We start from the raw sequence: 46236 nt of genomic DNA, 5'->3' as shown, positions 1-46236 counted from the left end.
CCCGGCCTCCTCCCTGTGGGCGGAGGACTTCCTCGGCGGCACCGGCCGCGAGGGCGACCGCCAGGTGATGACCGGGCCCTTCGCCCACCGCGAGGATCCGTTGCGGGGCTCCGCCCCGCCCCGTCGCGCGGCTCGGCCCGCTTCCCGTGGGGCTCCGTCGCTGGGCTTCGACCAGGGCCCGTTGCGGCCCTCGCGTGGCTCCGCCCCCGGCCCCGTTGCCGGGCTTCGCCCGCATCCCCGGCCCCGGGCCTCCAACGGCGGCGAGGCGGGGATCGCCGGGGGGCCGGGGCGGGGCCCCGGGAAACGGTGAAAGGGTGGGGCGGGGAGGGGATGCGCGCAGCGCACCGGCCCCCGGCCGGGTTCTCAGACCCCTCTCAGACAAGCCGCCTACCGTGCCCCGCATGGACACCACGAAGACCGCCCGCAGCACCACCGCCCCCACCGCCGACCAGGCGGAGACCGCCGAGGCGGCCGACGCCACGACCGACCGCACCACCGCCCCGGCCGCCGCCCGGCCAGAGGCCGACCGCGCAGCCGGGACGGACCGGGCCGAGGAGGCCGACGAGGCGGCGGACCAAGCCGCCGAGATGGACGAGGCGGACGAGGCGGACGAGGCGGACGTGGAGGCCGAGTCGGGCGACGGCGGGCGGAGCGCCGGCGTCGGCTCCGGCGCCGGCGCAGTCGCCGCGGCCGGACTCGCCCTCGTCGCGCTCAGCGGCAGCTGGGTCTCCCGCGTCCTGGCCGAGCGCCAGACCCTCATCGGCCAGATCGAATCGGTCAACGCCACCACCACCGAGGCGAAGATCGCCGCCCTGTACGGCGACGCCTGGCACACGACCGCCCTCGTCAACGGAGTCCTGTCCGCCCTCGCCCTCCTCCTCGCCGTGTTCGTGCTGGCCCGCCCGGCCCTCGCCGCCGCCGACCGCGCCCTGCCCGCCTGGGTCCGCGCCGTCTCCTGGGCCGCCGTCGCCCTCGGCGCCCTCGGCATCCTGCTCTTCGGCCTCATGTACTTCGACCTCCTCGTTCCGGTCCCCAAGGCCGCCTAGGGCCTTCCCTAAGCACCCCCGGCCCCGCCCCGGCATCCCGGGGGCCCGGGCCTAAGGACCCCCCGCCCGCACACATGCGGCATGCGCCCGATGTGCCGGCACCCCCTGGGGCGCGAATCTTGGACCACACCGAACGAGGTGCCCGAGAAACACCACCAGGGAGAACGAGATGTTCGAGTACGAGCTGGCCACCCTCCGCCGCGCCGACCTCCTGCGCGAGGCCGAGGCATACCGCCTGGCGCAGGCCGCGAAGAAGGCGCACCGGGTCCCCGTGCGCAGCCAGGAACCCGAAGGGACGGTGAGGGAGGGCCGCAGCCGCTTCACCCGCGCCGCCTGAACTGCGGCGCGGGCAGCGTGGACTGACGCGTGATGAGGAGCGCACCGAATCCCGGTGCCGCCGACCAGGCCTCCTGTGCGATGCTCGGCGGCGTGGAGACCAGATCTGTCAGCCCGGTGTTCGTCGGCCGAGCCGACGAACTGGCCGTACTCACCGACGCACTGGCGCGCGCCGCCGCCCGGGAGCCGCAGGCGCTGCTCATCGGGGGAGAGGCCGGAGTCGGCAAGACCCGCCTCACCGAGGAGTTCCTCGGCGAGGCCGCACGGCACGGCGCCGTGGTGGCCGTCGGGGGATGCGTGGAGATCGGGGCGGAGGGGCTTCCCTTCGCCCCGTTCTCGACGGCCCTGCGCATCCTGCACCGGCTGCTGCCCCAGGAGTTGGCCGCTGCGGCCGCCGGTCAGGAGGACGAGCTCGCCCGGATCCTGCCCGAGCTCGGCGATACCCCGCGCGGCCCCCACGACGAGGAGAGCACCGCCCGGCTCTTCGAACTGACGGCCCGGATGCTGGAGCGGCTCGCCGCCGAGCGCACCGTCGTCCTGGTCCTGGAGGACCTGCACTGGGCCGATACCTCCACCCGGCACCTGCTGTCCTACCTCGTGCGCACGCTCACCAGCGGCCGGCTGGTCCTCGTCGCCACCTACCGGGCCGACGACATCCACCGCCGCCACCCGCTGCGCCCGCTCCTCGCGGAACTGGACCGGCTGCGCACCGTCCAGCGCATCGAACTGCCCCGCTTCAACCGGGCCGAGGTGCGCCGCCAGCTCGCCGGGATCCTCGCCGAGCAGCCCGACGAGGCCTTCGTGGACTCCGTCTTCGACCGCTCCGACGGCAACGCCTTCTTCGTTGAGGAACTCGCCGCCTGCCGGGAGAGCGGCTGCCGCGCCGGACTCACCGAATCCCTGCGCGACCTGCTGCTGGTCCGCGTCGAGGTGCTCCCCGAGGCCGCCCAGCGCGTGGTCCGCATCGTCGCCGAAGGCGGCTCCACCGTCGAGTACCCGCTCCTGCGGGCCGTCGCCGGGCTCAGCGAGGACGAGCTGATCGAGGCCCTGCGGGCCGCCGTCGGCGCCAACATCCTCCTGCCCACCTCCGACGGCGACGGCTACCGCTTCCGCCACTCCCTCGTCCGCGAGGCCGTCAGCGACGACCTGCTGCCCGGCGAGCGCTCCCGCGTCAACCGCCGCTACGCCGAGGCCCTGGAGGCCGACGACACCCTCATCCGGGCCGAGGAGCGGATCATCCGGCTGGCCAGCTACTGGTACTACGCCAACGACACCGCCAAGGCCCTGCCCGCCGTGCTCGCCGCCTCGGTGGCCGCCCGCCGCCGGCACGCCTACTCCGAGCAGCTGCGGCTGCTGGACCGGGCGCTGGACCTGTGGGAGAGCGCACCCGAAGAGGTCCGCCAGGTCCTGCGCCCCGCCGACTACACCGACGTGTACCCGCCCTGCGGCTGCGACCCGGCCACCACCCCGCTCCAGCGCCTCGACCTGCTCGCCGAGGCCACTGTCGCCGCCCGCTTCGGCGGCGAACGCGAACGCGCCCTGAAGATCACCAAGACGGCGCTGCGCCTGCTGGAGGAGGACGACGACCCGCTGCGGGCCGCCTGGTTCTGGACCGAGCGCTCGCGGCTGGTCTCCAGCCTGGCCCGCGGGGACGGCTGGGAAGAGCTCGCCAAGGCCCAGGAGCTCGTCAAGGGGCTGCCCCCGTCCCAGGTGCACGCGGAGGTCCTGGTCCGAGCCGCGGGCTGGGGCATGCTCCACGACCCCGGCCCCGGCAACCTCGCTGCGGCCGAACGCGCCGTCGCCTACGCCCGCATGGTCGGCGCCGAGGAGATCGAGCTGAACGCCCGGATCACCGTGGGCTGCATGCTCACGGACGCAGGCGACCCGGAGCGCGGCTTCGCCGAGATGCACGCGGTCAAGGAGCGGGCCGCCGAACTCGGCCTCTTCATGCTGGTGGGTCGTGCACATATCAACCTCTCCTCCCAACTGGAAAGCATCGGCCGGTCCCTGGAGGCCGTGGCCCTCGCCGAACAGGGGGCCCGGCTGGTCAAGACGTCACGCCTGCTGGACACCGAGGCTTGGATCATGGGCAACATGGCCGAGAGCCTGTACGGCCTCGGCCGCTGGGACGAGGCCGCCCAGGCCGCCCGGCGCGCCCTGCAGGTGGGCCAGAGCGCGGCCCCCCGCGGAGCGGCCTCCGCGCGGCTGTCCTATCTGGCCCTGGCCCGCGGAGAGCTCACCGAGGCGGCCACCCAGCTCGCCGCCGCGAGAGAGAACTTCGGCACCCACGACCCCCAGCCCCAGCACCGCATACCCCTCTTCCGCCTCGCGGTCGGCGTGGCCGCCGGTGAGGGCCGCATCGCCGACGTCCGCACGGAGGTCGCCGCCGCGATCGACCACGGCTTCCCGCTCGGCCACCACCGCTACGCCTGGCCGCTGCTGCTCGCCGCGGCCTGCGCCGAGGCGGACTCCCGCGGCCTGCCGGTGGCCGACGCCGGCCGCGAGGCCGCCCTGGCCGTCCTGCGCGACGCCGCCCGCAAGCTGGTCACGCCGGCGCCGCTGTGGACCGCCCACGCCGAGTTCTTCCGCGCCGAACTGCTGCGCGCCGAGGCCCGGGACACCGTCACCGACTGGACCGCCGTGGAGGAGGCCGTCCGCCCGCTGGAGCGCCCGTACCTGCTGGCCCGTGCCCGCCACCGGCTCGCCGAGGCGATGCTGGCCGCCGGCGGCGACCGGGAGCCCGCGGCCGCCCTGCTCCGCGACGCCCACGCCACCGCCGAGCAGCTCGGCGCACGGCGGCTGCGAGAGGACCTGGCGCTGCTGGCGCAGCGCGCCCGGCTCCCGCTCACCGCGGCCGACACCCCCGCGGCCCCGCCCGCACCGGAGAACGACCCGGCCGAGGCCCTGGGCCTGACCAGCCGCGAGCGCGACGTCCTGCGCCTGGTCTCCGCCGGCCACAGCAACCGCCAGATCGCCGAGGAACTCTTCATCTCCCCGAAGACGGCCAGCGTCCACGTGTCCAACATCCTGGCCAAGCTGGGCGTCGCCGGCCGCGGCGAAGCGGCCGCCCTCGCCCACCGGCTGCGCCTGTTCGGGCCGGTCACTCCTGCGGTGGGGGCTGCTCCTCGAGGCGTATGAGCACCTTGCCGGAGTCCAGGTCTATCGGGCCCCGTCCCGGATCGCCGTCCCCGACGTCGCTCCGGGACAGCTCCAGCCGCTTGCGCTCCTCGTCCGTGTGCCTGCGTCCCGGGTTGAACAGCTCCTCGATCGGGTTGAACACCGTGCCACCGTGCCTTCCGCCCCGCCCCGGGGGCCGTGTCGGTTACCGCACCGTCAGGGTCAGGATCCGGTCGTCGCCCGACTGCGGCGATCCCCGCCCGTCCGTCTCGCTCGTGACCAGCAGCAGCTTGTCCCCGCCGAGGGAGACCACCGTCCGCAGCCGGCCGTACTGCCCCTGGAGGAAGGCCTCTGGCTCGGCCGCCGGCTTCGTCCCGGCGAGCGGGATCCGCCAGAGCCGCTCGCCCTTGAGCGCGGCCATCCACACCGAGCCCTGGGCCCAGGCGATCCCGCTCGGGGAGGCCTCGTCGGTCTTCCAGACGGCCACCGGGTCGCGGAAGCCGGGTCTGCCCGCCGTGCCCTCGGCCTCGGGCCAGCCGTAGTTCCCGCCGGGCTCGATCAGGTTCAGCTCGTCCCAGGTGTGCTGGCCGAACTCGGCCGCCCACAGCCGCTTGTCCCCGTCCCAGGCCAGTCCCTGCACATTGCGGTGCCCGTACGAGTAGACGACGGAGTCCGGATCCGGATTGCCGTGCGCCGGCCGCCCCTCCGGGGTCATCCGCAGGATCTTGCCGCCCAGCGACTTCCGGTCCTGAGCCAGCGCCGTGTTCCCGGTCTCGCCCGTTCCCGCGTACAGCATCCGGTCCGGGCCGAACGCGATCCGCCCGCCGTTGTGGACGAGCCCCTTGGGGATGCCCCGCAGCACGGTGTCCGGTGCGCCCAGCTGCTGTCCCGGCTCCCGGTGCTCGTCGTACCGCATCCGGGCGATCCGGTTGTCGGACTCGGTCGTGAAGTACGCGTACACCATCCGGTCCGAGGCGAACGAGGGCGACAGGGCCAGCCCCAGCAGCCCGCCCTCACCGCCCGGGTCCACCCCGGGCACCTTCCCGATCTGTGTCACCTGCCCCGTGGCGACCGCCACCCTGCTGATCGTGCCCCGGTCCCGCGAGCCGACCAGCAGGTCCCCGTCCGGCAGCGGGGCCAGGCCCCATGGCGACCCGAGGTCCTTGGCGACCTCGCCGGTCACCGTCACGGCCCCCTTGGCGGGCGGCGCCGGCGGCCCGGACGGCTGCGCGGATCCCGACGGGCCGCCCGGGGACGCCGCCGCGCCGCTCTGCGCGGTCGGCGGCGAACCGCCCGGCGCGGGACCCGGTGGCCGCTCCGGCCCGCATCCCGCCGCCAGCAGGACCCCGCACCCGACCAGCGCCACCGCCGCCACCACCCCGCGCGCCCGCCCCCGAGCCCGCCGGTCCGCCCGCTCCCGCACCCGTCCCCGTCGCATAGCCCTGCTCCCCTCCGGTCCTGCGGCCGTCTCCGATCGGTGCCCTCCACCCGCTTCAACACTCGCCGCCGCACCCGAAGTTCCGCCACTCGTACACTCGATCGAGTGGTTGTCGGCCGGGCTCAGTCCCAGGCCCCCACCGCCGCCGGCAACTGCTCGATCTCCACCAGGTCCTCCGCCGCCAGCCGCACCCGCACCGCCCCCGCGTTCTCCGCCGCCGAGGACGCCCGCCCGGCCCCCGGCACCGGCACCACCTGCGGCCCCTGGGCCAGCACCCACGCCAGTGCCACCTGGGCCGCCGTCACCTCGGGACCGTGCCGCCGGGCCACCCGCCGCAGCCCCGCCACCAGCACCTGGTTCCGCGCCATCGACTCCGCCGTGAACCGCGGATGCCGGGCCCGCACGTCCTCCCACTCGAACCCCTGGCCGGGCGTCAGCGTCCCGGTCAGGAACCCGCTGCCCAGCGGCATCGCCGCCAGGAACCCCACCCCGCGCGCCGCGCACCACGGCAGCAGCAGCCGCGCCGCCTCCGGCGACCACACCGACAGTTCCGCCTGCACCGCGCTGACCGGGAACACCTGCTGCACCCGCTCCAGGTGGCGCAGGGTCGTCCCGTAGGCCCGGTCCCCGCGCCGCCCCGCGCCCGGCCCGGCGCCCGCACCCAGCGCGCAGAACGCCAGCGCCCGCACCTTCCCGGCGGCCACCAGCTCCGCCATCGCACCCCAGGTCTCCTCCACCGGCACCTCCGGGTCCACCCGGTGCAGCTGGTACAGGTCGATCACGTCCGTGCGCAGCCGCCGCAGCGAGGCGTCGCAGGCCCGCCGCAGGTACTCGGGCCGCCCGCAGGCCACCACGTGCTGCTCGCCCGCCCGCAGCCCCACCTTGGCCGACACGAACGCCTCGGACCGCCGCTCCCGCAGCACCCGCCCGAGCAGCAGCTCGTTGGTGAACGGCCCGTACAGGTCCGCCGTGTCGAGCAGGTTCGCCCCCAGGTCCAGCGCCGTGTGCACCGTGGCCATCGCATCCTCGCCGCGCCGCCGCGAGGGCGCGTACGCCCAGCTCATCGGCATGCACCCGAGCCCGACGGCGCCCACCGACAGCGCCCCCGCCCCGATCGACCTGCGCTCCACCCGTGCGTCCCCCTCCACGTCCGGCCCTCAAACTAACGGGTTGATCAAGGATCCCCTGGCATAGCCTCGTGATCATGACTGCAAAGACCCCGGACGTCTGGCTCCCGTTCCCCGCCGAGGAGGTCGAGGGCCTCCCCGACTCCTTCCACTACCGCCACTGGGACGGTGAGGACGACTTCCCCGCCGACCCGGCCGCCTGCGCCTTCTACGTCACCCCGTACATGAAGTCGCCCGAGGTCACCCTGCGCCCGCTGGCGGCCATGCCCGAGGTGGAGGTCGTCCAGACCCTCACGGCAGGGGTCGACCACGTCCTCGGCGGCCTCGACCTGCTGCGCCCCGGTGTCCGGCTGTGCAACGCCCGCGGCGTCCACGAGGCGAGCACCGCCGAGCTCGCGCTCACCCTCGTCCTGGCCTCGCTGCGCGGGATCCCCGGCATGGTGCGCGGCCAGGACCGCGAGCAGTGGCGGGGCGGGTTCTACGACGCCCTGGCCGACAAGTCCGTCCTCATCGTCGGCTACGGATCCATCGGCGCGGCCGTCGAGGACCGGCTCGAACCCTTCGAGTGCGCGCGGGTCGCGCGGGTCGCACGCTCGGCGCGCGCCACCACGCGCGGCCCGGTCCACTCCCTCGCCGAGCTGCCCCGCCTCCTCCCGGAGGCCGACGTGGTGATCCTCTCCACGCCGCTGACCGAGGAGACGCGCGGGCTGGCCGGCGCGGACTTCCTCGGCCGCATGAAGGACGGCGCGCTCCTCGTGAACGTGGCACGCGGCCCCGTGGTCGACACCGCCGCCCTCCTCGCCGAACTGGAAGCGGGCCGGCTGCGCGCCGCGCTCGACGTCACCGACCCCGAACCGCTGCCCGCCGGGCACCCCCTGTGGCATGCTCCGCATGTGCTGATCACGCCCCACGTCGGCGGCAGCAGCAGCGCCTTCGAGCCACGGGCCAAGCGCCTGGTGGCCCGTCAGCTGACCCGGTTCGCCGCCGGGGACCCGCTCGAGAACACCGTGCTGATCACCGACTGACGCGCCCGCGCGGATCGCCCGCGCACCGGTTCGCGCACCCTCCGCATCCGTACGGATGCACTCAGTGGCAACAACTTTCCCCGCGTGGTCACGCAGAGTACAGCACCTATGTCCCTGAGTGACGAAAGTGGTGTATCGTCCGGACCAAGGGGCTGCGCCACGAACGTCTGGCGCTGGGGAGTGATCGGACACTTTGGGGGGCGACGGGCGATGCACGGCCAATGGACGAAGGATCCGCTGCGGCACAGCCGCCGGAAGCGACGATGGGGAGCGCCGGAACCAGCCAGCGAGGGGGGCCGGTGAGTGCGCCGGGGGCGGCCCTGCTGGCCCGGCCGCCCGTCTGCCGGGGCGGCAGGAGCCTGCTGATGCAGCTGCTCCTCGCCCTCATCAGCGCCGGGTACGCGATCGGCGCCGCCTTCGGCTGGGGCTCCCAGGAACTCGCCGAGATCATGGGGGATTTCGGGCTCAGTGCCGCCGCGCTGCTCGCCGCCGTCTCCTGCTACTCGTACGCACGGGCGATCGACAGCCGCGAGCGCCCGGCCTGGCTGCTGTTCGCCTTCTCCTCCCTCATGGGTGCCTGCGGCAATGCCATCTGGGGCTGGTACGAGGTGGTCCTCGGCGAGCCCATGCCCAAGCCCTCCCTCGCCGACTTCGCCTTCCTCTGCTTCGCGCCGCCCGCCATCGTCGGCCTGCTCGTCCTGGCCAAGCGCCCCGTCACCCGGGCCGGCTGGGTCTGCCTCGCCCTCGACTCCTGGCTCATCGGCGGGTCCCTGCTGACCCTGTCCTGGAGCCTGGCCCTGGCCAACGCCGCGCGGACCGCCCAGTCGGGCGCCCCCGGCAGCGTCCCGCGGGCCGCCTTCTCCCTCGCCTACCCGCTGCTGGACATCGCGCTCGTCTCCATGGTGCTGGTCCTGCACTTCCGGCGCTCCGAGGTCAACCGCTCGGCCGTCAACACCGCCATCGCCGCCCTGGCCCTGACCGTGCTCAGCGACGCCCTGTTCACCTCGCCGCTGCTGAGCGCCGGCTACCAGTCGGGGCAACTGCTCGACGCCGGCTGGTTCGCCGGCTCGCTGCTCCTCGCGTACGCACCCTGGGGCGCACGGAGACTCGCAGCGGGCCCCGGCGCCCCCGGCCGGCCCCCGGCCGACCCCGACCGCCCGGTCAGCCGTCCGATCACCGGCTCCCTGCCCGCGCTCACGCCGTACCTCGCGGCCGCCGTCTGCACCCTGGGGATCCTCTACAACGTGGTGGACGGCCGGAAGGTCGACCGGGTCGTCGTCTTCACCGGCTGCACCGTCGTCCTCGCCCTCGTCATCCGGCAGGGCATCATGCTCCTCGACAACATCGCGCTCACCCACGAGCTGGCGCAGAAGGAGAACCACTTCCGCTCCCTGGTCCAGGGCTCCAGCGACGTCATCATGATCGCCGCCCCCACGGGCACCCTGCGCTACGTCAGCCCCGCCGCCGCCGGGGTCTACGGCCGGGAGGCCGAGGAGCTCGTCGGGACGGAGCTCGCCACCCTGATCCACCCGCACGACCTGGGCCGGGTGGTCCACGAGGTGCGCCGCTTCCTCGCCGCACCGCCCGCCGAGGAGCCGACGACCCGCATCGAATGCCGCTTCAAGTCCGGCAGCGGCGAATGGCTGAACGTCGAGTCCACCGTCAACCGCCACCAGGGCGGCCTCATCCTCAACAGCCGCGACGTCACCGAACGCGTCCGCCTCCAGGCGCAGCTCCAGCACAGCGCCGAGCACGACCCGCTCACCGACCTGCCCAACCGGGCCCTGTTCACCCGCCGGGTGCGCCAGGCCCTGACCGGCCGGCGCGCCGGGGACCACAGCACCGCCGTGCTCTTCATCGACCTCGACGGGTTCAAGGCGGTCAACGACACCATCGGCCACCAGGCCGGCGACGAACTGCTGATCGAGGCCGCGCGCCGGCTCCAGGACTCCGTCCGTGCCGGGGACACCGCCGCCCGCCTCGGCGGGGACGAGTTCGCGGCGCTGATCATCGGCGACGGCAGCCGCGACCGCAGCGCCCGGGAGTACCAGGTCCACGAGATCGCGGACCGGCTGCGCACCACGCTCTCGCGGCCGTACCGGATCGGCGGCCGCGAGGTGCGGGTCGCCGCCAGCATCGGAGTGGCCTTCGCCGACCCCGGCATCACCCCTTCGGACCTGATGCGCAACGCGGATCTCGCGATGTACCGGGCCAAGGCCGGCGGCAAGGACCGCGTCGAGCTGTACGCCCCCCAGATGCAGGCCGAGATCGTCCGCCGGGTGGAGCTGGCCGGCCGGATGCGCAGCGCACGGCAAGAGGGCGAGTTCGCCGTGCTGCACCAGCCCGTGGTCTCCCTGGAGACCGGGGAGGTCACGGCCGTGGCGGCCCAGCCCCGCTGGCGCTCGCCGCAGGGCATCCTGTTCACCCCCGCCGAGTTCCTCCGGGTCGCCGAGTACGGCGAGGGCCCCGCCGGGGGCCCGGTGGGCGGACCGGTGGCGCCCTCCGGCCCCGCCGCGGGCCCCGTACGGGCCGCGGAGCTCGGAGGCCGGCTGCTGGAGGAGGCCGTCAGCCAGGCCGCCGAGCGGCACCGTGCCGGGCACGACGTACCGGTCGCCGTCCGGATCGGCGCCCGGCGGCTGCTGGAGCGGGCCGTGCCCCCCGCCTCCGTGGAGGCCCTGCTCAAGCGCCACGGGCTGCCGCCCGGCTCCCTGGTGATCGAAGTGGCCGAGAGCGACACCGCAGTCCCCTACGAGGAGCTGGAGCGGCGTCTGGCCGCCCTGCGCCGGCTGGGCGTCCTGATCGCCCTCGACTGCTTCGGCAGCGGGTACGCGGGCATCGGAGCCCTGCGCCGACTGCCGGCGGACATCCTCAAGCTGGACCGGGGCCTGGTCGAGGGGGTGGTCGAGTCCGCCCGCCTCCGCAAGATCACCGCCGGACTCTTGCGCATTGCAAACGATCTGGGCATGCAGTCGGTGGCCGACGGGGTGGATCTGCCCGAGCAGGCGATGGCCCTGCGCGCCATGGGGTGCAGCCATGGCCAGGGGGCGGCGTTTTCCGGCCCCCTCGACGAATACAGGCTGCGCCGGGCGCTCGTGCGCGGTACGTTCCAAGTACCGGGTGGGGCGGTCCAGCCCGCCTTGGCCGGTGGTTCGTCCGGGGGCTCGATGGCCATCCGGAGAGGCTCACATAATGAGACGCCCGTCCCACCCACTTGACATCCCCCTCCCGCCGGAGGGAGGGTCAGTGCCATGCGCACCCGAATTCTCGTACTTGGAAAGCGCGTCGGCTGAAGTTGGGGCCCTCATGTCCCCGCTCCGTGCACCCGACGCGCTCCCCTCGCTTGCCATCCGGCACGAGGGGTTTTTTGTTGCACTGGCACACCTTCGAATCCTCGTAAAACCCTCAGCTTCGAGAAGAGAATGCCGATGACCGAGCAGGCCTCCGGGGCCCAGCATCCGCAGCCGCGGCCCCGTTCCGGCGGGCAGCAGCCCGCCGCAGTTGAGCACGTCACGGGTGCCCAGTCCCTCATCCGCTCTCTCGAAGAGGTGGGGTGCGACACCGTCTTCGGCATTCCGGGCGGAGCCATCCTCCCGGCGTACGACCCGATGATGGACAGCACCAAGGTCCGCCACATCCTGGTCCGGCACGAGCAGGGCGCCGGCCACGCCGCGACCGGCTACGCGCAGGCCACCGGCAAGGTCGGCGTCTGTATGGCCACCTCCGGCCCGGGCGCCACCAACCTGGTCACCCCGATCGCCGACGCGCACATGGACTCCGTGCCGCTCGTCGCCATCACCGGCCAGGTCTCCTCCAAGGCGATCGGCACCGACGCCTTCCAGGAGGCGGACATCGTCGGCATCACCATGCCGATCACCAAGCACAACTTCCTGGTCACCAAGGCCGAGGACATCCCGAAGACGATCGCCGAGGCGTTCCACATCGCCGCCACGGGCCGTCCGGGCCCGGTCCTGGTCGACATCGCCAAGGACGCCCTGCAGGCGAAGACCACCTTCTCGTGGCCGCCCACCCAGGACCTCCCGGGCTACCGGCCGGTCACCAAGCCGCACGCCAAGCAGATCCGCGAGGCCGCCAAGCTCATCTGCGCCGCCAAGCGCCCGGTCCTCTACGTCGGCGGCGGCGTCATGAAGTCCGGCGCGACCGCCGAGCTGAAGGTCCTGGCCGAGCTGACCGGCGTCCCGGTCACCACCACCCTGATGGCACTGGGCTCCTTCCCCGACAGCCACCCGCTCCACGTGGGCATGCCGGGCATGCACGGCGCGGTCACCGCCGTCACCGCCCTGCAGAAGTCGGACCTGCTGATCGCGCTCGGCACCCGCTTCGACGACCGCGTCACCGGCAAGCTCGACAGCTTCGCCCCGTTCGCCAAGGTCATCCACGCGGACATCGACCCGGCCGAGATCGGCAAGAACCGCGAGGTCGACGTCCCGATCGTCGGCGACGCCCGCGAGGTCATCGCCGACCTGGTCCAGGCGATCCAGGCCGAGCACAACGACGGCAACGCCGGCGACTACTCCGCCTGGTGGAAGGACCTCAACCGCTGGCGCGAGACCTACCCGCTCGGCTACGAGACCCCCGAGGACGGGATGCTCTCGCCGCAGCAGGTCATCCAGCGCATCGGTGAACTGGCCCCCGACCACACCATCTTCGCGGCCGGCGTCGGCCAGCACCAGATGTGGGCCTCGCACTTCATCGACTACGAGGAGCCCCGCACCTGGCTCAACTCCGGCGGCGCCGGAACCATGGGCTACGCGGTCCCCGCCGCGATGGGCGCCAAGGTCGGCATGCCGGAGCGCGCCGTCTGGGCGATCGACGGCGACGGCTGCTTCCAGATGACCAACCAGGAGCTGGTCACCTGCGCGCTGAACAACATCCCGATCAAGGTCGCGATCATCAACAACGGCGCGCTGGGCATGGTCCGCCAGTGGCAGACCCTGTTCTACAACCAGCGGTACTCCAACACCGTCCTGCACGCCGACGAGACGGGCCACGACACGGTCGGCTCCCAGCTCGGCGAGTCCACCGCCCCCCGCAAGGGCACCCGCGTCCCGGACTTCGTCAAGCTGTCCGAGGCCATGGGCTGCGTGGCACTGCGCTGCGAGGACCCGGCCGACCTGGACAAGGTCATCGCCGAGGCCAACGCGATCAACGACCGTACCGTCGTGATCGACTTCATCGTCCACGAGGACGCCATGGTGTGGCCGATGGTCGCCGCCGGCACCTCCAACGACGAGGTCATGGCAGCCCGGGGCGTCCGTCCCGACTTCGGCGACAGCGAAGACGACTGAGCCGGTAGAGCCGAGAGAGAGAACGCCTCACATGTCCAAGCACACGCTCTCCGTCCTGGTCGAGAACACGCCCGGCATCCTCGCCCGGATCGCCGCCCTGTTCTCCCGCCGCGGGTTCAACATCGACTCCCTCGCGGTCGGCGTCACCGAGCACCCCGACATCTCGCGCATCACCATCGTCGTGAACGTCGAGGACCTCCCGCTGGAGCAGGTGACCAAGCAGCTCAACAAGCTGGTCAACGTGCTCAAGATCGTCGAGCTGGAGCCCTCGAACGCCATCGAACGCGAACTCGTCCTGGTGAAGGTCCGCGCCGACAACGAGACCCGCTCCCAGATCATCGAGATCGTCCAGCTGTTCCGCGCCAAGACGGTCGACGTCTCCCCGGAGGCCGTCACCATCGAGGCCACCGGCGGCGCCGACAAGCTCGGCGCCATGCTCAAGATGCTGGAGCCGTTCGGCATCAAGGAGCTCGTCCAGTCGGGCACGATCGCCATAGGGCGCGGCGGCCGGTCCATCACGGACCGCAGCCTGCGCGCGCTCGACCGCAGCGCCTGACCGCCCGGGCGCCGCCCGCGCCTCTTTGCCTCTCGCATCGCGAGACCACGAAACTTCGTCCACGTTCCCCGCCGTACGGTGGGAGCAACACCAGCGCACCAAGGAGATATCCCAGTGGCCGAGCTGTTCTACGAGAACGACGCCGACCTGTCCATCATCCAGGGCCGCAAGGTCGCGGTCATCGGCTACGGCAGCCAGGGCCACGCCCACGCGCTGTCGCTGCGTGACTCCGGCGTCGACGTCGTCGTCGGCCTGAAGGAGGGCTCGAAGTCCAAGGCCAAGGCCGAGGAGCAGGGCCTGAAGGTCGTCTCCGTGTCGGAGGCCGCCGCCTGGGCCAACGTCATCATGATCCTCACGCCGGACCCGCTCCAGGCCGAGATCTACGAGGCGTCCATCAAGGACCACCTCGAGGAGGGCGACGCGCTCTTCTTCGGCCACGGCTTCAACGTCCGCTACGGCTTCATCAAGCCCCCGGCCAACGTGGACGTCGCCCTGGTCGCCCCGAAGGGCCCGGGCCACCTGGTCCGCCGCCAGTACGAGGAGGGCCGCGGCGTCCCGTGCATCGCCGCCGTCGAGCAGGACTTCTCGGGCAACGCCTTCGCCCTGGCCCTGTCGTACGCGGCCGGCATCGGCGGCACCCGCGCCGGCGTCATCAAGACCACCTTCACCGAGGAGACCGAGACCGACCTGTTCGGTGAGCAGGCCGTCCTCTGCGGCGGTGCGTCCGCCCTGGTCAAGGCCGGTTTCGAGACCCTGACCGAGGCCGGCTACCAGCCGGAGATCGCGTACTTCGAGTGCCTGCACGAGCTGAAGCTCATCGTGGACCTCATGTACGAGGGCGGCCTGGAGAAGATGCGCTGGTCGGTCTCCGAGACCGCCGAGTGGGGCGACTACATCACCGGCCCCCGCATCATCACCGACGCCACCAAGGCCGAGATGAAGAAGGTCCTCGCCGAGATCCAGAGCGGCGAGTTCGCCAACACCTGGATGGCCGAGTACAAGGCCGGTCTGCCGAAGTACAACGAGTACAAGAAGGCCGACGAGGCCCACCTGCTGGAGACCACCGGCAAGAAGCTGCGCAAGCTGATGAGCTGGGTCGACAGCGAGGAGAGCTGATCGCCCGCGGGGCCGGGACGCGAGGAGCGTCCCGGCCCCGCGCCGCATGCCCGGCGGGCCGGAATACAGACGTCCTGTAGTACGGCTTGTCCACCCCGGCCAACCCCGGACGGGTGATCCTTCCGTACAGGCGGAATTCCGGTCCGGATCCGCCACTACACTGCTGAACACAACGCGTCAGGCCCACAGTGTCGTGCGTCTTCCACGCGGCTACCCCCTCCACCGCCTGCGGCCGTCGGGACGGCCGTCCGCACTGGACTTGTGAGGACCCACGTGAGCTCGAAACCTGTCGTACTCATCGCCGAAGAGCTGTCGCCCGCCACCGTCGAGGCGCTCGGCCCGGACTTCGAGATCCGGCACTGCAACGGCGCCGACCGCGCGGAGCTGATCCCCGCGATCGCCGACGTCGACGCCATCCTGGTGCGCTCGGCGACCAAGGTCGACGCGGAGGCCATCGCCACCGCCCGGAAGCTGAAGGTCGTCGCCCGCGCCGGTGTCGGCCTCGACAACGTCGACGTCTCCGCCGCCACCAAGGCCGGCGTGATGGTCGTGAACGCCCCGACCTCCAACATCGTCACCGCCGCCGAGCTCGCCTGCGGCCTGCTCGTCGCGACCGCCCGCAACATCCCGCAGGCCAACACCGCCCTGAAGAACGGCGAGTGGAAGCGCAGCAAGTACACGGGCGTCGAGCTCAGCGAGAAGACCCTCGGCGTCGTCGGCCTCGGCCGCATCGGCGTCCTGGTCGCCCAGCGCATGTCGGCCTTCGGGATGAAGGTCGTCGCCTACGACCCCTACGTGCAGCCCGCGCGCGCCGCCCAGATGGGCGTCAAGATGCTCTCGCTGGACGAGCTGCTGGAGGTCGCCGACTTCATCACCGTGCACCTGCCCAAGACGCCCGAGACCATCGGTCTCATCGGCAACGAGGCCCTGCACAAGGTGAAGCCGTCCGTCCGCATCGTCAACGCCGCGCGCGGCGGAATCGTCGACGAGGCCGCGCTGTACTCGGCCCTCAAGGAGGGCCGCGTCGCCGGCGCCGGCCTCGACGTGTACGCCAAGGAGCCCTGCACGGACTCCCCGCTCTTCGAGCTCGACCAGGTCGTCTGCACCCCGCACCTGGGCGCCTCGACCGACGAGGCCCAGGAGAAGGCCGGCATCGCCGTCGCCAAGTCCGTGCGCCTCGCGCTCGCCGGCGAGCTCGTGCCGGACGCCGTGAACGTCCAGGGCGGCGTCATCGCCGAGGACGTGCGCCCCGGCCTGCCGCTCGCCGAGAAGCTCGGCCGCATCTTCACCGCCCTCGCGGGCGAGGTCGCGGTCCGCCTCGACGTCGAGGTCTGCGGCGAGATCACCCAGCACGACGTCAAGGTGCTGGAACTCTCGGCCCTCAAGGGCGTGTTCGAGGACGTCGTCGACGAGACGGTCTCCTACGTCAACGCCCCGCTGTTCGCGCAGGAGCGCGGTGTCGAGGTGCGCCTGACCACCAGCTCGGAGTCGCCGGACCACCGCAACGTGGTGACCGTGCGCGGCACCCTGTCGGACGGCCAGGAGGTCGCGGTCTCCGGCACCCTGGCCGGCCCCAAGCACCTCCAGAAGATCGTCGGCGTCGGCGAGTACGACGTGGACCTGGCGCTCGCCGACCACATGGTCGTCCTGCGCTACACGGACCGCCCCGGCGTCGTCGGCACCGTCGGCCGGATCCTCGGCGAGGGCGGCCTGAACATCGCGGGCATGCAGGTGGCCCGTGCGGAGGAGCACGGCGAGGCGCTCGCCGTCCTCACCGTGGACGACACCGTCCCGCAGTCCGTGCTCACGGACATCGCGGAGGAGATCGGCGCCACGTCGGCCCGCTCGGTGAACCTGGCCGGCTGACCGCAGCCGCGCCGCACGCACACGGCACAACGGCACAACGGCAAGGGCCCGGGGATCTCGTTCCCCGGGCCCTTGCCGTGTCCGCGCGGCGTGTGAGGTGCGTACGGTGTGTACGGGCTCCGCCGGCCGTCCGGCGGGACCGCTCAGCAGTCGGCCCCGGTGAGGGCGGGCGCCTCGGCCCCGACGGCAGCCGGGAGGCGGCCCGCGCGCCCGCGCAGCAGCGCCGCGGCGAGCACGGCCGTGGCCAGCAGCAGGGCGGCGGCGCCGAGGGCCGCGTAGTGCATTCCGTGGACGAAGGCCTCGCGGGACACGGCCAGCAGCTGCTCGCCGGCGGGGCCGCCGAGCCGGCGGGCGGCGGCGACCGCGGCGCCCAGGGTCTCCCGTGCGGCGGGGTCGGCGCCGGCCAGATCGCTGCGGTAGACGGCGGTGCCGATGCTGCCGAGCAGGGCCATGCCGAGCGCGCCGCCGAACTCGGAGCCGGTCTCCAGCAGGGAGGCGGCCGCTCCGGCCTTCTCGGCGGGGGCTGAGGCCAGGGCCATGTCGGAGACCAGGGACATCACCACGACGATCCCCGAGGAGAGCACCGCGGCGGCGCCGAGCAGCAGCCACAGGGAGTCGGTGCCGACCACGGCGATCAGGACGAACCCGGCCGCGGCGAGGACGAAGCCGCCGGCGATGACGTGGGCGCGGTCGGTCGTGCGGGCCAGGGCCGCGGCGGCGGGGGCGGCGGCGCCGATGGCGACCGAGGGGGCGAGGCTCCAGAGCGCGGCCTCGAGGGTGCCCATGCCGAGGACGGACTGCAGGTACTGGGTGGTGAAGTACGCGGAGCCCATGACGGCGAAGGCGGCGACGGTGTTGAGGGCGATGCCCGCGCCGAAGACGCGGCTGCGGAAGAGGTCCCGGCTGATCAGGGCGTCCTCGCGGGTGCGCTGGCGGCGGACGAAGACGTACCCGAGGACCAGGCCGGCGGCGATCCACAGGCCGCGGGCCGTCGAGAGGCCCTCGGCGGCGATCTCCTTGAGGCCGTAGACGACGGGGAGGACGGCGCCCATCGAGAGCGGGACGCCCAGCAGGTCGAACCGCCCGGGTGCCGGATCCTTGAACTCGGGCACCAGCACCGGCACCAGCGTCAACAGGAGCAGCATCGCGGGCACGTTGACGAGGAAGACCGAGCCCCACCAGAAGTGGTTCAGCATGACGCCGCTCATCACCGAACCGAGGGCGATGCCGCCGGTCATGGCGGCGGACCAGATGGCGATGGCCTTGCCGCGCTGCGCGTCGTCCTGGAAGAGGTTGCGGACCAGGCCCAGCGTGGAGGGCATCAGGGTCGCGCCGCCGATGCCGAGCACGACGCGGGCGAGGATGAGCAGTTCGGCGCTCGGGGCGTAGGCGGCGAGCGTGGAGGCGAGGCCGAAGGCGGCCGCTCCGATCAGCAGCAGCCTGCGGCGGCCGATGCGGTCGCCGAGCGAGCCCATCGTGATGAGCAGCCCGGAGAGGGCGAAGGCGTAGCTGTCGAAGATCCAGAGCTGCTGGGTGGCGCTCGGGTCGAGCTCCCGGGTGATCGCCGGTATGGCGAAGTACAGGACAGAGACGTCCATCGAGACCAGGAGCAGGGGCAGCAGGAGGACGCTGAAGGCGATCCATTCCCGGCGGCCGGCGGGACGTACGGCGGAGTTCGTCATGAGCAGCAATGTACAGACGTCATAAACGTCTGTCTAGAACGATCGTATGGAACTGTTGTCTGTGACGGTCGTCTTGGTACTGTGTCGAGCATGGGACACCGTGAAGATCTGCTCGAAGGCGCCAAGAAGTGCCTGGTCGAAAAGGGTTTTGCGCGCACGACCGCGCGGGACGTCGTGGCCGCCTCGGGCGCGAACCTGGCGTCGATCGGCTATCACTACGGCTCGAAGGACGCCCTGCTGACACAGGCCTACGTGGAGCTGGCGCGGGAGTGGGGCGACGCCTTCAGGCCGGAGGTCGCGGGCGACGGCGGCTCGCTGGAGCGGTTCCGGTCGGTCTGGGAGGGAGTGATCAGCCGTCAGGCCGAGTCGGCGCCCATGTGGGCGGCCAGCATGGAGATCGTCCTCGACCGGGACCGGCTGCCGCAGCTGCGGGAGATGCTGCTCGCCGCGGAGCCGGAGGGGCGCAGGGGGCTGACCTCGATGTTCACCGGCATCCCGGAGGAGGAGCTCGACGAGCGCGACGTCCGCACGCTCGGCGGTCTGTACCAGGCCCTGCTGACCGGCGTGATGGCGCAGTGGCTGTCCAACCCCGAAGGGGCGGTCACGGCCGAGGAACTGACCGAGGCCCTGCGGCGCATCGCCGAGGGAGTGCGCAAGAGCGAGGGCTGACGGGGGCTGACGAGGGCTCACTGGGGCTGACGGGGCCTGACGGGGCCTGACTGGGGCTGGGGTCGCGGCCGGGCTGTCCGGCCGCCGTGCCGTCAGTCTCCGTTCCGTCAGCCTCCGTGCAGGCGGGCGGTCTTGAGGGCCATGTGGAGCAGCAGGCGGTCCTCGCCCTCGTCGAGGTCCAGGCCGGTCAGCTGCTCCACCCGGGCCAGCCGGTAGTACAGGGTCTGCCGGTGGATGCCGAGGGCCGCCGCCGCACGGCCCGCCTGGCCCGCGCAGTCCAGGAACACCTCGGCCGTGCGGGCCAGTTCCCGCTGGGCGGGGGCGAGCAGGGCGCGCGCCGCGGGGTCCTGCGCCGGGTCGACGGCCGCCAGCGCCGACAGCATCCGGTACGGGCCGATCGCCGCCCAGCGGGCCACCGGGCCGAGCCGCGGCTGGGCCGCCGCGGCCCGCGCCGCTGCCGCGGCCTGGGCCCAGGCGCCGCCGAGGTGCGCGAGCCCCCGGCCCGGCTCGGCGATCCCCGCGGCCACCCGCGCCGCCGCGGGCCGGGACGCCGCCCGGGCCGCCCCGGAGGCCGCCGCCCCGGAGGCCGTGCGGGAGCCCGCGCCCGCCGCAGCGGTCGCCGCAGAGCCGGACGCCGTACGGGACCCCGCGCCGGGCCCTGTTCCCGGTCCCGGGCCGGCGGCCGCGCCGGATCCCGTGCCGCCGCCCGCCGCGAGCAGTCGGGCCGCCAGGGTCTCGGCCGGGGTGAGCACGTCCGCCGAGCGGAGCCTGACCAGCAGCGCGAGCGCCGCTGCCCCGCCGCCCGCGCCCGGCCCGTCGGGCGCCCCGGGGCCACCCGGCCCGTCGCTCCCGGAGCTCCCGGAGCTCCCGGAGCCCCCGGAGCCCCCGGAGCCCCCGGAGCCCCCGGAGCCCCCGGACCCCCCCGAACCCCCGGCGCCGTCCCGCCCGGAGGCGTCGCCGCGCCCCGCCCCCGGAACCAGGCACACCGCCGCCGCACCCGGCACCGACGCGGGAGCCTCCCCGGTCCACGGCGCCACGCACACCACTGCATGCAGCCCGTCCGAGGCCGCCGGGCCCAGCGCCGCCCGCAGCGAGGCCACCGCCATGTCCTGCTGCCAGCCCCGCCCGGCCGTGAGCGCCGTGAGGAACTCCCGCGACAGGTCGGCCCCCGCCTTCGCCTCCTGCGCCAGCAGCACCCCGATCCGGTCGGCCACCTCCATCGCCGCGGCCAGCGCCTCCGGCCCGGGGCCGGGCTCCTGGTCCAGCAGCCACACATAGCCCTGCACGATCCCGCGGTAGCGCACCGGCAGGCACAGCCGCCCCCGGAACACCCCCGCATCGGGCGCCGCCGGGATCCGTACCGGGCCGGTGGCCCGCGCGATGCCGAAGCCCTCGAACCAGGCCCGCACCGCGGCCGTCGACTGCCGGGTCAGGATCGAGCGGGTGCGCACCGGGTCCATGGCGAGGTCGTCGTCGCTGTCGTGCGCGCCGAAGGCGATCAGCCGGAAGTCCCGGTTCTCCAGCGTCGCCGGGGCGCCGAGCAGCGCCGAGATCTCGTCCACGAGGTCCTGGTAATCGCCCTTCACCCGGACATTCTCCCACCCGGAAACCCGGTCTTCAGACACATGTATGAGATCGGGGACACGGATGCGTGACAGCTGTCGATGGCAGAGGATCCAGGCCATCCTTAAATTTCACGGTGGTTTTACATGCGTTTTCCTTACGGCCCCCGCCCACCCCCGCGCGGACCGTACGCCTCTTCTGCCACCTGTTGGAGGTCCCCGTGCTGGGTCCCGCGATCCTCGCCGCTTCGCGCAGCGACAAGATGCGCCGAATCGTCTCTGCCGCCCCGGTGACCAAGCCCGTGGTGACCCGCTTCATCCCCGGCGAGACGGTCGACCAGGTCATCCCGATCGTCGAGGACCTCGCGGCCAAGGGCCTGGAGGTCACCCTCGACGTGGTGGGCGAGGACATCACCACCGTGGAGCAGTCCCACGCCGCCCGCGACGCCTACCTCGAGCTCATCGGGCGCCTGAAGGACCTGGGCCTGGGCGAGAAGGCCGAGATGTCGGTCAAGCTGTCGATGTTCGGCCAGGCGCTGGAGGGCGGCCACGAGCTCGCCCTCGCCAACGTCCGCCCGGTCGTCGAGGCCGCCGCCGCCATCGGCACCACCGTCACCCTCGACGCCGAGGACCACACCACCCTCGACTCGATGTTCGCCATCCACGAGGAGCTGCGCCGGGACTTCCCGCAGACCGGCTGCGTGATCCAGGCGTACCTCTTCCGCACCGAGGCCGACGCCCGGCGCCTCGCCGCCGCCGGCAGCCGCGTCCGCATCGTCAAGGGCGCCTACAAGGAGCCCGCCGAGGTCGCGTACCAGGACAAGGGCGAGATCGACAAGGCCTACGTCCGCATCCTGAAGGTCCTGATGGAGGGCGAGGGCTACCCGATGATCGGGTCCCACGACCCGCGCCTGATCGCCATCGGGCAGGAGCTCGCCCGCAAGGCCGGGCGCAAGCTGGACGAGTACGAGTTCCAGATGCTGTACGGCATCCGCAGCGAGGAGCACCTGCGCCTCGCCGCCGAGGGCCACCGCATGCGCGTCTACACCGCGTACGGAACCGACTGGTACGGCTACTTCATGCGCCGCCTCGCGGAGAAGCCCGCGAACCTGCTCTTCTTCCTCCGCTCGATGATCACCAAGAACTAGGTCAAGGAGTTACCTTCCCCATGGATGCTGTGACCCAGGTCCCCGCCCCGGTCAACGAGCCGGTCCACTCGTACGCCCCCGGCAGCGCCGAGCGCGCGCGTCTCGAGGCGCAGCTCAAGCAGCTGTCCGAGAACCCGATCGACCTGCCGATGACGATCAACGGCGTCAAGCGGATGGGCGGCGGCGAGCGCTTCGACGTGGTCCAGCCGCACGATCACAAGTCGGTGATCGGCACCTACGCCAACGCCACGCAGGCAGACGCCCAGGACGCGGTCGACGCCGCCCTGGCCGCCGCCCCCGCCTGGCGCGCCATGTCCTTCGACGACCGCGCCGCGATCATCCTGCGCGCCGCCGAGCTGCTCGCCGGCCCGTGGCGCGAGAAGCTGGCCGCCTCCACCATGCTCGGCCAGTCGAAGACCGCCCAGCAGGCCGAGATCGACACGCCGTGCGAGCTCGTCGACTTCTGGCGCTTCAACGTCCACTTCGCCCGCCAGATCCTGGCCGAGCAGCCGGTCGCGAACTCCGCCGGCGTGTGGAACCGCAGCGACCACCGCCCGCTCGAGGGCTTCGTCTACGCGATCACCCCCTTCAACTTCACCGCCATCGCCGGCAACCTGCCGACCGCCCCCGCCCTCATGGGCAACGTGGTCGTCTGGAAGCCGTCCCCGACGCAGACCCACTCCGCGGTCCTCCTCATGGAGCTCCTGGAGGAGGCCGGCCTGCCCAAGGGCGTCATCAACCTGGTGACGGGCGACGGCATCGCCGTCTCCGAGGTGGCCCTGAACCACCCCGAGCTCGCCGGCATCCACTTCACCGGCTCGACCAAGACCTTCCAGTACCTGTGGAAGACGGTCGGCAACAACATCGAGAAGTACAAGTCCTACCCGCGCCTCGTCGGCGAGACCGGCGGCAAGGACTTCGTCGTCGCGCACCCCTCCGCGGACCGCGCCGTCCTGAAGACCGCCCTGACCCGCGGCTCCTTCGAGTTCCAGGGCCAGAAGTGCTCGGCGTCCTCCCGCGCCTACATCCCGGCCTCCATCTGGAACGACGGCTTCAAGGAGCAGTTCGCGGCCGAGGTCGACGGCATCGCCATGGGTGACGTCCGCGACCTGACCAACTTCATCGGCGCCGTCATCGACGAGCGCTCCTTCGCCAAGAACAAGGCCGCGATCGACCGCGCCAAGGCCGACCCGACCTGCACCATCGTCGCCGGCGGCACGTACGACGACTCCGAGGGCTACTTCGTGCGCCCGACCGTCATCGAGTGCACCGACCCGGAGAACGAGGTCTTCACGACCGAGTACTTCGGCCCGATCCTCGCCGTGCACGTCTACGAGGACGAGAAGTTCGACGAGATGCTCGCGCAGATGGAGTCCGTCTCGGCCTACGCCCTGACCGGCTCGGTCATCGCCGGCGACCGCTACGCGGCCGCGGACGCGATGGACAAGCTGCGCTTCGCCGCGGGCAACTTCTACATCAACGACAAGTCCACCGGCGCCGTCGTCGGCCAGCAGCCCTTCGGCGGCGGCCGCGCCTCGGGCACCAACGACAAGGCCGGCGCCGCCAGCAACCTGACCCGCTGGGTCTCGACGCGCTCCATCAAGGAGACGCTGGTCCCGCCGACCGAGTACGGCTACCCGCACATGGGCTGACCGTCCCCCACAGGGGCTGACCGCCCCGCAGAAACCCCGCCCCCGCTCCGGTACCCCCAAGCCCGGAGCGGGGGCGGTATCCATTTCAGGCCCGTGCTGCCGGGACCACCAGAACCACCTTGCCGAGGTTGCGCCGCTCCTCGACGAGCCGGTGCGCCCGGGCGGCCTCGGCGAGCGGGATCTCCCCGTGCACGGCGGGGCGCAGCGTGCCCGCGGTGTACGCCTCCCACAGCCCGCGCCGCCAGGCCTCGTACTCCTCGGGCCGGCCCTGGGCCACGGCCCGGATCTGGAAGCCGATCACCGAGGCCCCGCGCACCAGCAGCTCGTACGCCTCCACGGTGCCGCCGCCCGAGCTGTACGCCACCAGCCGGCCGCCGGTGGCCAGGGCCCGCACGGCGGGGCCGAGCAGCTCGCCGCCGACCCCGTCGAGGACGACGTCGTAGGGCGCGCCCCAGGCGTCGGGCTCGGCATACACCACGACCTCGTCGGCGCCGAGGCCCCGTACGAAGTCCGCCTTGTCCCGGCTGGAGACGGCGGCGACCACGCGCCCCGCCCCCTCGGCCCGGGCCAGCTGCACGGCGAGGCTGCCGACCCCGCTCGCGGCGGCCGTGACCAGCACCGACTCGCCGGGCCGGATCCGCCCGGCCGCCACTGCGCCACGGGCGACGAGCCCACTGCGCACCAGGGCGACGGCCTCCACGGCGCCGGCCCCCTCGGGCACGGGCGAGACGAACGGCGCCGCGAGCAGCGCGTACTCGGCGTAGCCGTGCCCGAAGCACAGCCCGGTGACGCGGTCGCCGACGGCGAAGCCGGAAACACCCTTCCCGAGCGCGGCGACGGTCCCGGCGACCTCCCCGCCGAGCGGTATCGCCTCGCTGCCCTCCCGCACCTTGCGCACCACGGGCAGGGTGACCCCGACGGCCTCGACCGCGACGAGCACCTCCCCGGGCCCCGGCACGGGCACCGCCACGTCCTCCGCGAACAACACCTCGGGCCCGCCGGACACCTCGTACCGGATGCGCAGCACGGCAACCTCCCCTGTTGACGATCTTGGTCGCCTCCGAGGATAGGCGGGCGGCACTTCGGCCCGGGGGGCCCGGCGTCAGACCTCGACCATGACCTGCGGGAGGGACTTGCGGACCAGGTCCGGGACCTCGCAGTCGTCGGACGGGTAGCCGACCGGGATGACGGCGAAGGCCTTCTCGTTCTGCGGGCGGCCGAGGACGTGGGAGAGGAAGCGCATCGGGCTCGGGGTGTGGATCAGGGCGGCCAGGCCGGACAGGTGCAGGGCGGTCAGGAGCATCCCGACCGCGATGCCGACCGACTCGTCGACGTAGTAGTGCTTGCGCTTCGTGCCGTCGGGCCCCAGCCAGTACCGCTGCTGGAAGACGACGATCAGGGCCGGGGCGTCGGTGAGGTGGGCCTTGACCGCGTCCGTGCCGAGGGGGCGCAGGGCCTGGAGCCACTCGTCGCCGAGCCGGCCGTCGTAGGAGATCTCCTCCTCCTGCTCGGCCGCGGCCCGGATCTGCTGCCGCACGGCCGGGTCCTTGACCAGGACGAACGTCCACGGCTGCTGGTGCGCCCCGGACGGCGCGGTCGCGGCGCAGGCGATGGCGTCGCGGACCGCCTGCTCGGGCACGGGGTCAGGGGAGAAGGAGCGTACGGTGCGCCGCTCGTCCATCCGGTTGCGCAACTCGGCGGCGCGCGCCAGCGATTCGCTGCTCGGCATGCGCGCCGGCCGGTAGGCGACGGGCCGGTACGGCTGGCCGTGGGTCGGGGTCCACTGCTGGGCGGTAGGCGACATGGGACGAGTGTGCCGACGGGGGAACCGCCGGGGCCAGCGGTGCGTCCTGCCCGGTTGTCCGTTCTGTGCCGACAGGGGGGTAATGGCGGTGACGAGCACCGGTCGATTCCTGGAGTGGGAAGGCTGTTTCAACGTCCGAGACCTTGGGGGCCCGGGCGGGCCGGACGGGGTCGCCCCCGGGGCGGCGGTCCGCGCCGACGCCCTCGACCGGCTCACCGCCCGCGGCTGGACCACCCTGGCCGCCCACGGCATCCGCACCGTCGTCGACCTGCGGGATGACGGGGAGGTCCGGCCGGACCGCGCACCGCGTCCGCCGGGCCTGACCACCGTCCGCATCCCCCTCGACGGCATCGAGCACCGCGACTTCTGGGACCACTGGTGGGGCACCCCGGGCTTCGCAACACCCGCCTACTTCCGGCCTTTTCTGACCCGTTTCCCGGACCGCGTCGCGGCCGTCGCCACCGCGATCGCCGACGCGCCGCCCGGCGGAGTGGCCTTCCACTGCGGCCTGGGCCGCGACCGCACCGGCATCATCGCGCTCGTGCTGCTGCGCCTGGCGGGCGCGAGCCCCGAGGAGGTCGCCGACGACCATGCGCTCAGCGAGCCGCGGGTGCGCGCGATGCACGCCGCGCAGGGCCGCCCGTACGACAGCGCCGAGATCGACGCCTACCTCTCCGGGCTCGGCACCACCGCGCACGCGCTCGCCCGGGACGCGGCCGCCGGCCTGGACGCCGGACCGTACCTGCGGGCCGCGGGCATGGACGCCGGGGCGCTGCGGCGGCTCGAACGGCGGTTGCGGGGGCGTTGATACCGTCGGGGGATGGGGATCGTGGTGCGGCACACCAGTGGGCTCGGTGCGGGCGAGCTCGGTGAGGTGCGGCGGCTGCTCGTCGGGGCCTTCGACGGGGACTTCGGCGCCGAGGACTTCGAGCACGCCCTCGGCGGGATGCACGTCCTCGTGCGGGACGGGTCCGGTCTCGTCGCGCACGGCAGCGTCGTGCAGCGGCGCGTCGTGCACCGCGGCCGGGCGCTGCGCACCGGATACGTGGAGGCCGTCGCCGTCCGCGCGGACCGGCGCGGCCGCGGGCTGGCCGGGCAGGTGATGGCCGCCCTGGAGGAGGTGGTCTCCGGGGCGTACGTGCTCGGCGCGCTCTCCGCCTCCGAGGCGGGGGCGGGCCTGTACGCCGCCCGCGGCTGGACCAGGTGGGCCGGCCGGATCGGGGCGCTCTCGCCGGCCGGGCCGGTGGCGCTGCCCGAGGAGGAGGGCTCCGCCTACGTGTGGGCGCCTCCCGGCGGGACCCTGCCGGATCCCGCCGAGGGGCTCTGGTTCGACTGGCGCGACGGGGACGTGCTGTAGCCGGTCCCTAGCTTCCGCTGGTGCTGGGGGCGCCCGTTTCGATGTGGCCCGTGTAGCGGCGGGACCAGGTGCCGTCGATGTCGGCCAGGACCGTGAAGTCGTACCAGCCCTTGGTGTAGGCGACGGCGTTGAAGTAGTCCTCGCGCGAGGAGTTCGCCGGGACGGTGTAGGTCCACGGCCCGTCCGTGCGGTAGGCGTTCGAGCGGATCGTGAAGGTGACCGCGGAGGCCGAGCTGTTGGTCATCTTGAACCAGATCGCCGTTTTTCCGGTCCCTGCCTCCACGGCGTAGCGGGCCGCGACCTCGATCGCCTTGCCCGCCTTCGTGGCGTCGCCGATGAAGCGCCGCAGGAACCGGTTCGGACCGTACATGGAGATGTCGTACTTCCCGGAGCCGCTGCCCAGGCCGATGCTGAACCAGTCGCTCGCCGTGGAGCCCGGGTCGACCGTGTACTGCCAGGCCGCCGTGTCCCGGTACTGGTGGGGGTGGATCGAGAAGTGCGCGGCCTGCTTGGCCTCCGGACCCTGGTTGGTCATCGAGAACCAGGCCAGGATCTTCCCGGCGGCGCCGAACTCGAACCGGTCCAGGTTGCCGTTCACCTGGTACGGCAGGGCCCGCGCGGGCCGCGTCCCGGGTTCCTGGCCCGGCAGCGCGTTGTCCTGCGGCGCCGGATTGGGCAGCGGGCCGCACGTCGCCTGCCCGATGACCTTCGCGGTCGACGGGAGCCCGGCCGGGACCCCGTACACCGGGCGCGTGAAGTCGAAGACCCCCGTCAGGTCGCCGACGACCTTGCGGCGCCAGGCGCTGATGTTCGGGCACAGGGCGGGCGTGCCCAGGGCCTTGGTCCAGGTCTCCATGAAGCGGAGCACCGAGGTGTGGTCGAACACCTCCGAGCTGACCCAGCCGCCGCGCGTCCACGGGGACATGACGAGCATCGGCACCCGGAAGCCGAGGCCGATCGGCACGCCGTCGATGTACTCGCCCGGGGTGCCCGGCGGGGCGACAGGCGGCGGCACGTGGTCGAAGAAGCCGTCGTTCTCGTCGTAGTTGAGGAACAGGACGGTGGAGTCGAAGACCTCCGGGTTGGCGGCGAGCGCCCGGTAGACCAGGTCCACGAAGTGCGCGCCGTCGCCGGGCGGGGCGTACGGGTGCTCGGAGAAGGCCTGGTTGGCCACCACCCAGGAGACCTGCGGCAGGGTGCCGGCGACGGCATCGGCGCGGATGGCGGCGGCGATGTCGTCCGGGGTGGATCCGGTGGCCTTCGGCACCGAGGCCATGCCCCGGTCCCACAGCGGGTCGCCGGGGGCGGCGTCGGTGAACTTCCTGAAGTAGGCGAGGCCGTTGTCCCCGTAATTGTCCTGGGCGTTCTGGTAGACCTTCCAGGTCATCCCGGCGCGCTGGAGGGCCTCGGCGTACGTCTCCCAGGTCAGCCCGGACTCGTCGCCGCCGTCCTTGCTGGAGGCGTCGACCGCGCCGCTCCACAGGAACGTCCGGTTGGGGCCGGTCGCGCTCAGGGTGGAGCAGAAGTAGGCGTCGCAGATGGTGTAGTTGTCGGCGAGGGCGTAGTGGAAGGGGATGTCCGCACGGTCCAGGTAGCCGAGGGTGCGGGTGTTGCCGACGCCCAGCACCCAGTTGTCCATCCGGCCGTTGTTCCAGGCGGCGTGCTGCGAGGACCAGCTGTGCGGCAGGTCCCCGTTGCACTGGGCGAGGGTCTCGCCGTCCACCCCGCCCGCCGGCGGGGTCGCGCTGAGCTTCCACGGGTACTGGCGCCCGCCCCAGTTGGGCTGGTTGAAGGTGCCCCAGCCGCCCGGGATGTTGCCGGCCGCCCGGTCGCCGAAGCCGCGGACGCCCTTCAGCCTGCCGAAGTAGTGGTCGAAGCTGCGGTTCTCCTGCATCAGGATCACCACGTGCTTCACATCGGTGAGGGTGCCGGTCGCGGCGGCCGCCGCCGCCGTGGTCGCCGTGGCCGCGGGCAGGGCCGCCCCGGCCACCAGCCCGGCGCCGATTCCCACGAAGCCCCTGCGGCTGATCGGTGTCACTGACTTCCCGCCTCCAACTCCAGTGCCCCGGCGGCACATCGACGGACAGCGTGGGGGACGCCGGGCCAAAGGTCTACATCCGTGCGGCAAGAAGTCCGTGAACAACAGGGTGGCCGGAATCAGCTGTCGAGACGGACCAGCATCTTGCCCAGATTGCCCCCGCGCAGCATGCCCAGGAAGGCGTCCACGGTGTGCTCGATGCCCTGCACAACGGTGGTGTCGGTGCCCACGCGCCCGCTGCGCAGGTGCGGGACCAGGAAGTCCTCCAGCTCGTCCTGGAGATTGGTGTGGTGGCGAACCAATACCCCTTCCAGGCACAGCGACTTGTGCACGACCTCGAAGAGGTTGCGGGGAGCGGCCGGCGAGCGGTCCCCGTTGTACATCGAGATCCCGCCGACCCAGGCGATCCGGCCGAACTCCCGCAGCCCCTCGATCGCGCCCTCCAAGTGGTCACCGCCCACGTTGTCCACGTAGACGTCGATTCCGTCCGGCGCCGCCTTCGCGAGCTGCTCGGCGACCGGTCCGTCGTGGTAGTCGAAGGCCGCGTCGAAGCCCAGCACCTCCGTCAGGTGGCGGACCTTCGCCGCCGAGCCCGCGCTGCCCACGATCCGGCGGGCGCCCAGCAGCCGGGCGATGTGGCCGGTGGCGGTGCCGACCCCGCCCGCCGCGGCGGAGACGAACAGGTCCTCGCCCTCGCGCAGGCGCGCGGTCCGGGTCAGGGCGGCGTAGGCGGTCAGGCCGGTGCCTCCGAGGATGCTCAGGTACGCCTCCAGCGGGACCCCCTCGTGCCCGCGGAGCTTGCGCGTGCCGTCGACGCCGAGCGTGACGAGCGCGTGGGTGCGCCAGCCCTCGCGGTGGAAGACCAGGTCGCCCTCCTGCAGGCCCGGGTCGCGGGAGGCGATCACCCGGCCCACGGCCCGGCCCTCCATCGGGGCGTGCAGCGCGAAGCCGCCCTCGCCGCCGTCCAACAGCCCGCGGTGGTACGGGTCCACGGAGAGCAGCAGGTTCTGCACCAGGGCGGTGCCCGGGGCGGGGGAGGGGACGGGAGTGCGGACGAGGGTGAAGCCGGCAGGGTCGGGGAAGCCGGTGGGGCGGGCGGTCAGGTGGACGGCGACAGCGGTGTTCTCGGTCATGATCGAGACGTTAGGAAGGAATCCGCGGGCCGGGCAGAGGGTTTGGCTCATGGAAGCCGAAGAACCGTGAACGCCGCTCATAGACCGAGGTGAACGCCCCGATGGCAGGTGCAGGACCGGCCGAACTCGCCCCCCAGGAGCTGCGGGTCCTGGTCGCCGTCGCCGAGGCCGGCGGCTTCTCCGCCGCGGCGGCCCGCCTCGGCGTGACCCAGTCCGCCGTCTCGCACTCGGTGCGCGGCAGCGAGGCCAAGCTCGGCGCGGTCCTCTTCGAGCGCGGCCGCTCCGGCGCCGTGCCCACCGCGGCGGGGGAGCGGGCCGTCGCCCTCGGCCGCCGCATCCTCAGGCTGTACGAGGTCCTCGGCACCGAGGCGCGCGCCGCCGGCCGGGACGCCCCGGAGGGAGTGCTGCGCATCGCGGCGTTCCGCAGCGCGGCCCTGCACCTGCTGCCGCCCGCCCTGGAGCGGCTCACCGCGCGGCACCCCGGCATCCGCCCTGAGGTGCGGGTGGTGCGGGAACTGGGCGCCGGCACGGCCGGAGAAGTGGCCGCCGGCCGCGCCGACCTGGGCATCGCCACCCTGAACGCGGACGGCTCCGGCCTGCCGCCGGGCGTGCTGACCGGTGTCCTGGCGCGGGAGTCGTACGCCCTGGTCCACCCGGCCGGGCACCCGGACCCGAAGTCGCTGCCCCTGCTGGACTGGGACGAGAACTGCGGCTCGTACACCCGTGCGTGGTGGCGGGCCCAGGACTGGATCCCGTGCGCCACGGTCAAGGCGGAGGACGACGGGATGGTGCTGACGATGGTCGGGCGGGGGCTGGGCATGGCGATCATGCCGGAGCTGTCGCTGCGCGAGGCCGGCGACGCCGTCGAGATCACCGGTTTGGGCCCTGCGGGGCCGGTGAGACAGGTGGGGTACGTCACCACACCGGAATCCGCCGCCACACTCGCCGTACGGGCTCTGATCAGGGAACTCCGCTCCGAGCGGGACCGCTAGCCGACGTCCGACGGGGGCCGTCCGGCGGGCTGTGCGTCTCAGATAGTAGGAAGTCCGAGTAATTGCGGAGACATACAGCGGGACCTGCCCTAGCTTTGTAGGAGCCGAACGTCTCGCTGTATCCGGCGAATGGCGGCCGATGACGCGCGCCCCGGCAGGCAACCCCTGCGGCGCAGCGCTCCCGCCCCTTCCGGCGCCTTGAAGGAACCCCTCATCCGTGGCCCCGCCACGCCGTGATCTCAAGGAGTCGATCACCATGACCAAGACCTCCCCCGCCGCCCCGCGCCGCGTCCGCCGCTCCTCCGCCGGCGAGGCCGACCGCAGGAACGCCGCCGCCGCGCTGCAGCGCGCCCTCGACCGCCGCGACAACGGCGGCGCGACCGGCCACTGAGCCGCCGCCGCGACCCCGCCTCACACCCCTCCCACGCCGGTCCCGCCCGAAGCCATTGGTCCACATGGTGGACGTCATATGTCTACGGGCTGGGACACGGAGTACGGTTCCGACATGTCGACCAGCATCAATCTCGCAGTGATCCCCGGTGATGGCATCGGCCAGGAAGTCGTGGCTCAGGGCCTCAAGGTCCTTACCGCGGTCCTGCCCGAGGACGTGAAGCTGGAGACCAAGGAGTACGACCTCGGCGCCCAGCGCTGGCACCGCACCGGCGAGACCCTCCCGGACGCCGAGCTCGAGGCCCTGAAGCAGCACGACGCGATCCTGCTCGGCGCCATCGGAGACCCCTCGGTCCCCTCCGGCGTGCTGGAGCGCGGCCTGCTGCTGAAGCTCCGCTTCGCCTTCGACCACTTCATCAACCTGCGCCCCTCGAAGCTCTTCCCGAACACGGCCACCCCGCTCGCCGGCCGCCCGGAGATCGACTTCGTGGTGGTCCGCGAGGGCACCGAGGGCCCGTACACCGGCAACGGCGGCTCCCTGCGCACCGGCACCCCGGCCGAGGTGGCCACCGAGGTCAGCATCAACACCGCGTACGGCGTCGAGCGCGTCGTGCGGGACGCCTACGAGCGCGCCAACGCCCGCCCGCGCAAGAAGCTGACGCTGGTCCACAAGAACAACGTCCTCGTGTACGCGGGCCACATGTGGAAGAACATCTTCGACAAGGTCGGCCGGGAGTACCCCGAGGTCACCACCGACTACCTGCACGTCGACGCCGCGACGATCTTCTTCGTCACGCAGCCCGAGCGCTTCGACGTCATCGTCACCGACAACCTCTTCGGTGACATCCTGACCGACCTGGCTGCCGCCGTGACCGGCGGGATCGGCCTGGCCGCGTCCGGGAACATCAACCCGACCGGCACCTTCCCGTCCATGTTCGAGCCCGTCCACGGTTCGGCCCCGGACATCGCGGGCACCGGCAAGGCCGACCCGACCGCCACGGTCCTGTCGGTCGCCCTCCTGCTGCGCCACCTCGGCTTCGAGGCGCAGGCCGCCCGCATCGAGGAGGCCGTCTCGGCCGACCTCGCGGAGCGCGACGGCACCTTCCGCACCACCGACCGGATCGGCGACGCGCTCGCCGCACGAGTAGCCGGCTGACCCGGCAGCTCCACCCCAGGAAGCCGCCGGGTCGCGCGACCATCGCACCCGGCGGCTTTTCCTGTGCGGCCCCGGGTGCCACCATCTCCCCTGGGCCGCATACTCCCCGCTTCACCGAAGCGATCGCGCGGGCGATAATCGAACGCGAGGCCGCGGAATGCGGGGAAGCTCGGACGTCCTAGTACGCCGTGAGCGCGGTCCGCCATACACAACCGGTGAAGGACAAGCACTCATGACGACGCCCACGATCGAGCTCAAGCCCTCCTCGAACCCGCTGTCCGATGCGGAGCGCGAGGCGATCCTGGCCAGCCCCGGCTTCGGCCGCCACTTCACCGACCACATGGTGACGATCAAGTGGACCGAGGGGCGGGGCTGGCACGACGCCGAACTGGTCCCGTACGCGCCGCTGTCGATCGACCCGGCGAACATGACCCTGCACTACGCGCAGACGATCTTCGAGGGGCTCAAGGCCTACCGCCAGCCCGACGGCACCGTCGCCACCTTCCGCCCGCAGGCCAACGCCGAGCGCTTCCAGGCCTCCGCCCGCCGCATGGCGATGCCGGAGCTGCCGACCGAGCTGTTCATCGAGGCCTGCGACGCGCTCATCAAGCAGGACAGCGCCTGGGTGCCCTCCTCCGGCGAGGCCTCGCTGTACCTGCGGCCCTTCATGTTCGCCTCCGAGGTCGGCCTCGGCGTCCGCCCGGCCAACGAGTTCCTCTTCATGGTCATCGCCTCGCCGGCCGGGGCGTACTTCCCCGGAGGCGTCAAGCCCGTCTCCGTCTGGCTCTCCGAGGAGTACGTGCGCGCCGTCAAGGGCGGCACGGGCGCGGCCAAGACCGGCGGCAACTACGCGGCCTCCCTCGTCGCGCAGGCGCAGGCCGCCGAGCACGGCTGCGACCAGGTGGTCTGGCTCGACGCCGTCGAGCACCGCTGGATCGAGGAGATGGGCGGCATGAACCTGTACTTCGTGTACGGCGACCGCATCGTCACCCCGGAGCTGACCGGCTCGCTGCTGCCCGGCATCACCCGCGACTCGCTCCTCACCATCGCCCGGGACCTCGGCTACACCGCCGAGGAGGGACGTATCTCCACCGAGGACTGGAAGCGCGACAACGAGAACGGCACCCTGACCGAGGTGTTCGCCTGCGGCACCGCCGCCGTCATCACCCCGGTCGGCTCGGTCAAGTCCGAGCGCGCCAACTGGACCCAGGGCGACGGCGAGCCCGGCGAGGTCACCATGAAGCTGCGCAAGGCGCTGCTCGACCTCCAGACCGGCCACCGCGCCGACACCCACGGCTGGATGCACCCGCTCGGCTAGGGCGACACCCCCGCGAACAACCGAAGGCCCCCGCGCTGCTGCGCGGGGGCCTTCGGCCGTTGTGGCGGGGACGGGAGCGTGGTCAGCGCTCCTCGTCCGGCGCGTCGTCCTTCTTCGTGCGCCCGTGGACGGGACCCTCCGGGCCGGCCATGGCCAGCAGGCCGTCGCCCACCATGTAGGCCAGACCCGCCACCCCCTTGACGATCTTTACCGCCACATGTGCGAGTTCTTCCACGACGCCTCCCCGTGTCGTTCGCGGCGGCCTACTGTTCGACCGCCACCGCCATCCGCTCCGCCGGCTCGGCGGCCACCGGCTCGGCGGCGGACGCCTGCGGCCGGACCGTCAGCGCCGCGTACACGGCACCGCCGACCAGCCCCGACAGGATGAAGCTGCAGTCCACCCCGCCGGTGAGGGCCAGCAGCGGGCCCTCGTACAGCGGGGTCGACACCGCGGCGAGGCCGACCGCCGCACCCGCCGCCCAGGAGGCGGTGGCGCGCAGGTTCCACCCGCCGCTGTACCAGTAGACGCCGCCGCGGGCCCGACGGTTGAAGACCTGGAGGGAGTCGGCGTCGTACGCGCCGCGGCAGCGCACGTAGCCGATCAGGGTGATCACGGCCCAGGGGGTGCCGATCGCGGTGAGCAGCAGCACGAACGAGGTCATCGCGGACTGTACGTCCCACTCGAAGGAGCCCACGAAGACGAAGGCGGTGGCGACGCCCGCGGCGACCAGCGTGGCCTTGGCGCGGGTGGCCTTGGGCACGATGGCGTCGAGGTCGAGGCCCATGGAGTACAGCATCAGCCCGGCGTTGCCGACCGAGCCGGCCGCGGCGGCCACGAGCAGCGGGACGAGGTACCAGAACGGCGCGGCGTTCACGAGCGGCCCGGCGTACTCGGCGCCGGCCCGCGCGGCGAGCGCGGTGTAGGTGCCGAACAGCTGCGGGACCAGCAGGCCGACCAGCAGGCCCAGGCAGGTGGAGCGGAAGACCTTGCGGGGGCTGTGCCGGCGGGGCGAGATGTAGCGGGTGTAGTCGCCGAGCAGGGTGATGAAGGCGACGGGGCCGCTGAGCCCGGCCGCGACGGCGGCCAGCAGCCAGGTCGGCCAGAAGGAGCCCAGCAGGTACGAGGTGTCCGGCGGAGCGGCGGTGGTGAAGTCGGGGGAGTAGGCGACCACGCCCACGGCGAGCAGGACCACCATGCCGATGGAGAGCACCTTGCTCATCCGCAGCAGCAGCCGGTAGCCGAAGACGGCGCCGACCACGGTGGCGACCGCCAGGACGCCGTACATCAGCGCGCGCGTGAGGCCGTTCTCGGGCAGGCCGACCAGCCGGGCGAGGGTGCCGGCCATCACGTCGCCGCCGATCCACAGCGTGAGCGCGGTGTAGCCGAGGGCGAGCAGCAGGCCCACCACCGAGCCCACGAGCCGGCCGCGTACGCCGAACTGGGCGCCGCTGGAGGTCGAGAGGTTGGTGGCGGTGCGCAGGGAGACCAGCGCCAGCGGCGCGGTGAAGGCGATGCCGACGAGGGTGCCGACCACGATGGACGTGACCGAGGGCCACAGGCCGAGGCCGAAGGACGGGGGCAGCCAGCCGAACACGATCACGCCGAGACAGAGGTTGGAGCCGAGCAGGATCGAGAGCAGGTCCTTGGGACTGCTCGTCCGCTCCTCTTCCGGGATGGTGTCGACTCCGCGCTGTTCGATGGGCATGGGGGCTCCCTTGCAGAGCGGGGGATGTGGTTCCGTTTTTGTTTGAGCGACACTCAATGTGGCCTAAGCCCTGGTGTGAGGTCAATGCTTCATTGCGGAGAAATGAAGAGTTAGAGTGATGCTCTAACCCATCGACTCAAGAGGTGGTGGATCGGCGTGCGGCTGACCCCTACGGAGCGCGACCGGCTGCTGCTGCGCAGCGCCGCGGAACTGGCCCGGGCCCGGCGGGCCCGCGGGCTGCGGCTCAACGTCCCCGAGGCCACGGCGCTGATCGCGGACACCGTCTGCGAGGCCGCCCGCGACGGCAAGCGCCTGGCGGAGGCGATCGAGGAGGCCCGCAGCGTGCTGGGCCCCGACGACGTCCTGCCCGGCGTGGCCGACGTGGTCACCGAGGTGCACGTGGAGGCCGTCTTCGACGACGGCTCCCGCCTCGCGGTGGTCTCGGCCCCCATCCGCGGCGCCGCCTCGCTCGGCGAGGACGCCCCCGGAGCGGTCGTGCCCGGCCCCGGCGCCCCCCAGCCGGAGCCGGTGGTGACCCTGCACGTGCGCAACACGGCCGGCGTGCCGGTGAGCGTCACCTCCCACTTCCACTTCTTCGAGGCCAACCCCCGCCTCGACTTCGACCGTGCCGCGGCCTACGGCATGCGCCTGTGCGTCCCCGCCGGCTCCTCCGTGCGCTTCGACCCGCACGGCGAGGGCGAGGTCGGCCTCGTCCCCATCGGCGGCGACCGCATCGCCATCGGCTTCGCCGGGCTGGTCGACGGCCCGCTCGACGCCCCCGGGGCCAAGGAGGAGGCCCTGCGCCGCGCCGCGGCCTGCGGATACCTCGGCACCCCCCACAGCGCGACCGCCGGCACCACGGACAGCACGGCCGACACCACGGAAGGAGACCGCGCGTGAGCCGGCAGACCAAGCACAGCGACCACTGCGCGCCGGGCAGCCGGCACATCGACCCGCACGAGTACGCCGCCGTCTTCGGCCCCCGCGCCGGCGACCGCGTCCGGCTCGGCGACTCCGGGCTCACCGTCCGGGTCGAGCACGACGCCCAAAAGCCCGGCGACGAGTTCCTGGCCGGGTTCGGCAAGACCGCCCGCGACGGGCTGCACCTGAAGGCCGCGGCGGTCCGCGAGACCTGCGACGTCGTGATCAGCAACGTCCTGGTCATCGACGCCGTCCTCGGCATCCGCAAGGTCTCCATCGGCATCCGCGAGGGCCGCATCCACGCGATCGGCCGGGCGGGCAACCCCGACACCCTCGACGGGGTCGACGTCGTCGTCGGCACCGGCACGAGCATCGTCTCCGGCGAGGGCCTGATCGCCACCGCCGGTGCCGTCGACACCCACGTCCACCTGCTCTCCCCGCGCGTCATGGAGGCCTCGCTCGCCGCGGGCGTCACCACGATCATCGGCCAGGAGTTCGGCCCCGTCTGGGGTGTCGGCGTCAACTCCCCGTGGGCCCTGAAGCACGCCTTCAACGCCTTCGACGCCTGGCCCGTCAACATCGGCTTCCTCGCGCGCGGCTCCTCCTCCGAGGCGGCCCCGCTGGTGGAGGCTCTGGCCGAGGGCGGCGCCTGCGGCTTCAAGGTCCACGAGGACATGGGCGCCCACACCCGGGCGCTGGACACCGCACTGCGGGTGGCCGAGGAGCACGACGTGCAGGTCGCACTGCACTCGGACGGCCTGAACGAGTGCCTGTCGGTCGAGGACACCCTGCGCGTGCTCGAGGGCCGGACCATCCACGCCTTCCACATCGAGGGCTGCGGCGGCGGGCACGTGCCGAACGTGCTGAAGATGGCGGGCGTGCCGAACGTGATCGGCTCCTCCACCAACCCCACCCTGCCCTTCGGCCGGGACGCGGTCGCCGAGCACTACGGCATGATCGTCTCCGTCCACGACCTCAAGCCGGACCTGCCGGGCGATGCGGCCATGGCCCGCGACCGGATCCGGGCGGGCACGATGGGCGCCGAGGACGTCCTGCACGACCTGGGCGCGATCGGCATCACCTCCTCCGACGCCCAGGGCATGGGCCGGGCCGGCGAGACCATCCGGCGCACTTTCGCGATGGCCGCCAAGATGAAGGGCGAGCTCGGCCCGCTGGACGGCGACGGCGAGGGCGACGACAACGCCCGCGTGCTGCGCTACATGGCCAAGCTGACCATCAACCCGGCCATCGCCCACGGCCTGGCCCACGAGATCGGCTCCATCGAGGTCGGCAAGCTCGCCGACATCGTGCTGTGGCGCCCGCAGTTCTTCGGCGCCAAGCCCCAGCTCGTGCTCAAGTCCGGCTTCCCCGCCTACGGGGTCACCGGCGACCCCAACGCCGCCACCGACACCTGCGAACCGCTGGTCCTCGGCCCCCAGTTCGGGTCGTACGGGGCCACCGCCGCCGACATCTCCGTCGCCTTCGTCTCCGCCGCCGCGGCGGCCCTGGGCGGCGACGCGATGCCGACCCGGCGCCGCCGCGTCGCCGTCCGCGGCACCCGCGGCATCGGCCCCGGGGACCTCCTGCTCAACTCCCGGGTGGGCGCGGTCGATGTGGACGCGCGCAGCGGCCTCGTCACCCTCGACGGGGACCCGCTGCGCTCCGAAGCGGCCGAATCGGTCTCCCTGAACCGCCTCTACTTCCTCTGAACCGGCCCGGCTCCCACCCCCAGCCGGCCCAGCCTTAAGGACCCTCCCATGACCAAGCCCGTTGCCGACGGATTCCGGATGCCCGCCGAGTGGACGCCCCACGAGCGGACCTGGATGGCCTGGCCCAGCCCCAACCCGACCTTCACCAACGACCAGGAGCTCGCCGAGGCCCGCGAGGCCTGGGGCGCCGTCGCCCGCGCCGTGCGCACCTACGAGCCCCTGACGCTGGTCGTCTCCCCGGGAGACGCCGAGGGCGCCCGCGCCATCGCCGGGGCCGGCGAGGGCCACGAGCTCACGGTCGTGGAGCGCGAGCTCGACGACGCCTGGATGCGCGACATCGGCCCGACCTTCGTCACCGACGGCCGGGGCGGCCTGGCCGCGGTCGACTGGACCTTCAACGGCTGGGGCGCCCAGGAGTGGGCCCGCTGGGACCACGACTCCAAGATCGCCCGGCACGTCTCGGACCTGGTCGGCACCCGTACGTACAGCACCTCCCTGGTCAACGAGGGCGGCGCCATCCACGTCGACGGCGAGGGCACCGTGCTCCTCACCGACACCGTGCAGCTCGGCCAGGGCCGCAACCCCGGCTGGACCCGCGAGCAGGTCGAGGCCGAGATCCACGCCCACCTCGGCACCACCAAGGCGATCTGGCTCCCGTACGGCCTGGCCGGCGACTACGGCACCTACGGCACGCAGGGCCACGTCGACATCGTGGCCGCCTTCGCCCGGCCCGGCGTGGTCATGGTCCACACCCAGCCCGACCCGGCCCACCCGGACCACGAGCGCTGCAAGACCATCGCCGCCATCCTGCGCGCCTCCACCGACGCGCAGGGCCGCCGGCTGGAGGTCGTGGAGGTCCCGGCGCCGACCGTGCTGGAGGAGGACGGCGAGTGGGTCGACTACTCGTACATCAACCACTACCTCTGCAACGGCGGCGTGGTGCTGTGCGCCTTCGACGACCCGCGCGACGAGGAGGCCGCGGAGATCTTCCGCGGACTGTTCCCCGAGCGGACCGTGACCCTCGTTGACGCACGTACGATTTTCGCCGGGGGTGGCGGTATCCACTGCATCACCCAGCAGCAGCCGAAGGTGTGAGCCGAGGCCGATCGACGAGGAGTGGACCATGGCGGCCGGTGGAGTACGCGCGGCACGCAAGAACGCGCCGCCGCGCGAGGAGGTCCTCGCCGCCGCCATGGCCACGATCGCCGAGCGCGGCCTGGACGGGCTGACCATGGCGGGCCTGGGCCGCCAGGTCGGCATGAGCAGCGGCCACCTCCTCTACTACTTCGGCAGCAAGGACGAGCTCCTGCTGCAGACGCTGGAGTGGAGCGAGGCGGCCCTCGGCGCCGAGCGGCGGTCCCTGCTCGGCCGCCGCGGCACCGCCCGCGAGCGGCTGCAGGCGTACGTGGACCTCTACGTCCCCGACGAGGTCCGGGACCCGCACTGGACGCTCTGGCTGGAGGTCTGGAACCGCTCGCAGAACGCCGGCCCGGCCGAACGCGACCGGCAGGCCGCCATCGAGGGCGCCTGGCACCGCGATCTGGTGGCCCTCCTCGCCGAGGGCGTCTCGCGCGGCGAGTTCCGCTCGATTGACCCCGACCGGTACGCGGCCCGGCTGCGGGCCCTGCTCGACGGGTTCAGCATCCAGGTCGCCGTCGGCCTGCCCGGGATCGGGCGGGCGGACATCCTGGCCCACGTCTCGGAATTCCTTGATCAGTCTCTCGTATCGTGAGACGGCCCGGCCCTGCGGTGGCACCCTGTGACACACTGCGGACGTGCTTGCTCAGCTCATGATTATCGGCAGCAGCGCGCCGGTCCGCAGTGACCGCTGAACCGTGGACAACCTTCGCGGCAGCGGCCACCGTGCCCCAGACCCGCGCGCAGACCTCTCGCACCCGCGAGGGGTCTTTTCGTTTACCGGCCTCCATTCCTGCCGGGACGGCACTGCGCGCGCATGATGGGGGCAGTGGATCCCGGGCATCCGGAACCACTCATCCGACAGGAGTCAGACAGCATGACGACGACCGAGGCGACAGCGCCCGCGCAGGGACCCGGCGACGGCTTCCACGTCTTCGACACCACCCTGCGCGACGGCGCCCAGCGTGAGGGCATCAACCTCACCGTCGCGGACAAGCTGACGATCGCCCGGCACCTGGACGAGTTCGGAGTGGGCTTCATCGAGGGCGGCTGGCCCGGCGCCAACCCCCGCGACACCGAGTTCTTCGCCCGGGCCCGCACCGAGATCGACTTCAAGCACGCCCAGCTCGTCGCCTTCGGCGCGACCCGTCGCGCCGGCGGCTCGGCCGACCAGGACCCGCAGGTACGGGCCCTGCTGGAGTCCGGCGCCCCGGTGATCACCCTCGTCGCCAAGTCGCACGACCGCCACGTCGAGCTCGCCCTGCGCACCACCCTGGACGAGAACCTCGCCATGGTCAGCGACACCGTCTCCTACCTGGTCTCCCAGGGCCGCCGCGTCTTCGTCGACTGCGAGCACTTCTTCGACGGCTACCGGGCCAACGCCGAGTACGCCAAGTCCGTCGTGCGCACCGCCCACGAGGCCGGCGCCGACGTGGTCATCCTCTGCGACACCAACGGCGGGATGCTGCCCGCGCAGATCAGCGCGGTCGTCTCCACCGTCCTCGCCGACACCGGCGCCCGCCTCGGCATCCACGCCCAGGACGACACCGGCTGCGCCGTCGCCAACACCCTGGCCGCCGTCGACGCCGGTGCCACCCACGTCCAGTGCACCGCCAACGGCTACGGCGAGCGGGTCGGCAACGCCAACCTCTTCCCGGTCGTCGCCGCACTGGAGATCAAGTACGGGCGCACGGTGCTCCCCGAGGGCGCCCTCGCCGAGATGACCCGCATCTCGCACGCCATCGCCGAGGTCGTGAATCTCACCCCCTCCACGCACCAGCCGTACGTCGGCGTCTCCGCCTTCGCGCACAAGGCGGGCCTGCACGCCTCCGCCATCAAGGTCGACCCGGACCTGTACCAGCACATCGACCCCGAGCGCGTCGGCAACACCATGCGGATGCTCGTCTCCGACATGGCCGGCCGGGCCTCCATCGAGCTCAAGGGCAAGGAGCTCGGCGTCGACCTCGGCGGCGACCGCGCACTGGTCGCCCGCGTGGTGGAGCGGGTCAAGGAGCGCGAGCTCTCCGGCTACACCTACGAGGCCGCGGACGCCTCCTTCGAGCTGCTGCTGCGCGCCGAAGTCGAGGGACGGGCCCGCAAGTACTTCCGTACGGAGTCCTGGCGCGCGATCGTCGAGGACCGTCCGGACGGCACCCACGCCAACGAGGCCACGGTGAAGCTGTGGGCCAAGGGCGAGCGCATCGTCGCCACGGCCGAGGGCAACGGACCGGTCAACGCGCTGGACCGGGCGCTGCGGGTGGCCCTGGAGCGCTTCTACCCGCAGCTGGAGAAGTTCGAGCTGATCGACTACAAGGTCCGCATCCTGGAGGGCAAGCACGGCACCGAGTCCACGACGCGGGTCCTGATCTCCACTACGGACGGCACCCGGGAGTGGTCCACCGTGGGCGTCGCCCCGAACGTGATCGCGGCCTCCTGGCAGGCCCTGGAGGACGCCATCACGTACGGCCTTCTGCACGCGGGCGTCGAACCGGCCGAGTGACCCCGCAGCCGGGTGCCCCCATGTCCGCCCTTATGTCCGTCTCACACGGGAATGGGGCGGTTCCGGTAGCGTCGGGAGTATGAGGACCAGGCTGATATCCGTACTCTCCGGTGTGCTGCTGGCGCTGTGCGCGGTCTTCGTCGCGGCAGCGCCGCAGGCCTCCGCGGCCACCGGCCCGGCCGCCGTGGCGGAGGCCCTGAAGCAGGGCCCGGTCTACGTCGACCCGCGCGCCTCGGCACAGCTGCCGAAGGAGCGGGCGGACGCGCTCGCAAAGAAGATCAAGGACGCCGGGAAGCCGGTCTTCGTCGCGGTGCTGCCGGCCACCGGGGAGTTCCCGCCCGACAGCGTCCTGCGCACGGTCAGGGCGGAGACGGGCATCACCGGGCTGTACGCGATCCGGCTCGGCGACGGCTTCAACGCCGGCGCGGACAAGGCCGTCATGCCGGTCAACGCCGTCCGCAACCTCACCGACGCGGTGAAGGCGGGCGGCCCGGTGGACGCCGCCACCCAGCTGGACAACTTCGTCGACCAGGCCCTCCTGCAAGTCAAGGGCCACGCCCCGGCCTCCTGGAGCGGCGGCTCCTCCGCCGGCACCGGGGGCGTCCCGGTCGGCGGGCTGGCGACCCTCGCCGCTCTCCTGGTCGTGGGCGGCGGCGGAGCCTACGCCCTGGTCCGACGCGGCCGCAGGAGGCGGGAGGAAGAGGAGCGCGCGGCCCTGGAGAAGCTGCGCGTGGTCGTCGACGAGGACATCACCGCCTTCGGCGAGGAGCTCGACCGGCTGGACTTCCACCCCGGCGAGCGCGGCGCCGACGACGCCATGCGCGCGGACTACGGCCAGGCCCTCGACTCGTACGAGAAGGCAAAGGACATCATGGCCGCGGTGACCAGGCCGGACGAGGTCCGCGGAGTCACCCAGGCCCTGGAGGACGGGCGCTTCGCCCTCGCCCGCCTCGATGCGCGGCGCCAGGGCAGGCAGCTGCCCGAGCGGCGCCCGCCCTGCTTCTTCGACCCGCGGCACGGGCCGAGCACCGAGGACGCCGACTGGGCCCCGGCCGGCGGGGCGGTGCGCACGGTCCCGGTCTGCGCGGCGGACGCCGTCCGGCTGCGCGAGGGCAGGGACCCGATGGTCCGCCAGGTCGACACCGATTACGGGCCGCGACCGTACTACGACGCCGGACCCGCCTACGGCCCCTGGGCCGGCGGGTACTTCGGCGGCGGCATACTGCCCGGCCTGCTGGTGGGCACCTTGCTCGGCTCCATGATGGCCCCCGGTCCGGCCTACGCCTCCGACTTCGGCGGCGGCTTCGGCGGTGGGGACTTCTCCGGGGCCGACTTCGACGCCTCCGACTTCGGGGGCGGGGACTTCGGCGGCGGGGGCGGCTTCGACGGCGGGGGCGGCTTCTAGCGGCCGCCCCCGGGGTCCGACTGCCGTGGGCCGGGTTGCCGGTCAGCCCTGCTTGACGGCCGAGATGTCGAAGGTCAGCTTCACCTTGTCGCTGACCATGACGCCGCCGGCCTCCAGCGCCGCGTTCCAGGTCAGGCCCCACTCGGAGCGCAGGATCTCGGCGGAGCCCTCGAAGCCGACGCGCTCGCTGCCGTACACGTCGGTGGCGGAGCCGTTGAACTCCAGGTCGATGCTGAGCGGACGGGTGACGTCCTTGATCGTCAGCTCGCCCGTGATGCGGTACGTGTTCCCGCCGACCCGGGCCGCCTCGGTGGAGCGGAAGCTCATCACCGGGAAGGTCTCGGCTGCGAAGAAGTCGTCGCCGCGCAGGTGGGCGTCGCGGTCGGCGATGCCGGTGTCCACGGAGGCGATCTTCACGTCGATGGAGGCGGTGGAGCGGGAGGGGTCGCTGCCGTCCAGGTGGAGCGAGCCCACGTAGTCGCCGAAGCTGCCGCGGACGTTGGTCACCATCGCGTGGCGGACGGTGAAGCCGATGCTGCTGTGGGCGGCGTCGATGGCGTAGTCGCCGGTGAGCGCGGCCAGGGCCGGGTCCACGACGGGCGTGGCGGCGACGGCGGCGGTGGTGCGGTCCTGGGTGCGGCGGGTGAACAGACCCATGGCTTCCTCCTCGGGAGTCAGGTGCTCGGCCGATGGGAGCCGAGTTCGTTGAACCTTCAACGACATTCACCGTAGACCTGTTCCGTTCAAATTTCAACAACTGGGCGAGGTGTCGGCTCGTTTTGTGGGATAACCACAACGGAAGATGGTCTTGCCTGGTGGACTCCGCGCATGACTTCGCGGTTCTGTGCGGGCCGGACAGCGGAACACGGCCGAGACTGTGTAGAACCAACGGAGGTTTTTCATCGACCGCTTCGTAAGGTCGGTACATGACCGTAGTGGACCAGACTCCGAGCGAGCCGACGGACGCCCGCGGCCGCGTGGCCGAGCTGCACTCCCTGCGCGAGCAGGCGCGGCGTGGACCGAGTGACCGGGCGACCGAGGCCCAGCACGCGAAGGGCAAGCTGACTGCGCGCGAGCGCATCGCCCTGCTCCTCGACGAGGGTTCCTTCAAGGAGGTCGAGCAGCTGCGCCGCCACCGGGCGACCGGCTTCGGCCTCGAGGCCAAGAAGCCGTACACCGACGGTGTCATCACCGGCTGGGGCACGGTCGAAGGCCGCACCGTCTTCGTCTACGCGCACGACTTCCGCATCTTCGGCGGTGCGCTGGGCGAAGCCCACGCCACCAAGATCCACAAGATCATGGACATGGCCATCGCGGCCGGTGCCCCGCTGGTCTCCCTGAACGACGGCGCCGGCGCCCGCATCCAGGAGGGCGTCTCCGCCCTCGCCGGGTACGGCGGCATCTTCCAGCGCAACACCAAGGCCTCGGGTGTCATCCCGCAGATCTCCGTGATGCTGGGCCCCTGCGCCGGCGGCGCCGCGTACTCGCCGGCCCTGACGGACTTCGTCTTCATGGTCCGCGACACCTCGCAGATGTTCATCACCGGCCCCGACGTCGTCCGCGCCGTCACCGGCGAGGAGATCACCCAGAACGGCCTCGGCGGCGCCGACGTGCACGCCGAGACCTCCGGTGTCGCGCACTTCGCGTACGACGACGAGGAGACCTGCATCGCCGAGGTGCGCTACCTCATCTCGATGCTGCCCTCCAACAACCGCGAGAACCCGCCGGTCCACGAGACCTCCGACCCTGCCGACCGGCGCTCGGACGTCCTGCTGGACCTGGTCCCCGCGGACGGCAACCGCCCGTACGACATGCACAAGGTCATCGAGGAGCTCGTCGACGACGGCGACGTCCTGGAGATCCACGAGCGCTGGGCCCGCAACATCATCTGCGCCCTGGCCCGCCTCGACGGCCAGGTCGTCGGCATCGTCGCCAACCAGCCCGCCCACCTGGCCGGCGTCCTCGACATCGAGGCCTCCGAGAAGGCCGCGCGCTTCGTCCAGATGTGCGACGCCTTCAACATCCCGATCATCACGCTGCTGGACGTCCCCGGCTTCCTGCCGGGCGTCGACCAGGAGCACGGCGGCATCATCCGCCACGGCGCGAAGCTGCTGTACGCGTACTGCAACGCCACCGTCCCGCGGATCAGCCTGATCCTGCGCAAGGCCTACGGCGGCGCGTACATCGTCATGGACTCGCAGTCCATCGGCGCGGACATCACCTACGCCTGGCCGACGAACGAGATCGCGGTCATGGGCGCCGAGGGCGCCGCGAACGTCATCTTCCGCAAGCAGATCGCGGAGGCCGAGGACCCGGAGGCCATGCGCGCCCGCATGGTCAAGGAGTACAAGGCCGAGCTGATGCACCCGTACTACGCGGCCGAGCGCGGCCTCGTCGACGACGTCATCGACCCCGCCGACACCCGCGAGACGCTGATCAGCGCCCTCGCGATGCTCCGCAGCAAGCACGCCGATCTGCCGTCCCGCAAGCACGGCAACCCGCCGCAGTAACGAGCGAAGGAGACCTGCCACACATGAGCAAGACTGCCGACACCCTGCTGCGCGTCGAGAAGGGCAACGCCGAGCCGGAGGAGCTGGCCGCGATCACCGCGATCCTGCTCGCCCGCGCCGCCGCCACTCCGCAGACCCGCCCGGTGCACCGCATCGGCTCCCAGGCCGGCTGGCGCCGCCTGGAGCGGACCCTGGGCTTCCGCGCCCCGCACAGCTGGCAGGGCTGACCCGCAGTACGCCGTCAGGCCCCGCACCCGAAAAGGGTGCGGGGCCTGACGCATGTCCGGGGCGGGGCGCCCGATGACGTCCCCGTGCCCACGACGAGCCCCGTGCCCACGACGAGGCCCCCCGTGCCGGCAGGACACGGGGGGCCTTCGCGTACGCGGACCGGTCGGAGGGCCGGTGCAGGACGACTACCGCAGTCGTGCCATGAGGGCGTGTTCGACGAGGGTGATGAGGGCGCTCTTGGCGTCGGCGCGGTGGCGTGCGTCGGTGGTGATGATGGGGGCGTCGG

The 46236-nt window shown here is 72.6% G+C and carries 38 protein-coding genes and 2 pseudogenes; 27 read left to right on the top strand and 13 right to left on the bottom strand.

Annotated elements, in window-relative coordinates; translation table 11 throughout:
• From ABZ924_RS25165 to ABZ924_RS25150, 4 genes and pseudogenes are all read left to right on the top strand, one after another.
• Positions 1 to 88, top strand: a pseudogene (locus tag ABZ924_RS25165) (tyrosinase family protein); the annotation flags it as partial.
• 313 nt (positions 89 to 401) lie between these two features.
• Positions 402 to 1046, top strand: a complete 645-nt coding sequence (locus ABZ924_RS25160; protein WP_361913920.1) for a hypothetical protein — start codon at positions 402 to 404, stop codon at positions 1044 to 1046.
• A gap of 169 nt (positions 1047 to 1215) precedes the next feature.
• Entirely contained in the window at positions 1216 to 1383 is a 168-nt protein-coding gene (locus tag ABZ924_RS25155) for a hypothetical protein (RefSeq protein WP_361913917.1), read from the top strand.
• An 80-nt stretch (positions 1384 to 1463) separates the two neighbouring features.
• Entirely contained in the window at positions 1464 to 4520 is a 3057-nt protein-coding gene (locus tag ABZ924_RS25150) for an AAA family ATPase (RefSeq protein ID WP_361913929.1), read from the top strand.
• Here ABZ924_RS25150 and ABZ924_RS25145 read toward each other — a convergent pair.
• The 3 genes from ABZ924_RS25145 to ABZ924_RS25135 all read right to left on the bottom strand — a co-directional run bounded on the left by ABZ924_RS25145 (position 4483) and on the right by ABZ924_RS25135 (position 7067).
• Entirely contained in the window at positions 4483 to 4662 is a 180-nt protein-coding gene (locus ABZ924_RS25145) for a DUF6191 domain-containing protein (protein WP_361913914.1), read from the bottom strand. The genes ABZ924_RS25150 and ABZ924_RS25145 overlap by 38 nt on opposite strands.
• Positions 4663 to 4704: 42 nt before the next feature.
• Positions 4705 to 5937, bottom strand: coding sequence for a PQQ-dependent sugar dehydrogenase (locus ABZ924_RS25140; RefSeq protein WP_361913911.1), 1233 nt, complete (start codon positions 5935 to 5937; stop codon positions 4705 to 4707).
• A 122-nt stretch (positions 5938 to 6059) separates the two neighbouring features.
• Positions 6060 to 7067, bottom strand: coding sequence for an aldo/keto reductase (locus ABZ924_RS25135; RefSeq protein ID WP_361913926.1), 1008 nt, complete (start codon positions 7065 to 7067; stop codon positions 6060 to 6062).
• A gap of 74 nt (positions 7068 to 7141) precedes the next feature.
• Between ABZ924_RS25135 and ABZ924_RS25130 the strand changes: the two genes are divergently transcribed.
• The 6 genes from ABZ924_RS25130 (at position 7142) to serA (ending at position 16933) form a co-directional block, all read left to right on the top strand.
• On the top strand, positions 7142 to 8089 hold the full coding sequence (locus tag ABZ924_RS25130; protein ID WP_361913909.1) for a 2-hydroxyacid dehydrogenase: 948 nt from the start codon (positions 7142 to 7144) through the stop codon (positions 8087 to 8089).
• A gap of 365 nt (positions 8090 to 8454) precedes the next feature.
• A complete protein-coding gene (locus tag ABZ924_RS25125; protein WP_361913923.1) occupies positions 8455 to 11304 on the top strand; it encodes an EAL domain-containing protein in 2850 nt (949 codons plus the stop codon).
• A 204-nt stretch (positions 11305 to 11508) separates the two neighbouring features.
• Positions 11509 to 13395 (top strand): acetolactate synthase large subunit, encoded by a 1887-nt coding sequence (locus ABZ924_RS25120; RefSeq protein ID WP_361913906.1) that lies wholly within the window; start codon positions 11509 to 11511, stop codon positions 13393 to 13395.
• A 31-nt stretch (positions 13396 to 13426) separates the two neighbouring features.
• On the top strand, positions 13427 to 13951 hold the full coding sequence (ilvN, locus tag ABZ924_RS25115; protein WP_114054307.1) for an acetolactate synthase small subunit: 525 nt from the start codon (positions 13427 to 13429) through the stop codon (positions 13949 to 13951).
• Positions 13952 to 14065: 114 nt separating this feature from the next.
• Complete coding sequence (gene ilvC, locus ABZ924_RS25110; RefSeq protein WP_361913902.1) at positions 14066 to 15067, top strand: ketol-acid reductoisomerase; 1002 nt, start codon at positions 14066 to 14068, stop codon at positions 15065 to 15067.
• 273 nt (positions 15068 to 15340) lie between these two features.
• The gene (gene serA / locus ABZ924_RS25105; protein ID WP_361913899.1) at positions 15341 to 16933 is read left to right on the top strand and encodes a phosphoglycerate dehydrogenase; all 1593 of its coding nucleotides are present in this window, start codon (positions 15341 to 15343) and stop codon (positions 16931 to 16933) included.
• 143 nt (positions 16934 to 17076) lie between these two features.
• Here serA and ABZ924_RS25100 read toward each other — a convergent pair whose 3' ends face one another.
• Positions 17077 to 18615: an MFS transporter gene (locus tag ABZ924_RS25100; protein WP_361913896.1), complete on the bottom strand. Its 1539-nt coding sequence runs from the start codon at positions 18613 to 18615 to the stop codon at positions 17077 to 17079.
• Positions 18616 to 18705: 90 nt separating this feature from the next.
• Between ABZ924_RS25100 and ABZ924_RS25095 the strand changes: the two genes are divergently transcribed.
• Entirely contained in the window at positions 18706 to 19284 is a 579-nt protein-coding gene (locus ABZ924_RS25095) for a TetR/AcrR family transcriptional regulator (protein WP_361913893.1), read from the top strand.
• A gap of 107 nt (positions 19285 to 19391) precedes the next feature.
• Here the strand turns inward: ABZ924_RS25095 and ABZ924_RS25090 are convergent, their stop codons facing one another.
• Complete coding sequence (locus tag ABZ924_RS25090; RefSeq protein ID WP_361913890.1) at positions 19392 to 20870, bottom strand: helix-turn-helix domain-containing protein; 1479 nt, start codon at positions 20868 to 20870, stop codon at positions 19392 to 19394.
• A 197-nt stretch (positions 20871 to 21067) separates the two neighbouring features.
• On the opposite strand from ABZ924_RS25090, the gene ABZ924_RS25085 reads away from it, so the two are divergent.
• Together ABZ924_RS25085 and pruA are read left to right on the top strand one after the other, a co-directional pair.
• Entirely contained in the window at positions 21068 to 21994 is a 927-nt protein-coding gene (locus ABZ924_RS25085) for a proline dehydrogenase family protein (RefSeq protein ID WP_361913887.1), read from the top strand.
• A 20-nt stretch (positions 21995 to 22014) separates the two neighbouring features.
• Positions 22015 to 23646 carry an L-glutamate gamma-semialdehyde dehydrogenase gene (pruA, locus tag ABZ924_RS25080; protein WP_361913884.1) on the top strand — a complete coding sequence of 544 codons (1632 nt, stop codon included), beginning with the start codon at positions 22015 to 22017 and terminating at the stop codon, positions 23644 to 23646.
• Positions 23647 to 23731: 85 nt separating this feature from the next.
• Here pruA and ABZ924_RS25075 read toward each other — a convergent pair whose 3' ends face one another.
• Together ABZ924_RS25075 and ABZ924_RS25070 are read right to left on the bottom strand one after the other, a co-directional pair.
• Positions 23732 to 24673, bottom strand: coding sequence for a zinc-binding dehydrogenase (locus ABZ924_RS25075; RefSeq protein WP_361913881.1), 942 nt, complete (start codon positions 24671 to 24673; stop codon positions 23732 to 23734).
• A 75-nt stretch (positions 24674 to 24748) separates the two neighbouring features.
• On the bottom strand, positions 24749 to 25450 hold the full coding sequence (locus ABZ924_RS25070; protein WP_361913878.1) for a nitroreductase family protein: 702 nt from the start codon (positions 25448 to 25450) through the stop codon (positions 24749 to 24751).
• A gap of 82 nt (positions 25451 to 25532) precedes the next feature.
• Here ABZ924_RS25070 and ABZ924_RS25065 point away from each other — a divergent pair, with 82 nt between their 5' ends.
• Both ABZ924_RS25065 and ABZ924_RS25060 read left to right on the top strand, forming a co-directional pair.
• A complete protein-coding gene (locus ABZ924_RS25065; RefSeq protein ID WP_361913875.1) occupies positions 25533 to 26258 on the top strand; it encodes a tyrosine-protein phosphatase in 726 nt (241 codons plus the stop codon).
• Between the two features lie 12 nt (positions 26259 to 26270).
• Positions 26271 to 26807, top strand: a complete 537-nt coding sequence (locus ABZ924_RS25060; protein WP_361913872.1) for a GNAT family N-acetyltransferase — start codon at positions 26271 to 26273, stop codon at positions 26805 to 26807.
• Positions 26808 to 26814: 7 nt separating this feature from the next.
• Here the strand turns inward: ABZ924_RS25060 and ABZ924_RS25055 are convergent, their stop codons facing one another.
• Together ABZ924_RS25055 and ABZ924_RS25050 are read right to left on the bottom strand one after the other, a co-directional pair.
• Positions 26815 to 28845: a phosphocholine-specific phospholipase C gene (locus ABZ924_RS25055; protein WP_361913869.1), complete on the bottom strand. Its 2031-nt coding sequence runs from the start codon at positions 28843 to 28845 to the stop codon at positions 26815 to 26817.
• A 119-nt stretch (positions 28846 to 28964) separates the two neighbouring features.
• Positions 28965 to 29978, bottom strand: coding sequence for an NADP-dependent oxidoreductase (locus ABZ924_RS25050; RefSeq protein ID WP_361913866.1), 1014 nt, complete (start codon positions 29976 to 29978; stop codon positions 28965 to 28967).
• A 101-nt stretch (positions 29979 to 30079) separates the two neighbouring features.
• Between ABZ924_RS25050 and ABZ924_RS25045 the strand changes: the two genes are divergently transcribed.
• The 4 genes from ABZ924_RS25045 to ABZ924_RS25030 all read left to right on the top strand — a co-directional run bounded on the left by ABZ924_RS25045 (position 30080) and on the right by ABZ924_RS25030 (position 33834).
• Entirely contained in the window at positions 30080 to 30970 is an 891-nt protein-coding gene (locus ABZ924_RS25045; protein WP_361913863.1) for a LysR family transcriptional regulator, read from the top strand.
• Positions 30971 to 31226: 256 nt separating this feature from the next.
• A complete protein-coding gene (locus ABZ924_RS25040; protein ID WP_361913860.1) occupies positions 31227 to 31361 on the top strand; it encodes a hypothetical protein in 135 nt (44 codons plus the stop codon).
• Positions 31362 to 31475: 114 nt separating this feature from the next.
• Complete coding sequence (locus ABZ924_RS25035; protein ID WP_361913858.1) at positions 31476 to 32516, top strand: 3-isopropylmalate dehydrogenase; 1041 nt, start codon at positions 31476 to 31478, stop codon at positions 32514 to 32516.
• Between the two features lie 232 nt (positions 32517 to 32748).
• Positions 32749 to 33834: a branched-chain amino acid aminotransferase gene (locus tag ABZ924_RS25030; RefSeq protein ID WP_361913855.1), complete on the top strand. Its 1086-nt coding sequence runs from the start codon at positions 32749 to 32751 to the stop codon at positions 33832 to 33834.
• A gap of 82 nt (positions 33835 to 33916) precedes the next feature.
• Here the strand turns inward: ABZ924_RS25030 and ABZ924_RS25025 are convergent, their stop codons facing one another.
• Both ABZ924_RS25025 and ABZ924_RS25020 read right to left on the bottom strand, forming a co-directional pair.
• On the bottom strand, positions 33917 to 34069 hold the full coding sequence (locus tag ABZ924_RS25025; RefSeq protein WP_361913852.1) for a hypothetical protein: 153 nt from the start codon (positions 34067 to 34069) through the stop codon (positions 33917 to 33919).
• Positions 34070 to 34097: 28 nt separating this feature from the next.
• Positions 34098 to 35540, bottom strand: a complete 1443-nt coding sequence (locus ABZ924_RS25020; protein ID WP_361913849.1) for a cytosine permease — start codon at positions 35538 to 35540, stop codon at positions 34098 to 34100.
• Positions 35541 to 35696: 156 nt separating this feature from the next.
• Here ABZ924_RS25020 and ureA point away from each other — a divergent pair, with 156 nt between their 5' ends.
• The 6 genes from ureA (at position 35697) to ABZ924_RS24990 (ending at position 43212) form a co-directional block, all read left to right on the top strand.
• A complete protein-coding gene (gene ureA, locus ABZ924_RS25015; protein WP_361913846.1) occupies positions 35697 to 36440 on the top strand; it encodes an urease subunit gamma in 744 nt (247 codons plus the stop codon).
• Positions 36437 to 38170 (top strand): urease subunit alpha, encoded by a 1734-nt coding sequence (locus ABZ924_RS25010; protein WP_361913843.1) that lies wholly within the window; start codon positions 36437 to 36439, stop codon positions 38168 to 38170. The genes ureA and ABZ924_RS25010 overlap by 4 nt, the downstream gene beginning before the upstream one ends.
• A 48-nt stretch (positions 38171 to 38218) precedes the next feature.
• Positions 38219 to 39265 (top strand): agmatine deiminase family protein, encoded by a 1047-nt coding sequence (locus ABZ924_RS25005; RefSeq protein ID WP_361913840.1) that lies wholly within the window; start codon positions 38219 to 38221, stop codon positions 39263 to 39265.
• Positions 39266 to 39293: 28 nt separating this feature from the next.
• Complete coding sequence (locus ABZ924_RS25000; protein ID WP_361913837.1) at positions 39294 to 39902, top strand: TetR/AcrR family transcriptional regulator; 609 nt, start codon at positions 39294 to 39296, stop codon at positions 39900 to 39902.
• A gap of 282 nt (positions 39903 to 40184) precedes the next feature.
• A complete protein-coding gene (gene cimA / locus ABZ924_RS24995) occupies positions 40185 to 41807 on the top strand; it encodes a citramalate synthase (RefSeq protein WP_361913834.1) in 1623 nt (540 codons plus the stop codon).
• A 79-nt stretch (positions 41808 to 41886) separates the two neighbouring features.
• Positions 41887 to 43212 (top strand): hypothetical protein, encoded by a 1326-nt coding sequence (locus tag ABZ924_RS24990; protein WP_361913831.1) that lies wholly within the window; start codon positions 41887 to 41889, stop codon positions 43210 to 43212.
• 42 nt (positions 43213 to 43254) lie between these two features.
• On the opposite strand, the gene ABZ924_RS24985 is transcribed toward ABZ924_RS24990, so the two are convergent.
• The gene (locus ABZ924_RS24985; protein WP_361913828.1) at positions 43255 to 43869 is read right to left on the bottom strand and encodes a YceI family protein; all 615 of its coding nucleotides are present in this window, start codon (positions 43867 to 43869) and stop codon (positions 43255 to 43257) included.
• A 269-nt stretch (positions 43870 to 44138) separates the two neighbouring features.
• Here ABZ924_RS24985 and ABZ924_RS24980 point away from each other — a divergent pair, with 269 nt between their 5' ends.
• Both ABZ924_RS24980 and ABZ924_RS24975 read left to right on the top strand, forming a co-directional pair.
• On the top strand, positions 44139 to 45722 hold the full coding sequence (locus ABZ924_RS24980; protein ID WP_361913825.1) for an acyl-CoA carboxylase subunit beta: 1584 nt from the start codon (positions 44139 to 44141) through the stop codon (positions 45720 to 45722).
• Positions 45723 to 45745: 23 nt separating this feature from the next.
• Complete coding sequence (locus ABZ924_RS24975) at positions 45746 to 45949, top strand: acyl-CoA carboxylase subunit epsilon (protein WP_361913822.1); 204 nt, start codon at positions 45746 to 45748, stop codon at positions 45947 to 45949.
• 186 nt (positions 45950 to 46135) lie between these two features.
• Here the strand turns inward: ABZ924_RS24975 and ABZ924_RS24970 are convergent.
• Positions 46136 to 46236, bottom strand: a pseudogene (locus ABZ924_RS24970) (ATP-binding protein); the annotation flags it as partial.

Origin of the sequence: Streptomyces sp. NPDC046876 (assembly GCF_040645035.1) — a bacterium.
Taxonomy (GTDB): Bacteria; Actinomycetota; Actinomycetes; order Streptomycetales; family Streptomycetaceae; genus Streptomyces.
The sequence above is the reverse complement of the archived record's forward strand: the minus strand, read 5'-3'. Positions and strand labels throughout refer to the sequence as shown.

What these genes read in the sequence shown, in the direction of transcription:
- ABZ924_RS25160 (WP_361913920.1), top strand. Translation starts at nt 402, where the DNA reads ATGGACACCACGAAGACCGCCCGCAGCACCACCGCCCCCACCGCCGAC.
- ABZ924_RS25155 (WP_361913917.1), top strand. Translation starts at nt 1,216, where the DNA reads ATGTTCGAGTACGAGCTGGCCACCCTCCGCCGCGCCGACCTCCTGCGC.
- ABZ924_RS25150 (WP_361913929.1), top strand. Translation starts at nt 1,464, where the DNA reads ATGCTCGGCGGCGTGGAGACCAGATCTGTCAGCCCGGTGTTCGTCGGC.
- ABZ924_RS25140 (WP_361913911.1), bottom strand. Translation starts at nt 5,937, where the DNA reads ATGCGACGGGGACGGGTGCGGGAGCGGGCGGACCGGCGGGCTCGGGGG.
- ABZ924_RS25130 (WP_361913909.1), top strand. Translation starts at nt 7,142, where the DNA reads ATGACTGCAAAGACCCCGGACGTCTGGCTCCCGTTCCCCGCCGAGGAG.
- ABZ924_RS25125 (WP_361913923.1), top strand. Translation starts at nt 8,455, where the DNA reads ATGCAGCTGCTCCTCGCCCTCATCAGCGCCGGGTACGCGATCGGCGCC.
- ABZ924_RS25120 (WP_361913906.1), top strand. Translation starts at nt 11,509, where the DNA reads ATGCCGATGACCGAGCAGGCCTCCGGGGCCCAGCATCCGCAGCCGCGG.
- ilvN (WP_114054307.1), top strand. Translation starts at nt 13,427, where the DNA reads ATGTCCAAGCACACGCTCTCCGTCCTGGTCGAGAACACGCCCGGCATC.
- ABZ924_RS25100 (WP_361913896.1), bottom strand. Translation starts at nt 18,615, where the DNA reads ATGACGAACTCCGCCGTACGTCCCGCCGGCCGCCGGGAATGGATCGCC.
- ABZ924_RS25095 (WP_361913893.1), top strand. Translation starts at nt 18,706, where the DNA reads ATGGGACACCGTGAAGATCTGCTCGAAGGCGCCAAGAAGTGCCTGGTC.
- pruA (WP_361913884.1), top strand. Translation starts at nt 22,015, where the DNA reads ATGGATGCTGTGACCCAGGTCCCCGCCCCGGTCAACGAGCCGGTCCAC.
- ABZ924_RS25070 (WP_361913878.1), bottom strand. Translation starts at nt 25,450, where the DNA reads ATGTCGCCTACCGCCCAGCAGTGGACCCCGACCCACGGCCAGCCGTAC.
- ABZ924_RS25065 (WP_361913875.1), top strand. Translation starts at nt 25,533, where the DNA reads ATGGCGGTGACGAGCACCGGTCGATTCCTGGAGTGGGAAGGCTGTTTC.
- ABZ924_RS25060 (WP_361913872.1), top strand. Translation starts at nt 26,271, where the DNA reads ATGGGGATCGTGGTGCGGCACACCAGTGGGCTCGGTGCGGGCGAGCTC.
- ABZ924_RS25050 (WP_361913866.1), bottom strand. Translation starts at nt 29,978, where the DNA reads ATGACCGAGAACACCGCTGTCGCCGTCCACCTGACCGCCCGCCCCACC.
- ABZ924_RS25045 (WP_361913863.1), top strand. Translation starts at nt 30,080, where the DNA reads ATGGCAGGTGCAGGACCGGCCGAACTCGCCCCCCAGGAGCTGCGGGTC.
- ABZ924_RS25040 (WP_361913860.1), top strand. Translation starts at nt 31,227, where the DNA reads ATGACCAAGACCTCCCCCGCCGCCCCGCGCCGCGTCCGCCGCTCCTCC.
- ABZ924_RS25035 (WP_361913858.1), top strand. Translation starts at nt 31,476, where the DNA reads ATGTCGACCAGCATCAATCTCGCAGTGATCCCCGGTGATGGCATCGGC.
- ABZ924_RS25030 (WP_361913855.1), top strand. Translation starts at nt 32,749, where the DNA reads ATGACGACGCCCACGATCGAGCTCAAGCCCTCCTCGAACCCGCTGTCC.
- ABZ924_RS25020 (WP_361913849.1), bottom strand. Translation starts at nt 35,540, where the DNA reads ATGCCCATCGAACAGCGCGGAGTCGACACCATCCCGGAAGAGGAGCGG.
- ABZ924_RS25005 (WP_361913840.1), top strand. Translation starts at nt 38,219, where the DNA reads ATGACCAAGCCCGTTGCCGACGGATTCCGGATGCCCGCCGAGTGGACG.
- ABZ924_RS25000 (WP_361913837.1), top strand. Translation starts at nt 39,294, where the DNA reads ATGGCGGCCGGTGGAGTACGCGCGGCACGCAAGAACGCGCCGCCGCGC.
- cimA (WP_361913834.1), top strand. Translation starts at nt 40,185, where the DNA reads ATGACGACGACCGAGGCGACAGCGCCCGCGCAGGGACCCGGCGACGGC.
- ABZ924_RS24990 (WP_361913831.1), top strand. Translation starts at nt 41,887, where the DNA reads ATGAGGACCAGGCTGATATCCGTACTCTCCGGTGTGCTGCTGGCGCTG.
- ABZ924_RS24985 (WP_361913828.1), bottom strand. Translation starts at nt 43,869, where the DNA reads ATGGGTCTGTTCACCCGCCGCACCCAGGACCGCACCACCGCCGCCGTC.
- ABZ924_RS24980 (WP_361913825.1), top strand. Translation starts at nt 44,139, where the DNA reads ATGACCGTAGTGGACCAGACTCCGAGCGAGCCGACGGACGCCCGCGGC.
- ABZ924_RS24975 (WP_361913822.1), top strand. Translation starts at nt 45,746, where the DNA reads ATGAGCAAGACTGCCGACACCCTGCTGCGCGTCGAGAAGGGCAACGCC.